We start from the raw sequence: 56574 nt of genomic DNA, 5'->3' as shown, positions 1-56574 counted from the left end.
CGCAGCGCCGCGTCCATGGTCAGCGTGCTGCCGGCGATCGCGCCGTCGCGGGCGAGCCGGGCCACGCCGTCGGTCACCGTGACGGCCTGACCGCCCAACTCGTACTCACCGTCGGCCATTCCGGCGGCGGCCATCGCGTCGGTGATCAGCGCGGCCCGGTCGGGGCCGGCGGTCGCGGTGGTGAAGGTCAGGATGCCGTCGTGCAGGTGCACCCCGTCGGCGACCAGTTCGCAGATCACTGTGGGCGCGTCGAGCAGGGCCACCACCGGGCCGGGCTCACGATGGTGCACGGGACGCATGCCGTTGAACAGGTGCGTGCCCACGCTCGCGCCGGCCGCGATCGCCGCGCGGGTCTGCTCGTAGGTGGCGTCGGTGTGGCCTACGGCCGCCACCACGCGGTGGGTGGTGAGCAGCTTGATCGCCTCCAGCGCGCCGTCGCGTTCCGGGGCGAGGGTGACCATGCGGATCGCGCCGCGACCCAGCTCGATCAGCTCGGTCAGCTCGTCCGTGGACGGGTCGCGCAGGTACTCCGGGTTCTGCGCGCCGCAACGGGCGGCGGAGAGGTAGGGGCCCTCGAAGTGGACGCCCGCCAGCACGCCCTCGTCGACAAGCGGCGCGAACGCCTCGGTGGCCGAGCGCATCACCGGAAAGGGCGCGCTGACCAGGCTGGCCAGCAGCGTGGTGGTGCCGTGCGCCAGGTGGAAGCCGGCCGCCGCACGCGCCTGGTCGGCGTCGCCTGTGGTGAAGGTGTGCCCGCCGCCGCCGTGGGTGTGCATGTCGACGAAGCCGGGCAGGATCCAGTGCCCGTCGCGGACCGACGGATATTCGGCCACGGCTGTGATCCGGTCGCCGTCCCACTCGACGCAGCCCTGCCGGATGACACCGGTCGGGGTCACCACTCGGCCGTTCACCCGTACGGTCATCGCTCCTCCTGATGGTCGGGGACGCGGGCGGCGTCCGTGTCACGGACGCCCGCGGCGTCCAACGCGAGCAGGGCGGCGCCGAGGCAGCCGGCCTCGTCGCCGAGGGCCGCCGCGACCAGCCGCGGCTCCCGGTGGAAGGTCATCCGCTCGTGCAGCGCCGCCCGCAGCGGGCCGAGCAGCCCGTCGCCTGCCTGGGCCAGGCCACCGCCGAGCACGATCGTCGACACGTCGAACAACGCCTGCCCGGTGGCCAGGCCGTCGGCGAGGGCGTCGACCGCCTCCTGCCAGACCCGGGCGGCGAGGGGTTCACCGGCGGCCGCCCGCTCGGCCACCACGGCGGCCGTCACGGCGGCACCGGGTGTCGGCTTCGCGGTCGGTGTCGAGGACGCCGCGTCCGCCCGCCCGTCACCGGCGAGCTCGGCGTAGCGGCGGCCGATCGCGGCGGCCGAGGCGACCGCCTCCAGGCAACCGGGTCGTCCGCAACCGCAGCGCGGGCCGTCGGGACGGACCATGATGTGGCCGATCTCCCCGGCGGCGCCGTGCGCGCCGACTCCGGCCACGCCGTCGACGACGTGCGCGGCGGCGATGCCGGTGCCGATCGCCACGAAGAGCACGTGGTCGGCGTCGCGCCCGGCGCCGAGCCGGGCCTCGGCGAGACCACCGACGCGCACGTCGTGGCCGAGCGCGGTGGGCAGCCCGAGCCGCGTCACTGCCAGGTCCCGCAGCGGTACGTCCCGGAAGCCCACGTTCGCCGACCAGACCGCGACCCCGCGCGCCTCGTCCACCACGCCGGGGACGGCGATGCCGATCGCGACGGGTGTGAGATCGTCGGCGCGAGCCTTGGCTATCAGCCCCTGCGCCACGTCGAGAATGGTGTCGACCACGGCGGTCGGGCCGCGCGCGGCGTCGGTGGCGTGCCGCTCGGTGTGTACGGCGACGCCGTCCGGCCGGACCAGTGCGCACTTCATGCCGGTGCCGCCTACGTCGAGCGCCACGACCACCCGGTCGGAGTCCACGCTGTCGCGGTCGCTCACGCTCACGCCAGCACCACGGACCGGCTGAGGTGTCGGGGCGCGTCCGGGTCGAGGCCCCGGCTGGTCGCGAGCGCGACCGCGAAGCGCTGGGCCAGGATCAGGTCGGCCATCGGATCGACCGGGGTGCGACCTGCCGACCAGCTGCCGAGCACCGTGCGCCAGCCGTGCGTACGGCTGTGTACGAAGGCCGCGCCGGTGGCGGCCACGTCCTCGGGCAGCCCCTCGGGCAGCTCGCCGAACGCCCAGACCAGCCGGCCGGGTGCGGCGATGGAGATGGGACCGTGCCGGTAGTCCATCGCCGGGTACGCCTCGGCCCAGAAGGTGGCCGCCTCGCGGCACTTCAACGCGGCCTCCTGGGCGAGGCCGACAGTCCAACCACGACCGAGGAAGGTGGCCTGCCCGATGCTTGCCGGGTCGATCGGCAGCGGGGAGCGCACCGCCACCTCGGCGTCGGCGGCGAGCGCGGTCACCGGGTCGCCGAGGTGTGCCCGGAGCAGGGCCAGCGCGGTCGTCGCGAAGCGGGTCTGCACCACCGACCGCTCGTCGGCGAAGGGCATGGCCACGGTGGCGGTGGCCAGCTCGACCGCGGGGGACGCCGGGTCACCGACGATGACTGTGGTGGGCGTACGACCGCGCAGCGCGGCGAGCAGCTCCAGCACCTCGGTGGTGGTGCCGGAGCGGGTGATCGCGATCAACCGGTCGTAGCGGCGGCCGGCGGGGAACTCGGACGCCTGGAACGCGTCGGTCTCGCCCTGGCCGGCCTGTTCGCGGCGGGCGGCGTACGCCATCGCCATGAACCACGACGTGCCGCAACCGACGACGGCGACCCGCTCGCCGGGGCGCGGAAGGTCGTCGCGTACGACGCCGGACAGCTCGGCGGCCTCCCGCCAGCAGTCGGGCTGGCTCGCGATCTCCGCGTCCACGTACGCCATGGGGAACTCCTCGCCGGGCCGACCTGTCTGCGCAATACGGCTCGTTAGACCCGTATTTCGCGCGTTATTCTGCGCGAAGCGGGGTGGCCGTGGCAACCGACCGGCCGATCGCGCAGAACAGCCTTTTGCGCCAGGCTAGTTTCGCGCACTAGTGTGCACGCAATCAATCACCGATCGTGCAGTTACTGGGAGGACCCCCGAGGTGGACCGGTACGCCAGATGGAACGCCCTGCTGGAGATGCTTACCGACAACGGCCGGGTCAGCGTCGAGGCGGCCGCCGAGCGGCTGGACGTCTCCCAGGCCACCATCCGGCGCGACTTCGACCAGCTCGCCCAGCAGCAGATGATCACCAGGACCCGGGGTGGCGCGGTCGCCAACGGCGTCTCGTACGACCTGCCGCTGCGCTACAAGACGGCCAAGCACTCCGCGGAGAAGCAGCGGATCGGCGCCGCCGCCGCGGCGCTCGTCACGCCCGGCACCGTGGTCGGCCTCAACGGTGGCACCACCAGCACGGAGGTGGCACGCGCCCTCGCCGTCCGTCCGGACCTGAACACAAGCGCCGAGGGTGCCCAGCTCACCGTGGTGACCAACGCGCTGAACATCGCCAACGAGCTGCTCGTGCGGTCCCGGATGAAGGTGGTGGTGGCCGGCGGGGTGGTGCGCCCGAAGTCGTTCGAGCTGGTCGGCCCGCTGGGCGGTGCGCTGCTGCGTGAGGTCACCCTGGACGTCGCGTTGCTCGGCGTGGACGCGATCGACCCGCAGCTCGGTGCCGCCGCCCACCACGAGGGCGAGGCGGCCATGAACAACCTGATGGTGGCCCGTGCCAAACGGGTAGTCATCATCGCCGACTCGTCCAAGTTGGGCGGTCACGCCTTCGCGCGGATCTGCCCGGTCGAGCGCGTCGAGACGCTGGTGACCGATTCCGGGGCGGCGCCGGAGGTGGTGGACGCCTTCCGGGCAGCCGGCGTGCAGGTCGTCTGCGCCTGAGTCGTCACGCTCCGTCGATGAAATGCATCGACCGGCGTGTCGATGCATACCCGGTATTGCGCGGCTCTGCATACCGCGTATGGTGTCGGCTGTCACGCCCACCATCGGGGGAGGTGCAGCTTGCCAGCTGTCCTGGAGATCGAAGGTCTACGTAAGACGTACAAGAGTCGTCGACGCGGCACCCGCAACGCGCTCGACGGCTTCGACATGCGGGTCGACGCGGGGCAGGTGCACGGCTTCCTGGGTCCCAACGGGTCCGGCAAGACCACCACGCTGCGTACGCTGCTCGGCCTGATCCGGCCCGACGGCGGTCGGATGACCCTGCTCGGGCACGAGGTTCCCGAGGCGCTGCCCACCGTCGCCGGTCAGGTCGGCGCGATCGTGGAGAGCCCGCAGTTCTTCCCGCACTTCTCGGCACGGGACACGCTGTCCCTGCTGGCCGGGGCCGGCGAGGTGCCCGCCACGCGCGTCGACGAGGTGCTGGAGCTGGTCGGGCTGCGCGACCGGGCCGGCGAGCGCGTCAAGACGTACTCGCTGGGCATGAAGCAGCGGCTCGCCGTCGCGTCCGCCCTGTTGAAGAACCCGACGTTGCTCATCCTCGACGAGCCGGCCAACGGCCTCGACCCGGGCGGCATCCGGGAGATGCGCACGCTGATGCGGACGCTCGCCGAATCCGGGATGACAGTGCTGCTGTCCAGCCACATCCTCGGCGAGATCCAGCTGATCTGCGACTCGGTCACCATCATCTCGCTGGGCCGCCGGGTCGCCTTCGGCCCGGTCGACGAGGTGCTCGCGCAGCACTCGTCCGGCGCGGTCCGGGTCCGCCTGGAGGCGGTCAGCGATCTGCCGGCGGCCACCGAGGCCCTCACCCGGGCCGGGATCCGGGTCGCCGGGCATCCGGACCACCTGATGCTGACCGGCGTCGACAAGCCGGCCACTGTGACCCGGCTGCTCGCCGAGCAGAACCTGTACGTCAGCGAGCTGGCCCCGATCGCGGTCGACCTGGAGAGCGTCTTCCTCGAACTGACCGCCACCGCGCCGGTCCCCGGCCAGCACCGCCAGGTCGACGAGTCCACGAAGGTCGGTGGGACGGGTCAGCCCGGCGCCACCGGAGGAGGGTGGGGCGCGTGAGCCTCTTTCGGACGGAGTTGCGCCGGCTGAGCAAGCGGCGCTTCAGCCGCTACATGACGCTGCTCGGCCTGCTGGTGTTGGCCGCGGTCGTGGTCGGTGTCTTCTTCACCAACCAGAAGATCGACGCCACCCAGCTCGCCAAGGCCGAGCGTCAGGCCGACCAGCAGTACCAGGATCAGGTGCGCTGGAGCGAGCAGGAGCGGGTCAACTGCGAGCAGGCCAAGACCGCCGGCACGCCGAACGACGGCCGCTACCCGGACGACTGCTCGGTGATCTCGGCCCCGTCGCGGGACCAGATTCAGGCGGAGTGGTTCCTGCCCTCGACGTTCGACTTCCGGAAGACGTTCGACGAGACGCTCATCCCGTTCGCGGCGATCCTCGCCCTGGTCGGGTTCGTCGTCGGCGCGTCCTTCGTCGGCGCCGAGTGGAGCACCGGCGGCATGATGAACCTGCTGCTGTGGCGGCCGAAGCGGCTCACCGTGCTGCTCACCAAGCTGGCCGCGCTGCTCACCGGCGTGCTGGCGGTGACGCTGCCCGCCGCGGTGCTGTGGTTCGCCGGGTTCTGGGCGGTGGCGAGCTTCCGGGGCAGCACCGAGAAGATGACCTCCGGTGTCTGGCAGTCGTTCGTCCTGACCGGGCTGCGCGGCGTGGCGCTGGTGCTGGTGCTCGCCACCATCGGCTTCGCGCTGGCCTCCCTGGGCCGGCACACCGCGATGGCACTCGGCGGTGTCGTGGCGGTGATGGTGGTCGGCCAGTTCGGCCTGGGCATCCTCCTGGCGATGGCGAGCGTGAAGTTCGCCGAGGCGTGGCTGCTGCCCACGTACGCGCTGGCCTGGATGACCAAGAAGGTGACTCTGGAGGACTGGGACTCCTGCAACGCCACCTTCTCCGGCGAGTGCAAGCCGGACACCATGGACATCACGTGGCAGCAGTCCTCCGTACTGCTCTCCGTCGGGATCGTGGTGATCCTCGGCGCGGCGCTCTGGGTGATGCGTCGACGCGACGTCTCCTGAGCGACGCCAACGCGTCAGGCACGGCCGGCCCGACCGTCGGATCTTCCGACGTGCGGAGCCGGCCGTGCCGGCTGCTGCGACAGTGGTCCGCCCTGGCTAGGCTGGACGCCATGCCCGCCGACGCCACCCCTACCGCTCCCGAGCCGTCCACCGACGCTCGTCCGGGCGAGCTGGCCGGCGGTGGCGTGCCGAGCGTCCCGACCCCCCGACCGGCGCCGCACGTCGAGAGCACCGACGGCGAGCCGGACGACGACGGGCCTGACGACGACGCCGCGCCCGCCGACGAGACGCCCGCCGCGCCGGCGGCCGGCCTGACCACGCGCGAACGGGCCATCCTCGCCTTCGAGCAGCAGTGGTGGCGGCACGCCGGCGCCAAGGAACAGGCCGTCCGGGACACCTTCGGTGTCTCCTCGACCCGCTACTACCAACTGCTCAACGGGCTGCTGGACAATCCGGCCGCGCTGGCCGCCGACCCCGTGCTGATCGGCCGGCTCCGCCGGTTGCGCTCCTCGCGAGCCCGCAACCGCCGCCGCTGACCGCAGCCGGCGCTACCTCTTCTCGTACGCCTGTAGGCCGTTGCCGATGGCGAAGAACGTCGGCGCCCACTCGCCGATGAAGATGCCCCACCGGTCGGCGCGCGCCACGCCGGCCTTCTCCAGGTGCTTGGAGAGGAACCAACTGGCGAACGACAGACCGATACTGGCGAAGCCCGCCATGTACATGTGCTCCGCCTTGAGCCCTGATTCGTGCAACCGCTTCAACACGCGATCCCCCTGTCGCCGACGGCGGCCCCGACCCGCCCTCCCACCTGCGAAGGGACACCGCCCAGGCCAGACATCTGTCACGCTACCGCCGGTCACCACCGCAGGAACGCCTGTTGCCGCGATACCCGGCCGGCGCAGGATTGCGGCAGGGACCCGGGGGTACGCGAGGTCGGCGTCCCGGCAGCCGTCGTGCGGCACGGGCCGACGGAGGGAGCGCGCTATGAGGGGCAGCAAACCGGCGGGGCCGCGGCGATGATGCGGGTCTGCTCCGCGTCGGCGCCGGCGCCGGGCCGGCCGGTCAACGAGGATCTGGTCTTCCGGTTCGGCCCGCTGGTCGGTGTTCTGGACGGCGCGACGGTGCCGGACGGCTTCGACACCGGCTGCGTCCACGGACCGGAGTGGTACGTCCGCCACCTGGCCGCCCGGCTCGGTGTGGCCGAGGCGGTCCGTCCGGCGGCCCGCCTGACCAGCAACCTGGCCGCGGCCATCCTCGCCGTTCGCGCCGATCACGGCGGCCGGTGCGACCTCGACCATCCGGGCACCCCGTCCAGCACCGTCTGCCTGCTGCGCGACTGCGGCGACCAGGTGGACTACCTCGTGCTCTGCGACAGCCCGCTTGTGCTCGACGTAGGCGGGCAGGTCAGCGTGGTGACCGACGACCGACTGGACACGGCGATGGCCGAACTGCGGCAGACGGTCGCCACCGTGCCGGCCGGTACGGCGGACCCGGTCGCGCGGTTCCGGCACGCTGTGGGCGTCCAACGGGAGCGGATGAACCGCACCCACGGCTACTGGGTGGCGGCGGCCGACCCGGACGCGGCCTTCCACGCGGTGACCGGGTCGGCGCCCCGGCGAGGACCGGCGGCCCTGCGCCGGGCGGCGCTGCTCAGCGACGGCGCCTCCAGCGCGGTCGAGCAGTTCGGGTTGACCGACTGGGCGGGACTGCTGGACCTGCTGAGCGCCGATGGACCGGCCGCGCTGCTCGGCCGGGTCCGGGATGCCGAACGCGATCATCCCGACCGACTGCGTCGGCACAAGCCCACCGACGACGCCTCGGTCGTGTTCTGCGAGTTTGACCCGGCCGGATGACAACGGAGCGTGAGGAGGAACACCCCGGCCGCCCGACCGGCCGGTACCGGTAGCCGGACCGCCAGTGGATGTCCAATGGGGTGGACTTCGGCCGATGAGGGCGGCAGACTGCGGCACGTGGCGGGTGCGGTCCGGCTGGAGCCGGTGGACGATCGGAATCTGGAGCCATTGCTCTCCGTAGCGGCTGCCGAGGCTGAGCCGGGTGAGGTGATGCCCCCGGTGGAGGCTCCCGCCGGCTGGTCGCTCGCCCGCCGGGAGGCGTTCCGTGAGTTCCACCGGGCGAGCTTCGGCGGCCTGGACGGCCCGACCGGCTCCCAGATGTACGCGATCCTCGTCGGCGGCGAGGTGGTTGGCATGATCCGGATGACGCGCTGTGACGAGCCCGGCACGGTGGAGACAGGCATGTGGCTCGGCCTCTCGGCACGCGGGCAGGGAGTGGGGGCGGCCGCCCTGCGGGAGTTGCTCAACGTCGCCGCCCGGGCGGGCATGCGGCTCGTGGTCGCCGAGACGACGGCGGACAATGTCGGCGCTGTTGCAGTCCTGGAAAAATGCGGCGCGAAACTGCACGAGGACTGTGGAAAGGTGCGCGCCGAAATCTGCCTGGATTCGACGCCTCCCGCTCTCTGAACTGCCGGCTTCCCCCACGAACTGACCCCCTCGACGGTCGGCGGTGACCCGGCAGGGCCACCGCCGACCGCTCGATCAGGCCGGGAGCCGGAGGATGTCGTAGTCGACGTCCGGGCCGGGCTCGACGTCGAACCGGCCGTTCACCACGTACAGCGCCGTGCCGAGCAGGTCGCCGGTGGCAGGCGACCGCAGGGCCGGGCTGGTGATCTCCCGCCGCACCACCCCGGCGGTGTAGCCGGCGTTCAGCCCGACTACCGCGACGACGTTCGTCAGGTTGCGGATCACGTAGAGGGTGTGGCCCCGCAGCACCAGCCCGTCGGCCCGGTCCACCGAGTAGCCGCCGAGGTCGAAGACACTGCTCGCGCCGGTGCGCGGGTCGACGCGTACCAGCTGGCCGGTCAGCATCTGCGCGACAAGCAGGTCACCGTCGGGCAGGGCCACGATCCCGTTGTTGAACGCGTCGGGCGTCGCCGCCGGGCCGCGCAGCGGCAGGACCCGCGCGGCGCCGGCGGCGGGCAGCCGACCACCCGGGAGCAGCGGTACGACGTACAGCACCGGACGGGCCGAGTCGGTGAAGTAGACGGCGCGTCCGGTGATCACGAGGTCGTTGACGATGCTGCCCGGCTCGTCGGTGAACTGGTAGTGGGCAAGTTGGGCGCCGGTCTCGCCGTCGTGAACGCTTGCCGCCCCGGCGGAGAAGTCGGCGGTCCACAGCCGGCCCCGCGGGTCGAGCTTGAGGCCTGCCTTCTCCCGGCCCGGTGCGCCGGGGATGAGCACCGAGCCACGCCCGGTACGGACGTCGCCCCGCCAGACCGCGCCGTTTCCGACGGACCCGACGTAGACGGTCGTGCCCCGGCCGATCGTCAGACCCTCGGGGGTGAACCCGTCGGGCAGGGCGATCCGGGACGGAAACGACGGCGTCGGGTGCGCGGTCGCCGCCGAACCGGCAGTGGTGAGGGTGGCCGCCGCCACCAGGGGGACGACGAGAAGAGTGAGCAGCCTGCGCAAGAGGAACACCGCCTGTCGTCGAGTGGATCTCTCCACTGAGGAACGTGCCGCTCTGGTAACGCTCCGGGTACGACAAAAGGTTGGGTGCGGTGCTCAGTCCCGGCCGGCGGCGTACGCGGCGAGCCAGGCGACCTGGGCCGGGTCCAGTGACGGGCGGACCCGCTCCCGGGCGGCCGTCACGTGCGCGGCGGTGACGGTGGCGGCGGCCAGGGACTCCCGCATCGCCGCGAGCGCCGCCTCCCGGACCACCGCCGCGCAGTCCGCAGCCGAGAAGCCGGTCAGCTCCGCGCCGAGAGCGGCCAGGTCGACGTCCGGCGCGAGCGGCACGTGTCGGGACGCCGCCCGCAGGATCTCCGCGCGGGCCGGCCCATCCGGCGGCGGCACGTAGACCAGTCGCCCCAACCGGCCGGGTCGCAGCAGCGCCGGGTCGACCAGGTCCGGCCGGTTGGTGGCACCGACCACCACCACGTTGCGCAGCGTCTCCACCCCGTCCAGCTCGGTGAGCAGCGCGGCGACCACCCGGTCCGTGGTGCCCCCGTCAGTGGCCTGCCCGCGTACCGGCGCCAACGCGTCCATCTCGTCCAGGAAGATCAGCGTCGGGGCGGCCTCCCGGGCCCGGCGGAACAGCTCGCGTACCGCGCGTTCGCTCTCGCCCACCCACTTGGAGAGCAGTTCCGCGCCCTTCACCGAGAGCACGTTCGCCCGACCCGAGCCGGCGAGCGCGGTGACCAGGTACGTCTTTCCGCAGCCGGGTGGCCCGTAGAGCAGCACGCCGCGCGGTGGCTGCACGCCGAGGCGGGCGAACGTGTCGGGGTAGGTCAGCGGCCACAGCACCGACTCGGTGAGAGTCTGCTTGACCTCGGTCAGGCCGCCGACGTCGTCCAGGGTCACCGACGCCAATTCCAGTGTGGACGCGGCCATCGTCGTCGGGCGGACCACCTCCAGGGCGGCCGTGAAGTCGGCCATCGACACCGTTGGCGTCCGCGCGGACTTCTGCCGCAACGCCGCCCGTACGCCGGCCTCCCGGACCAGCGCGGCCAGGTCCGCCGCGACGAACCCGGGGGTACGCCCGGCCACCTCGTCCAGCCGGACGTCGTCGGCGAGCGGCACCTGCCGGGTCAGTACGGTGAGCTGCTCACGGCGCAGGGCCGGGTCGGGCAGCGGGACGCTGATCCGCAGCGACAACAGGTCGGGTGCGCGCAGCGCCGGGTCGACAGCCTCGGGTCGACCTGTGGTGCAGACCACGGCGACGCCGGCCCGGACGGTCTCCGCGAGCACCTGCCGGAACACGGTGGCCAGCGGACCGGGCTCGTCCGCCGGGGCCAGAGCCTCCACATCGGTGACCAGCAGCACCGCCGGTCCGCTCTCCCGGACGGCCGTCGCGGCGGCGCGCAGCCGGTCGGCGGCGGCCTGGTTGGTGAGCGCGGCCACCTCGGGCGCCCACAGCGGGTGGACGCGGGCGCCCACCCGGGCCGCGACGGCCCGGACCAGCGCGGACTTCCCCGAACCGGCCGGCCCGGAGAGCAGCACACCCAGCGAGATGGTGGTGCCGAGCCGGCCCAGCACCTCCCGGTGGTGGAAGCCGAGATCGAACAGCTCGGTCAGCTCCTCGGCCTGGGCCCGCAGGCCGGGCAGTTCGTCCACGTCGGGCGGGGCGTCGGGTGCGTCGTCCGGCACGTCGGCCGCCGGTGTCGCCCCGGACGGTGGGGCGGGGACGGGCTCGCCGTGGGTCGCCGCGCCGTGCTCCCAGGCGACAACCGTGTCCATGGTGACAAGCGATCCGGCGGACCTGTCGACGGCGACCACGGTGAGCAGGGTGCTCGTCCAGGCGAAGCCGACGGTGGTGGCGAGGCTGCGCCGGGCCGCCTCGACGAGGCTGCGCGTCGAGGCGTCCGGCAGCACGTCCTGCGGCAGCAGCGACACGTCGTCGCCTGCCGTCACCACCTTGCCGAGCAGGGCCAGCCGGAGCATCTCCGGGCTGACCGCCGCCACCACCTCCACCGGCCCGGTCAGGGTGACCCGACCCGCCGGGGTCAGCGGCAGCGGCGACACCCGCACCGAAGCGCCGTCCCGAAGGCCCAGGTTGCCAAGCGTCAGGTCATCGGCGTACAGCAGGGCGCTGCTCGCGCCGCTCCCGGCCGCCGCGACGATTCCGGCGGTCTCCCGGCGGCCCGCCAGCCGTACCGGGTCACCGGGCCGCAACCCCAGCGCGGTGAGCGCCTCCGGGTGCAGCCGCACGATGCCCCGTCGGGCGTCCAGCGCCGCGGGCCGCAGGCTCGCCGTCAGGGTCAGGTCGGGTTGGGCCACCGCCCGACCGTAGCCGCAGTCAGCCGGTCGCGGCGATCAGCGCCGCGGATCCAACTCGTCAAGCAGCGACGGGTCCCGCCTGATCAGCTCCGCCAGGCGGGCCGCCGGGTCCGGGTTCAACCCGTCCGAGCCGGGCGCCCACGCCGGCACCGTCCGACCGGACAGCGGCCAGGACGGCGGGGGTTGCACAGGAGGCGCCGGCGGCTCCGGGCCGACCGTCACGTCCGGGCCGTCCCAGGAGACCCGCAGCGGGTACGTCCGACCGTCGTGCTCGACGCGGACGGTCACCGCCAGGCCCCTGTGGGCGCCGACGACCTGGCGGACCGCCTCGGCCACCTCCTCGACCGGACCCCACCCGACGACGTCGCCGGGGTCGTCTCGTTCCGCGTGCCGGGCGGGCCCGGCACTGCGCCCACCCGTGGCGGGGGCCTGCCCAGCGGTCGGGCCCGGCAGTGGCGCGGTGTCGTCACGATCGGTGACCCGTCGGCGCAGCGCCTCCTCGCGCCGGGCCAGCCGGGCCAGCGTCTCGTCCAGGTCGCCCCTCACCGATCACCCCTTCCCGCCACGGCCGGAGCCGGTCGGCTCAGGCCTTCCTGTCCCGGGTGGCCCGGTCCAACGCCCGGTCCAGGACGACCAGCAGGGCGTCCCGCACCGAGAGCCGGTCCCGGGCGTCGAACTGCACCAGGGGCACATGGTCGCCGATGGCGAGCGCCCACCGGATCTCGCCGAGTTCCAGGGCCAGTCGCCCGTCGAACGCGTTGACCCCGACCACGAACGGCAACCCGGCCCGCTCGAAGAAGTCGATCGCCGGGAAACAGTCGTCCAGCCGGGCGCTGTCGACCACCACCAGCGCGCCGAGCGCGCCCCGGGCCAGGTCGTCCCACATGAAACCGAAGCGTGCCTGACCAGGGGTGCCGAACAGGTAGAGCTTCAGGCTGCGGTCGATGGTCACGCAACCAAAATCCATCGCCACAGTCGTGGTGGTCTTGGTCGACCGTACGCCCGGGTCGTCCACGCCGATTCCGGCGCTTGTCATCTCGGCCTCGGTGGTCAGCGGCGCGATCTCGGAGATCGCCCCGACCGTGGTGGTCTTGCCCACTCCGAACCCGCCGGCGACGAGGATCTTGACCGGCACGGGTGGCGCCGCGGGTGGCCGGTTGGTCGGGCCGGCGTCGGCCGGTGGCCGGTACGGCGGTGGCGGCCCGGCGGGCGGCGGCGTGGCACGCCCGACCGCTCCGGGAGTCCCCGGGGCCGTGCTGTAGCGGGCGGTGGCGCTGTTGCCGGCGAGTCCTCCGATCGGGACGACCGGCCATTCAGGAGATCGCACGAAGTCCATCAATCACTCGCAGGATGAGGTCGGGGTCGAAGGCGTCGTTGGCGTCGGTGACGTGCACGTCCAGGTGCCCGGCGGCCCGCAGGTCGCCGACCAGGACCCGGGTCACGCCGAACTGGAGCCGGGTCCGGGCGGAGAGTTCGGCCACCGAGATCGGCTCGGCGCAGAGCGCGATGATCGCCTGGAGCTCCGGCGCCAGCAGGCCGACAGGTGGTTCGGTCCAGCGGCCGCCGTCCGGGCGCAGGGTCACCTGCGTCTCCAGCCCGATCGCCGGATCCGCGCCGGCCACTCGCCCGGAGGTGAGCACGAACGGCCGCGGACCTGTCGGGCCGCCGCCGCCCTGCTCGGGCTCCGGTGCCGCCGGCGGGCCGCCCCCACCCGGGTGCGGCGTGCGCAGGTAGGGGCGGATCCGGGTCCCGGGCTCCGGGTCCGGGTCCTCGTCGGCGACGTCGGGGGTCATTGCTGGACGGCGTTCTTCAGTTCGACGATCAGTCGCGGGGTCAGCGCACCGCCGGCCCGACCGGCGAAGAGCGTCATCTCGTACGCGACGGTGCCCAGGTTCGCCGACCGGTCGGCGACGACGCCGAGCACGGAACCACTGCTGATCGCGCTGATCAGCAGGTAGCCGTCCGCCATGTCGACGATCACACGGTTCAGGCCGCCGAGCGCGTACCAGCTGGCCGCGCCGCCGGCGAGGCTGGTCATGCCGGAGACCACGGCGGCCAGCCGCTCCGCGTTGGAGCGGTCCTTGATCGACGACATGGCCATCAGCAGCCCGTCCGAGGAGACCGCGATCGCCTCCAGCACCCCGGCCGTGCTGGAGGTGAAGGAGTCCAGCAGCCAGTTGAACGTGCGCGCCTCGGGACTGAGGTCCCCGACGGCGCCGGGCTGGCTCTGGTGGTCGACGTTGTCGTGCAGGAAGGGGCTGGTCACCGTGATGATCCTTCTTCGTTCTGACGGTCTGGGCTGACTTCCCGGAGAGCACGGGCGACGCCCGCCTCGAACTCGGTGATGAGGTCGCGTACCTCGGCCGGGTCCCCGAGGTGTTGGCTGGGCGGCTGGCAGGGTGGGGAGACCGTGAGGTTGGCGCCGGGCACCCGGCGGCTCAGCCGGGGACGGCCCCTGGTGACTCCGGCGGAGTCCGCCATCCTGGGGCCGAGACCGCCCGGCGTGGCGGGCAGGTCGACGGTAGCCCCCGGGTCCGCCACCGTGGGGCCGGCGCCGGTGACCGGATCGGTGGCCGTCCGCATCGACCACTGCCCGCCGGGGCGGCCGGCCGGCGGGACGCTCAGCTCGGCCCGGCGTACTCCGGACTGGAACGCCTCGACAAGTGCGCGGGCCGCGTCCGGGTCCGCGCCTGTGGCGTCGACCGGTCGGGCCGGCGCGGCGGTGGCGGGGAGGCTGGCACCGGGCACCCGCTGACGCACCCGGGGACCGGAGGCCGCGCCCGTACCCGCCGTCGTCGGGGTTGCGGTCGTCGGGGTCGCGGTTGCGGGGCTGTCCACGGCGGCGGCTGAACCCTGTGCCGCAGCGGCGGGTACGTCGGTGTCGACAGGTTCCCGGGCGCCGAACGCGTCCCAGGACTGCCCCGACTCCAGGCTGCGGGTGGCCCGGCTGAGCAGGTCCGTGTCGAACCCGGCCGGCGCCGCCACGGCGGTACGGGAGGAGCGGGCCTCGCGGGCGGAGTCGAGAGCCGGTCGTCGGCCCCGGTCCGGTACGGCGGCTCGGGCGACAGTCACCCCGGCCCGGTCGGCGCGACGCACCACAAGCGACGTCTGCGGGATCTCCACCTGCGCGGTCACCCCGCCGCCGACGGTGGCGGCCAGGCTCACCTCCCAGCCGTGGCGGCGGGCCAGCCGGCCCACCACGAAGAGACCGAGCACCTCGGTCGGCGCCAGGTCGAGACGTTCCCGCCTGGTGAGTCGTGCGTTCTCCTCGGCAAGTCGCTGCTCGCTCATGCCGATGCCGTTGTCCACCACAGTGATCCGGGCGCCCCGCCCGGAGGTCTCGCCGGCCACCAGCACCCGGGTGTGCGGCGGGGAGAAGACAGTCGCGTTCTCCATCAGCTCGGCCAGCGCCAGGACGAGGTCACCGACCACCGCCGGAGCTGCGGCGATGCCCGCCGGCACCTGCACCTCGACGCGTGTGTAGTCCTCGATCTCGCCGAGCGCCAGCCGGACCACGTCGGCCAGCGGCACCGGCGCGGTGTGCGCGTCGGCGCCGGCCGAGCCGGAGAGCACCACCAGGCTGCCGGCGTTACGCCGCAGCCGGCTGGAGATGTGGTCGAGCCGGTACAGGTGCTCCAGGCGACCCGCGTCGGCCTCCTGCTGCTCCAGCCGGTCGATGAGCGCGAGCTGCCGGCTCACCAGATTCTGCGTACGCCGCCCGACGTGGCCGAACATCTGCGCCACGTTGCGGCGGCCGGCCACCTGCCGCTCGACAAGCTGGGCCGCGGTGTTCTGCACCCGGTCGAAGGCCCGGGCCAGGTCACCGATCTCGTCGCTGGACCGGATGACCACCGGCTCCAACCGAACCGACTGGACGTGCTCCGTCTCGTCGTCGGTGACCCGCACCAGCTCCGCCTCGGCGACCCGGGCGACCCGGTCCGCGGAGCGGGTGAGCTGGCTCAGCGGTCGAGCCACAGTCCGCGCGACAGCCGCGCTGAGCAGCACCACAAGCGCCAGGATCAGCGCCGCCGCGGCACCCACCAGGTACGCGGCGGTAAGCGCCCGCCGCTGGTCGGCCTTCACCTCGGCGAGAACGTCGGCGACGAGCTTCTTCTCGACGAACTGACCGAGCCGGATCATCGTGCGGACGGCCGGGAAGAGCGCGTCCATCGGCACGTCGCGGACCGCTCCGGCCGGGTCGCGGGCGCTGGTGATCAGGAAGTCGGGGCTGGTACGCGCGGCCACCGCGGCGTCGTTGAGCTGGGCCACCTTGAGCTGCTCGGGCGTGATGAGGGTACGGAAGCGCAGGTTGTCGACCTGGAGGGCGGCGATGCACGCCACGTACCCGGCGGTGGTGTCCGGGCTGCCGATCGCCTTGACCAGGATGCTCAGGGTGGCGCACGCGCCCAGCCCCTCGTCGGCGCGCAGCAGCCCGTCCAGGGCGAGCACCTGACGGCCCGGCAACGTCTCGGTGTCCACGCTGTAAACCAGCCGCAGCGACTCGATCAACCCCCTGTTGACCGGGCCGAACGCGTCCATCACCTGACCGGGATTCGCGGCGCCGGCCAGCACGGCCGTCCGCAGGTCGATGAGGCTGGACACCCCGTTGAGCGCGTGGTCGACCCGCTCGGTAAGCGCGTCGCCGCCGTCGGCCCGCAGGTCGGCCACCCGGTCGTCCACGTCGGCGGCCTTGCGAACCAGTTCGGAGCGTTCGACCCGGCCGAGGAGGAAGCCGACCGACAGGATTCGTTCCTGTTGCAGGTCCTGGACGAGGCTGCCGACCCGGCTGGCGAGCCGTACCTGCTCGGTGATGTCGGCGGCGCGTTGCGCGGCGGCCACCCGTTCCAGCACCACGGGCACCGCGAGGCCGACCATGCTGAGCAGGGGGATCACCACGAGCAACGCGAGCTTTCCACGGATCCGTAGCCTACCGAGAAGCATCGAACGGCCCCCACTGCGCGAGGATCGGCTCATGTGCCGCGCCGACCGGTTGCAGCGGTCGCGGGTCGGCCGGTTGACCGGTCGGGGCGGGCGGTTGCCAGGGGTCGACGGGCGGCGGGGTGGCGGGGCTGCCGGCGTCGGGGGTGGTGGCCCGCCGACGTGCGCGTCGACCGGCGGCGATCAGCATCCCGGCGAGCCAGGCCAGCATCAGGGCAGCAGCCACGCCCGCCCCGCCGGCCAGCCAGCGGTCCCGGGCCAGCCCGTCGGCCCGCTCGGTGAGCAGGGCGTCCAGTTCGCCGAGGATGACCGGCTGGAGCTGCCGTGCGGCGTTGCGCGAGTTGAGTGCGGCGGCGGTCAGTTGGCCCTGGTCGATGGTGCCGGCGGCGCTCGGGGTCGAGTACAGGGCCAGCGCCTCCACCGACCGCTGATAGGCGTCCAGCGGGGTCAGCACGTTTGCGCCCAGGTCGGTGCTCTCCGAGCTGTCCACGGCGGAGCGCAGGTTGTCGACCACGTCGCCCGCCGGCGACAGGGCGGACACCCGCAGACCGGTCAGCTCCATGAGGCCGCGGAGCCGTTGGGCGGCCGGTCGTCCGGTGGCGAGCGCGCCGAGGTCGGCGAGCCGACCTGCGGCCACCACCGCCTCGGGCAGCTTCTGGCCGGCGCTGTCCTGGAGGAAGAACGAGTCGGCGCCCGGGTCGCGGCCCAGTCCCGAGCTCTCCCGGACCTTGCGGTGCAGGGCGAGCAGCAGGTCGGTGACCTCGCCGTACGCGGTGTAGGCGGCCTCGGGATCGGCGGGGCTGCGGCTGCGCAGCGCCTCCACCTTGGCCCGTAGCCCGGCCCACCGCTCCTGGCTGCGCAGTTGCCCGCCGATGCGGGCGTCCACGGCGGCGGCCTGCTCGACCGCGCGGCTCAGCGGCTCACCGGGGACGGGACGTCCGGCGACGGCCGCGGACTGGGCCTCCACAAGCGCCTCGGTGACCGGGGCCAGGGCGCGCAGGTACTGCACGCCGAGCCGTTCCGAGTCGGCCAGGCGCCGGTCGTCGCCGGTCTGCCGCCAGGTGGATGCGAAGAGCAGCCCCACCGGCGCCAGCAGCGCGACGATGAGCAGCACCGGCAACGACCGGCCCAGCATGGACGTCCGTCGACGGGCCCGCGGCGCGGGGACTGTCATGGTGTGTCTCCTCCGGCGTCGGGCGGGGGATCGGCGCGGTGTCGGGCTCGCCGACAGGTCCCGTCCACCGGACCGGAAAACTAACCGAACCCCGCACGGGCGGACCGGTTGCCGGTGAGTCAGGTTTGCGTCAGTTCGAGCGATGTCACCGTTCGTCGGGGTTGTGGCCACGCTGCGTCCCATCCGTGGGTGTGACATGAAGGGATCGAGGGGGATATCCGCGGAAGATCGGAATTCACGGGATCCGAACTCAACTCGCTGGGCCGCGCCGGACGATGCGCGGTCGCACCGAGCCCGCGCACCGATCGGGGCAACCGGACGGACGTACGGCGGATCTCAGCCAATGCTCAGGCTGCGAGCCGTACCGTGTGCCGCATGAGATCGCCGTCGCCGGCCGCGTGGTTCCGGCGTGCCCTGCCCACCCGCCGCCGCGCGATAGCCGCAGCGGCGGTCGTCGTGCTGCTGGCGGTCGCCGTCACCTGGGCGGTGTGGCCGCAGGGATCGGGCGTACGCACCCAGAGCGCGATGCTCACGGTCCGCTCCGGACCGTCCGGTGACCAGCCCGTCGACCTGGACACCACCCTCTACCTGCCGGACGACGCGTCGTCCGGCAGGAAGGTCCCGGCGGTGCTGCTGGCGCACGGGTTCGGCGGGACCAAGGAGTCGGTGCGCTCCGACGCGGAGGAGTTCGCGGGGCGCGGCTACGCGGTGCTCACCTGGACCGCGCGGGGTTTCGGCCGTAGCGGCGGCGAGATCCACCTGGACAACCCGGACTACGAGGTGCGCGACGCCCAGCGGCTGCTGGACTGGCTGGCCGCCCGGCCCGAGGTGCGCACCGACGCCCCGGGCGACCCGAAGGTCGGCGTGGTCGGCGGCTCGTACGGCGGCGGTCTGGCGCTGTTGCTTGCCGCCCAGGACCGTCGGGTGGACGCGATCGTCCCCATGATCACTTGGAACGACCTGTCCCGGGCGTTCCTCCCGGAGAGCACCGGCGGGGCGCCGACCGAGGGCGTTTTCAAGAAGGGCTGGGCGGGTCTCTTCTTCGGTGGGGGCGGCAACGTGGGCTCCGGTCCGGCCGGGCTCTCCGGAGCGACCGCCGCCCAGCCGCAGGGGGCGCCGGCGTCGGCCGGCCCGCCGAGCCCGGGGCCTGGCGAGGGCCCGGGCACCGCTCCCGGAGGGGCCCCGGCCGGTGCCGCCGACCCGTCCTGCGGCCGGTTCGCCGCCGACGTGTGCGCCGCGTACCTGCGGATCGCCACCGCCGGCCGCGCCGACCAGGCGGCCGTGGACCTGCTGCGCCGCTCCAGCCCGGCCGGTGTGCTGGACCGGATCAAGGCCCCCACCCTGCTGGTACAGGGCGAGGCGGACACTCTCTTTCCGCTCGGCGAGGCGGACGCGAACGCGAAGGGCATCGCCGTCGCCGGCACCCCCGTACGCGTCGCCTGGTTCACCGGTGGGCACGACGGCGGCAGTGGACCCCGCTCGGACGAGGACCGGGTGAAGTTCCTGACCGTCCAGTGGCTCGACCACTACGTCAAGGGCGAGGGCGACGCGCCGGGCGACGACTTCACCTGGTCGCGGATCGCCGGCTTCGACGCGCTCGACAGGGGTCTGGTCGCCACCGGATTCCGCCGCGTCGACTATCCGGGCCTGGCCGGCAACGCCCGCCGCGACGTCGCGGTCGCCGGCCCGGCGCAGCCGATCGCCAACCCGCCGAACGGCAACCCGGCCGCCATCTCCTCGATCCCGTTCGCCGGTGGCCTCGCCTCGCTGCTCGACGGGGTGGCCGGCGACGTGCCCGGCCAGCACGCGCGCTTCGAGTCGGCGCCGCTGACCGAGGCCGTCGACGTGGCGGGAGCACCAACTGTGACCGTGCGGGCCGCCTCGCCGACCGGGGAGGCCGTGCTCTTCGTCAAGCTCTACGACGTCGACCCCGACGGCACGGCGACCCTGCCGAACGGACTGGTCGCCCCCGTTCGGCTCACCGGCCTGCCGAAACAGGTCCAGGACGCCCGCCCGGTCACCGTCACGCTGCCCGGGATCGTCCGCCGCGTCGAGGCCGGGCACCGGCTGCGACTGGTGGTCGCCACCTCCGACCAGGCGTACACCACGCCCGCCGAGCCCACCGTCTACACGGTGGCCGCGGACGGCGCGGTCAGCCTGCCCACTGTCGACGGCGAGCCGATCCCCACCGCGGCGACGCTCTGGCGCTGGGTGCTCGCCGGCCTGCTCGCCGCCATCGTGATCGGGCTCGTCGTGGTCGTCGCCGTGGTCCGCCGCCGGCACCGACGCCAGGACCGCTCCGTGCATCCGGAGTACGCGGACACCCCGCTGGCCGTGCGCGCGCTGCGCAAGGAGTACGCGGACGGCTTCGTCGCCGTGTCGAACGTGGACTTCGAGGTGCACCCGGGTCAGGTGGTGGGTCTGCTCGGGCCGAACGGCGCCGGCAAGACCACCACCCTGCGGGTGCTGATGGGGCTGACCCAGCCGACCGCCGGGGAGATCTACGTGTTCGGCCGTCGGCTGGTACCCGGCTCGCCGGTGCTGTCCCGGATCGGGGCGCTGGTGGAGGGGCCCGGGTTCCTGCCGCACCTGTCGGGTCTGGAGAACCTGAAGGCGTACTGGCGGGCCACCGGACGGCCCTGGGAGGACGCGCACTTCGACGCGGCCCTGGAGATCGCCGGGCTTGGCGACTCGGTGCACCGGAAGATCAAGAACTACAGCCACGGCATGCGTCAACGGCTCGCCATCGCCCAGGCCATGCTCGGTCTTCCCGAGCTGCTGGTGCTGGACGAGCCGACCGACGGGCTCGACCCGCCGCAGATCGCCGAGATGCGCCGCGTCCTCCAGCGCTACGCCACCGACGGTCGGGCGGTGCTGGTCTCCAGCCACCTGCTGGCCGAGGTCGAGCAGACCTGCACGCACGCCGTCGTGGTGAACAAGGGCCGGATCGTCGCGTCCGGGCCGGTGCAGGAGATCGTGGGCGAGTCGCCGAGCGTCCTGTTCGACGTCACCGACCCGGTGGCGGCGCGGGCGGTGCTGGATCGGCTGCACGGCGTACGGGTGCTACCGGAGAGCGACGGGCAGCTGGTGGTCGACACCAACGGCACGGCCCGCAGCGAGGTGGTGGCCGAGCTGGTGCGCGCCGGCATCGGGGTGGACCGGGTGGTGCCCCGGCGGCGCCTGGAGGACGCGTTCCTCGCCCTGGTGGGCGACAACTCACGGGGAAGCGGTGACAGGTGATGGCTGGATCGTCCGTCGAGGCGCCCGTGGGCGTCACCGACCCGGCCGGTGCGGCCCGGGGCTACCGGCCCTCGGCCACCATGCCCTTCGCGGCGGAGTTCCGCAGGCAGGCGTCCCGGCGCCGGACCCAGCTGGCGCTCGGGTTCATGGTGCTGCTGCCGCTGATCATCCTGATCGCCTTCCAGTTCAACTCCGGGGGCCACGACGACAACGGCAACAACGAGTTCGCCAGTCTTGTCGACCTGGCCACCTCCGGAGGGCTCAACTTCACCCTCTTCTCCATCTTCGTGTCGGCGTCGTTCCTGCTGGTCGTGGTCGTCGCGCTGTTCTGCGGCGACACGGTGGCCAGCGAGGCGAGCTGGGGCAGCCTGCGCTACCTGCTGGCCGTTCCGGTGCCCCGGGCCCGTCTGCTGACGGTGAAGCTTGTGGTCGCGCTCGCGTACTCGGGGCTGGCCCTGCTGCTGCTGGCCGTCACCGCCCTGCTCGCCGGCACCCTGCGCTACGGCTGGTCGCCGCTGCGCAGCACGGTCGCCGCCGAACTGGAGCCGACCGAGGGGCTGCTGCGGCTGCTGGCCGTGCTCGGCTACCTGGCGGTCGTACTCCTGGTGGTGGCCGGCCTGGCGTTCCTGCTGTCGGTGACGACGGACGCCGCGCTGGGCGCGGTCGGCGGGGCGGTTCTGCTGTGGATCCTGTCCAGCATCCTGGACCAGATCACCGCGCTGGGGGCGCTGCGCGACTTCCTGCCCACCCACTTCAGCACCGCCTGGCTGGGGCTGCTGTCGACCCCGGTGCAGACCGACGACGTGGTCCGCGGCTGCATCTCGGCGATCAGCTACGCGACGCTGTTCTGGGGGTTGGCCTTCTGGCGCTTCACCCGCAAGGACATCACGTCGTAGCTTTCTTCCAGGCGCTGACGCCGATCTGGCCGGTGTTGCCCACGTCGACCGGCCCGTCCGGGTCGACCTCCTCGGCCGGCTGGCCGGCGGACGGCGCGACAGTCAGGTACGTCCCGGCGGTGGCCACCACTTCGGAATCGGTGACCAGGTTGCGCCAGAGGACTGTGGCGACGGCCCGCTCGCCCCTCTGCAGCGTGACCGGCCGCGGCGGCTCGTCGAAGCCCGACGTGATCTCCTTTGCGCCGTTGACCACGCTCAGGATGATCGGCTTGCGCTGCTCGTCCAGGACCCACAGCACCGGGTAGCCGTTGAGCCGGTAGGGGCGCTCACCGCAGTTGATCAGCTCCACGCCGAGCGCGCGCAGACCCATCGCCGCGTCCCCTCCCGTGGACCGGATCCGCACGCCCGAGGCCGGGCAGTCGGCCAGCGGGTCGGCGCTCGCCGAAGGGGTCGCGGCCGGGGTCGCGGTCGGGTGCACGCGTGGGGGCGGCGGCGGTCCCGTGGGATCCCCGCCCTGGTAGCGATGCTCGTCGATCGTGCAGGCGGCGAGCAGGAGAACCGCCGCGACCGCCGCGACCGCCGCGCTGGCCGCGCTGGCCCGTCGCCGTGCTGTCGTCTGTGTGATCATCCGCCGATCCTCGCCGATGCGGGCATCCCGCCGCAGCCCGGCGCCCCTGCTCACGCACCGCCGGTCGGTGATCCACTCCGTTTCGCCGATATCGCGGCATCCCGTAAGTTGGACAGCCCAACATCGGCGATACAGCGTGGATCATCGCGCTGCGGATTCTCCGCGAGCGCGGCCTGGTCGAGGGCCACCAGGGCAAGGGCACCTATGTCGCCGAAGAGCCCGAGAAGGCATAGATCAGATCGAACGCAGATCGCCCCGCAGGGTGTCCTTCGATAGGCGCAGTAGCTTGCACGCCTCCTGGGCCGACCGACGTGCGCCGGTCAGTTGGCCGCCGACCTGTTGCAGGACTGCCGGGCTTCGGGTTCCCTCTGTCGAGGCGATGACCTGCTCGATCTCTGTGGCAACGCTGCCCACACTGACGGACCGGCTACTTGTCGGATTGCGCAGTCGGCGGCCACTGCGGCGCTCTCGCAGCGTATCGACGCCGACCGCATGGTCTCGATCCTTCGGTCGATCAAGAACAACGCCATCTCGGCGAGCGAGGTGGCGTAGCGATCAGGTCGCGGACCGGGGCCGTCCAGCGCCGGTGCCGAAATGTTTCGGTCGGGGATTTTCCCACTAGCAAGGAATTTATTATCCTGGATACATTCGTGCCCCACCATTGAAGGCATCTATCCCCTTCGATGGAGGTCTCCATGAACGTCTCTCGGCTCGGCGGGCCGACCCTGTCCCTGTTCCGCATCGTGACCGGCCTGCTGTTCATGTTGCACGGCCTGTCCTCGGTCTTCGGGTTGTTCGGCGGCAACCCGACGACCGGTGCGGCCATACCGTTCGGCTCCTGGCCGGGCTGGTGGGCCGCGCTGATCCAACTGGTCTGCGGCGCGCTGGTCCTGGCCGGGCTCCTCACCCGGCCCGCCGCGCTCCTCGCCTCCGGCTCGATGGCGTACGCCTATTTCGTGGTCCACCAGCCCGAAGACCTGCTCCCGCTGCACAACGGCGGTGAGCTGTCGGCGCTCTTCTGCTGGTCGTTCCTGCTGGTCGCGGCACTCGGCTCGGGTCCCTGGGCGCTCGACGCGCTGTTCGCCCGGCGTCGCGCCGACGCTCCACAGGCGTCGGTGGCCGACCCCGCACCCGTTTCCGCCTGATCGCACCCGTACCGCGCGCCGCCGGAGCCTCGACGAGGCGGCTCCGGCGGCGCGCTCGCGTGGCGGCCTCCGCTGATGCCGTGGACCGAATCAGCTCGACAGCGTCCGCCCGGCAGGGTCGCACCCGCCGGGACGCTGCTCAGCGCCCGCGCCTCCGGGGCCGCGGGTAAACCTCCGCACCCGCCGGGACGCTGCTCAGCGCCCGCGCCTCCGGGGCCGCGGGTAAACGTCCGCGCCCGCCCGGGACGCCGCTCGGCGCCCGCGCGGCCCGGGACGCCGCTGAACGCCCGCCCCGCATCAGCGGCGAGCGGTGACGGTGGCGAGGGTGATGGCGTCAGGCTGGAGAACGTGGGGTGAGGACGGCGTCCAGGAGGCCCGGGTACCGCTTGTCCAACTCGTCGCGGCGGAGCCGGACCAGCCGGCTGGTGCCGGCGGCCCGGGTGCGGGTGAGGCCCGCCTCGCGCAGCACCTTGAGGTGGTGACTGCGGGTCGCCTTGGAGACGCCGAAGTCGAAGCTGCCGCAGGCCGCCTCGCCGCGCTCGGCGAGCGCCCGCACGATCTGCAGCCGCACGTCGTCGGCGAGTGCGGCCAGCACGGCGGTGACCGGTACGGCGGTCAGGTCGGGTTCGTGCGGCTCCATGTGACCAGTCTAACCCTTGTTCGACAACATTCGAACAACACCCTATGGTCGGTGTTGTTAGTTCGAAGATACTCGAACATTGGAGCTGACGATGCGATCCCGCGCCGCCGCCTACCCGCTGCTCGCCGTGCTCGCCTGGGGCGCGATGTTCCCGATCCTGGCCAGCGCGCTGAGCAGGGTCGACCCGCTCAACCTGACCACCGCCCGCTACCTGCTCGCCGCCGTCATCCTGGTCGCCGTCCTGCTGCTCCGCGAGGGCTCGGCCGCGCTGCGGCTCGGCGGACGGGGGGTCGAGGTCGTGGTGCTCGGCGTCGTCGGCTTCGCCGGCTTCAACCTGCTCACCAACCTGGCGCTCGAACACGCCGCCCCGCAGCAGATCTCCCTCTTCGTGGCCACCACGCCTGTCATCACCCAGCTTGTCCGGTGGGCCCGTGACGGCGTACGACCGAAGCCCCTCCTGCTGGCCCTCTCCCTGGTGGCGCTCCTCGGAGTCGGCCTGGTGATCACCCGCGGGAGCCTGGCCGGTCTCGGCCAGTTCGGTCTCGGCGGGCTCATGATGATCGGCGCGGTGCTCGGCTGGGGCATCTACACCCACGGCGCCAGCCGGTTCGGCGCCTGGTCGCCGCTGCGCTTCACCACGCTGACCGCGCTCGCCGGCACGGCAGCCATGCTTGCCGCGAGCATCGGCGCCGACGCCGTCGGGTGGCAGCACGCGCCGGCCGCCGCCGACCTCGTGGCGGTCACCCCGCAGTTGGCGTACGCCGTGATCGTCGCCGCCGTCGTCGCGGTGCTGGCGTGGAACACTGGCGTGCAGCGGCTGGGCGCCGCCAACGCGGCCCTGTTCATGAACCTGGTCCCGGTGACCACCTTTGTCGTGCAGATCGCCCGCGGCTACCGGCCGGAGGCGGTCGAGCTGGTCGGCGCTGCGATCACCATCGCCGCCCTGATCGCCGCGAACCTCGCCACCAGGGCACCGACCCGGCCGACGTCCCTGCCGCAGTCCAGCGCGGTGACCGACCCGGTCGCGGTGGTCGACCCGGTGGCGGTGGCCGCCCGCTGACCCACTTCCTGGGATACCCGGTGGAGGCCACAGGCAACGTTGCCTAGACTCGACGACACAACTGCATACCTCATCCAGAGGGGCTGAGGGATACGGCCCGACGACGCCCCGGCAACCACCCCGCGCGCTCACCGCTGAGCGACAGGCGGGGCAGGTGCCAATTCCGTCCCCGCCGCACCGTGCGATGCGGGGAAAGATGAGAGGACTCTCGACATGACGTCGACGCTCGCCGCCTCCGGCATCGACACCTCCGCCAGCCCCGCTCGCGCCCTGGTCTGTCGCGCCTGTTCGGCCCGCTACCCGCTCGCCGCGCAGCACGCCTGTTACGAGTGTTTCGGTCCCCTTGAGGTGGACTACGACACCGCGGCCCTGGCCGCGGTCACCCGGGAGCAGATCGAGGCCGGCCCGAACAACATCTGGCGGTACGCCGCGCTGCTGCCCGCCGGCCAGGACCCGGCCACCCGGGTCACCCTCGACCCGGGGCTGACCCCGCTGGTGGCGGCCCCGCACCTCGCCGCCGAGCTGGGCATCACCGCACCGCTCTGGGTCAAGGACGACAGCGCCAACCCGACCCACTCGTTCAAGGACCGTGTCGTCTCGGTGGCGCTCACCGCCGCGAAGGCGCTCGGCTTCACCCGGTTCGCCTGCGCGTCCACAGGCAACCTGGCCAACTCGGTGGCCGCGCACGCCGCCCGCGCCGGCGTGCCCTCGGTCGTCTTCATCCCCAGCGACCTGGAGCAGGGCAAGGTCATCACCACAGCCGTCTACGGTGGCGAGCTGGTCGCCATCGACGGCTCGTACGACGACGTCAACAGGCTCTGCGGCGAGCTGGTGGAGACCGACGAATTCGAGGACACGGCGTTCGTCAACGTGAACGTCCGCCCGTACTACGCCGAGGGCTCCAAGACCCTCGGCTACGAGGTGGCCGAGCAGCTCGGCTGGCGCATCCCGGCCCAGGTGGTCATCCCGATGGCCAGCGGCGAGCTGCTCACCAAGATTGACAAGGCGTTCTCCGAGCTGGTCGAGATCGGCCTGGTCGAGGCGCCGGCCGGCGGCTGGAAGGTCTTCGGCGCCCAGTCGGCAGGCTGCAACCCGATCGCCACCGCGCTGCACGCCGACACGGACACGATCATCCCGGTCAAGCCCACAGGCATCGCCAAGTCGCTGAACATTGGCGACCCGGCCGCCGGCCTCTACGCCCTGGAGGCGGTCCGCCGCACCGGCGGTTGGATGGAGTACGCCGACGACGACGAGATCCGCGCCGGCATCCGTCAGCTCGCCCGCACCACTGGCGTCTTCGCCGAGACGGCCGGCGGCGTGACCGCGGCGGTGCTGCGCAAGCTTGTCGAGTCCGGGCGGCTCGATCCCACGGCGGAGACGGTCGTGTTCAACACCGGCGAGGGCCTGAAGACCATCGACGCGGTGGCCAGTCAGGTCGGCCCGACCCACCACATCAAGCCCAGCCTTCGCGCCGCCCGCGACGCCGGCCTCCTCGGCTGACCCTCCGATCGGCCGGTAACTGGGTTTTCGCTGTGAGTGTGGAAAACCCGCCGGTCTGGACTTGACGGCAGGAACCGGACGGCGCAAGATGCTCCGTGCGGGAGGGCATTTCGCCGGAGACTTTTGAAGTTCTTGCGACCCAACGCCGGAGGCGTTGTGCGAGTGTCCCTCCCGACCACGTCCGATGGGGCCAGCGATTAATTCGCTGGCCCCATCGCTTTTCCGGCTGTCAGGCTCCCGATATGAGCATCACGATCACGTCCTTCGACGGCGCCGACCGGGTCGCGGTCGACGAGGCGTACCGGGTCGGCGCGGCGGCCAACGAGGCCGACCTTCCGGACTTCCCGCCCTTCTGCCGGCGTCGCTTCGACGCGCAGTTCCACACCCCGGCGCCCGGCACCCGATCGCTCTGGGCACTGGCCCGGCTGGACGGGGCGCCGGCCGGCTACCTCCAGCTCGACCTGCCGCAGCTCGACAACCCCGACAACGCTTCCGCCGAGCTGACCGTGCATCCCGAGCTGCGGCGACGGGGCGTCGGCCGGGCACTTCACGAGTACGGGGTGCGCCTGCTGCGTGAGCACGGCCGCAAGCGGATGGTCGCCATGGCCGTCTCCGCGCTGCCCGGCGGGCCGGCCCGATCGGCGGCGGGTGGAGCGTTCGCCGCCTCGATCGGCGCCCAGCCCGCGCTTGCCGAGGTGCGACGCCGGCTGGAGATCGCCGACATCGACCGGGTCGCTCTGCGGGCGGCGCTCGCCGAGGCCGCGCCGCTCGCCGAGGGCTACCGGTCGGTCTGCTGGCAGGGCGTGACCCCGCAGGAGTACGTGGCGGACATCGCCTACCTGGACGGCCGGCTGCTCATGGACGCGCCCATGGGTGACATGCAGTGGGAGCCGGAGCAGGTGGACGCCGAGCGCATCGGGGGCAACGAGCGCGCGTTGGACGCCAAGGGCCGACGGCGCTACCACCTCGGGATGCGGCACGAGGCGTCCGGTCGGCTGGTCGCCTGGACCCTGCTGGACGTGGGCGCCTCCGCCGACTGGCACGCCTTCCAGCAGATCACCATCGTCGACCCGGCCCACCGTGGGCACCGCCTCGGCCTGATCGCCAAGGCGGAGAACCTGCACCACCTGCTCACCCACGAGCCGGCGGTACGCGTCATCGACACCTTCAACGCGGCAAGCAACAGCTACATGGTGGCGATCAACGAGCAGCTCGGCTTCCGCCCGGTGGACGCCTGGAACAACTGGCAGCTCACTCTCTGAGGGTGGGTTGCCCGGCCCCCGGCTCCTCAAGCCGCCGAGTCAGCTCGCGAACCCCGGCGTGGAAGTCCTCGTCCGGGATGAATCGGTGGCCCTGTACCGGGGGCGGCACGGTGTCGGTCGGCGGCACCAGCAGGGTCTTCGGGTCGCGTACCCAGCGGTCGACGCGGCTCGCCGGATCGTCGGGGGACTCCGTCTCGCCCGCTCGGAAGATCCGCCCGCCGATCGGGTCGGTGTACCGCCACAGGTTGATCCACCGCCAGGACAGGCGGTCACCGACCTCGCGCAGCACGTTGTCGTTGACGTACGCGGGGAAGTACCTGGTGTACCTGTTGCCCAGCGGCGCGGCGTAGGTGAGCAGCGCGACCCGACGGCGGGAGTCGTCGGGGAGTTGGAGCACCGTCGCCGCGACCAGCACGCTGCCGTGGCTCTGGCCGGAGAGCACCACCCCGCCCCCGTCGGCGGTGAGTTGCCCGATCCTGCGGGTCAGCTCGGGAACCGCCCGCTCGGCATAGCAGGGCGGGGCGAGGGGATGGGCGGCGCGTGGCCAGAAGGTGGCGAGGTCCCAGAGCACCCCGATCAGCCGGATCGGGCCGGACCGGTAGGCGACGAGTCCCGCCCCGGCCAGGAACAGGGCGAACAGGCCGATCAGCAGGGCACCCAGATCGGTCACGAAGACCACCGGGCGGGCCAGCGACAGGCCGCCCAGCCGGAGCGCGAGCGCGCCCGGTCCCTGCCCTCGCACCGACAACCCCGCCGCCGTCAGGGTGAGCACCGCCAGCACCGCGTACGCCGTCGGAAGCAGCGGCCAGAGCCGGTCCGTCCGGGCGGCCCGGACGACGGCGTCCCGGACGGCCCACACCCGCTCCGGTGGCACCCGGGACGCCTCGGGGAAGTCTCGCCGTACGCGCTCCTCGGCTGCCCGGAGGTGCCGGGCCCGCCTGATCCGGGTGTCCAACACCGCCGCCAGGACCACCACAAGCACCGCCAGGGAGAAGCCGAGCGTGGCCCAGCGGTACGGGACGGGAGGCGAGAGCGGTGGTGCGCCGGGCGGCAGCGGCCGGACCGGCGTGGGGCTGGAGCCCCGATCCAGGTATTCGGCGAGGGTGTAGGTCAGCCCGGACGAGTACGACACGGCCAGGCCGATCGCGATCGAACCCATCAGCGGGGCGCACAGCCCCGTGATCAGAGAACGCGGGTGGGGCAGGTGGTGGCGCTGGGCCAGGACCACAATTCCCAGCACCGCGAGCAGGACTACCTGCCCGGCGAAGAGCAGCGAGACCAGGAGGCCGTAACCGGGCAGGGTGCCGGTGGCCGACCACGGCGGTCGGGGCCACAGCGCGTAGCCCAGGGTCAGCGCCGTGAGCGCGATCGCGGTCCACCGCAGCCCCCGGGCGGTGATCAGACCCTGCTCGCCGTGCCCGTCCAGAGCCGACCGGCAGAGCGCGACGAGCGCGGCGACGAGCACCAGCCCGTCCGCGACCAGCAACAGGTAACCGGGCGGGGCGGCGTCGTGCGGGGCCAGAACCACAAGCAGCGTGGCGTCGAGCGTGCCCAGCGCCACGGCCACGTGCACCGAGCGCAGCCGACGCAGCAGCGCCCGGTTGTCCCAGAAGGCAGGGGTGTCGAGCCGGTCCGCGCCCACCCCGGGCGTGTGCAGGCCGTCCTCGGGTAGCTGCGAGGTGCGGGCGCCGACCCGCCAGATGAGGGCGACCGCGATGATCGGCAGCAGCGCCAGCAGGGCGAGACGCTGGCCCGGCGGCACCCCGCCCAGCCAGGAGATCTCCCGGCGCCCCTCCAGACACCGCGGGTACGCCGCGCACTGCCAGGCGATCAGGTCCAGGGACGCGCCGACCGCGGAGAGCACGTACATCGCGGTCATCGACGCGGCCAGCAGGCGGCAGAGCGCCCGGGCCACGCCGCCGGGCCGACCGGCCACCGGCAGCATCCAGACCGCGATGTTGCTGAGCATGAACGGCAGCAGCAGGACCAGCGAGAACGTCCGGGTCGCGGTGCCGCCGGTCAACCTGCTCCAGCGGTACGCCTCAAGCGTCGGCCCGCCCGGACCCACCGGATCGCCGAAGCCCGGCCGAGGTCGGTAGAAGCCGGCCTCGTCGTCCCCCGCGACCCGCGCCACCACCGGCCGGTCGAGGATCGACTCCGGGCCCTTGTCGGCGACCCCGTGCACCCGGATCTCCGTGATCCTCACCCGTTGTCCTCTCCTGGCCAGAGGACGGCGGGTACCCGTCGGCGTCACGACCAATCCCGGGCCGGGACGCGCGCTGCCGCTCGGGCCTGCCCGCCGCACGAGTCGCTGTGGGGCATCCGCCCCTACTGCTCGTGGACCAGGCTGTTGCATGATGGCGGGCATGACGGAGACCCCGCATCCCCTGTACGACAGGCACGCCGACACCCTCAACCGTGCGCTGACCGCGATCACGGAGCGGGGCTACTGGTCCGCGTACCCCGAATCCCCCAGCCCTCGCGTCTACGGCGAGACCGCCGCCGCCGACGGCAAGGCCGCCTTCGAGGCGTACCTGGGTGGTGATTTCCCCCTCGACCAGCCGGGCACCTCCGAGCGGATCGCCACCGAGACGAGCCCGTTCGGGGTCGAGCTCGCGGTGCGTTACCCGCACGCCGGCACCGACGAGCTGATCGCGGCTGCCTCAGCCGCGCTGCCGGCCTGGCGCGACGCCGGCCCGCAGGCCCGGGTGGGTGTCTGCCTGGAGATCCTCGACCGGCTGCACAAGAACATCTTCGAGCTGGCCAACGCGGTGCAGTTCACGAGCGGGCAGGCGTTCGTGATGGCCTTCCAGGCCGGCGGCGCGCACGCTCTGGACCGGGCGCTGGAGGCGCTGGCGTACGCGTACGCCGAGATGACCCGGCACCCGGGCACGGCCGGCTGGGAGAAGGCCGCCGGCAAGGGCGACCCGCTGCGGATGACCAAGACGTTCCACGTGGTGCCGCGTGGGGTCGCGCTGGTGATCGGCTGCAACACCTTCCCGACCTGGAACTCGTACCCGGGACTGTTCGCCTCGCTCGTCACCGGCAACCCGGTGATCGTGAAGCCGCACCCGCGCGCGGTGCTGCCACTGGCGATCACCGTGAAGTACGCCCGGGAGGTGCTCGCCGAGGCCGGCTTCGACCCGAACCTGATCATGCTGGCGGCCGAGGCGCCCGGTGAGAAGCTCGCCAGCGACCTGGCCCTGCACCGCTCGGTCAGGATCGTCGACTTCACCGGCTCCACCGAGTACGGCGACTGGCTGGAGACACACGCCCGGCAGGCGTCGGTCTACACCGAGAAGGCCGGCCTGAACACGGTGGTCGTCGACTCCACCGACGACTTCGCCGGCATGTGCCGCAACCTCGGGTTCACTCTGACCCTCTACAGCGGGCAGATGTGCACCACCTCGCAGAACATCCTCATCCCGGCCGGTGGCATCGAGACCGACCAGGGCCACAAGAGCTTCGACGAGGTGGCCGGCGGGATCGCCGCAGCCGTCGGCAAGCTGACCGCCGACCCGGCCCGGGGCGTGGAGCTGACCGGCGCCATCGTCAACGACGGGGTCCTGGAACGGCTGGCCGAGGTCACCAAGGTGGGTGAGCCGGTCCTGGAGTCCCGGGCCGTGACCCACCCGGCGTACGCCGACGCGGTGGTGCGTACCCCGACGATCGTGAAGCTGGGCGCGGACGACGCGGAGACGTACGGCCGGGAGTGGTTCGGGCCGATCTCGTTCGCCATCGCCACCGACTCCACCGCCCACAGCCTGGAGCTGCTGCGCCGGACGGTCGGCGAGAAGGGCGCGCTCACCGCTGGGGTCTACTCGACCGACGAGGCCGTGCTGGACGCCACCGAGGCGGTGGCGGTCGAGGTCGGGGTGCACCTGTCCTGCAACCTCACCGGCGGCGTCTTCGTCAACCAGTCGGCGGCGTTCTCCGACTTCCACGGCAGCGGCGCGAACGCGGCGGCCAACTCGGCGCTTACCGATGGGGCTTACGTGGCCAACCGGTTCCGGATCGTGCAGTCTCGGCGTCACGTGTAGTGGTTGCGGTGGGGGTTTCCGGGGCAGCCCGACCCGCTCCGGGCGGTCAGGCTTGATCCCTGCGCGGGTCGGGCTGCCCCGGAAACCTTTTCGTGGGCACGGTTGTCGCTGACGCATCCCGCCTTGAGTAGCAGCCCGGTGGCTCTGCCCTGGGAGGGTTCTCTTGTTACTACGCGGTTCGGCGCATTTGTAGTTCGTTCAGCGCGGGGATCGTGGGGTGGGGCACTCGTACGCCGGTGTCGGTGAAGCCCAGCCGCTGGTAGGCCCGGTAGGCTCGGTCGTTGCCGACCACCACCTCCAGCAGCAGCTCCGGCCGACCGCAGGCCCGCGACCAGGCGGCCACCCCGTCGATCAGCTCGCCGAGCAGCCCGCTGCCCCGCCAGGCCGGCGTGACGTACACGGCGTAGATGACTGTCAGCCCCGGCTCGTTCGGAGCGACAGTGCCGCCGGCGTGCCCGACCAGCCGGCCGCCCGGGTCCGCGACGAACTGCGCGTTGTTCGGGCCGGCCGAGGTGTACGCCACCCGGGCGGCGTACTCGCGGTGCGGTCGGGCAGCCGCGTCCGCCAGGGTCTCCAGGAAGGCCAACGGCGCGTCGGCGAGCATCTCCAGGCGCAGCGCCCGCATCCGGGCGGCGTCCTCAGGCCGAACCCGGTGGATCTCGGCCTGCCGAACGGCGGCTGAGCCGATATCGGTGGTCATGTCTGCATGCCTACCACAGGGGCGGGAGCCGATTCGGGGCGTGCCAGGCTCCGCCGCCGAGTGACCGGGCCGCGCCGTCGGGCGGTCGGGCCGCGCGGTCGGGCCGCGCCGCCGGGCGGTCGGGCCGCGCGGTCGGGCCGCGCGGTCGGGCCGCGCCGCCGGGCGGGCGGGCCGGCCGGTGCCCCTCCGGAGCGGTCCTCCGCAACCCGTTCCGGCGCCGTCCTCCCGTCCAGGAATATGCCCGATTTGGGGTCGTGCGCGGCCGTCACTCCTCGTGTAGCGTGCGATTTCGGTCACCCATTCAGCGGCCGTCGTCGATCGCTGAGGCGGTGGTCGAGGGCGTCCGGCCGCGCCGCGCGCCCAGGCAGGCAACGCTGCGCAAGAGTGAGGGAAGTGCACCGTGGCACAGGGCACCGTGAAGTGGTTCAACGCCGAAAAGGGCTACGGCTTCATCGCCGTCGACGGCGGTCAGGACGTCTTCGTCCACTTCTCCGCGATCGAGATGGACGGCTACAAGGCGCTTGACGACGGTCAGCGCGTGGAGTTCGAGATCGCCCAGGGCCAGAAGGGCCCGCAGGCGGAGCACGTACGCGTCATCGCCTGAGCGACTTCCCGACGTCCTCGCTCGCGGATTGCCCCCGATCGGCTGGCGGGTCGGTGCTGCGGTGCGCACGCCCGCCCGGGAAGATCGTGAACCGTTCCAGCCGATGCTGAGGAGGGTTCATGACCGACCAGTCGCCCCCGCCCACCACGCCCTCCGGGCCGGGTGACCCGGGCCCGTCCGACCCCACCTCACCCGTCTCCGGCGCAGACCCCGGGCCGCCCCCCGGATCTGGCCCCGGGACGCCGCCCGGATACGGGCCGCCGCCCGGCCACACCCAGGGCTGGGGGCAGGCAAGCCCAGCGGGTACGCCCGATCCCACCGCGCAGGGCGGCTGGGTTCCGCCGGCTGGGCCGCCTTCGGGTTGGGATCCGGCGCAGGGCGGCTGGGGTCCGCCGGCTGGGCCGCCTTCGGGTGGGGATCCGGCGCAGGGCGGCTGGGATCCGGCCGGTGCGCCGCCGCAGGGTTGGGCCTATCCGCCCGTCGGCGGCTACCCGCCCGGGGCGGGCCCCTACGGCGGGCAGCCGTGGTATCCGGGGGGACCGGTCGGCTGGTACCCGCCGGGTCACGGGTTCGATCCGACCGATGCCCTGGTCACTCCGCCGGGCGCCGGCATCGGGGCCTGGTTCGAGCGGTGCGGGGGCGCGCTGCGCCGGGGCTGGCGGCAGTTGGTGCCGATCATGCTGCTCACGCAGGTGTTGCCGGCGGCGGTGTTCTCGATCGTCCTGCTGGGCGTCGACCCGTCGCCCGCCTGGGAGGCGCAGGCCCAGATGGATCCGGCGGCCGGGCTGCCGGACAACTTCGCCGTCACCCTGGCAACCCTCATCGGCGCGCTGGTCGGCAGCAGCCTGCTGATCGGTCTGGTGCAGGCGGTGGGGTGGGCCGCCGGCAGTTGGGTGATCACCCAGCAGGCGACAGGCCGGCCCGGCAGCCTCGATGCGGCGCTGCGGTACGGCCTGCGCCGGGCGCTCGGCCTGTGGGGCTGGACGCTGCTGATCAGTCTCCTCGTCGGTATCGGTTCCTGCTGCTGCCTCCTGCCGGGCATCTATCTGGCGTTCGCGTTGAGCCTGGCCGGCCCGGTCTACCTGTTCGAGCGGCAGAACCCGATCGGCAGGTCGTTCGGGATGTTCCACGCCCGACTCGGTCTGGTGCTCGGTCGGGTGGCGGTGGTGGGCGGGGCCGTGATCGTCGGCACTGCGGTTCCCGGCTTCCTCGAGTCGGCGGGCACCGCCGCGTTCGGTGCGGACCCGTTCGCCTCCCCGGGCGCCGCGGTCGGGGCGGTGGCGGTGATCGCTGTCACGGCGGTGCTGGCGCTGCCGGCCCACCTCGTCCAGTTGATCGGTCTGCTGATCACGTACGCCGAGCAACGCGCCCATGAGGCGCCGGTGAACGGGGCCACACTGGCCGCGGAACTCGGCTGAGCGGGCTCATCGTGCTTGCACTCGGCAGGTGAGAGTGCTAAACAAGTCATTGGCACTCGCATACCGTGAGTGCCAATGGTCGGGACGGTGGGGCCAGGTTGCCCAGGCGTGGAGACGCCGGGGCGGCACATGGCCGGTCGTCGCGGGCTATCCGGCCCGGCCGAAGGACGTCGTCGTCGCCAGGTGGCGACGTCCCAAGGTGCGTACACCAGGCGGCCCATCCGGGGGACACATCTCGGGTGGCCCGTGAGTGTCCAGGAGGACAACGCCGTATGGCCAAGATGATCGCGTTCGACGAAGAGGCGCGCCGCGGCCTCGAGCGGGGCATGAACCAGCTCGCCGACGCCGTAAAGGTGACCCTCGGCCCCAAGGGCCGCAACGTCGTGCTCGAGAAGAAGTGGGGTGCCCCCACCATCACCAACGATGGTGTGAGCATCGCCAAGGAGATCGAGCTCGAGGACCCGTACGAGAAGATCGGCGCCGAGCTGGTCAAGGAGGTCGCCAAGAAGACCGACGACGTTGCCGGTGACGGCACGACGACGGCGACCGTCCTGGCCCAGGCCCTGGTTCGCGAGGGCCTGCGCAACGTGGCCGCCGGCGCCAACCCGATGGCCCTGAAGCGGGGCATCGAGGCCGCGGTCGCGAGCGTCTCGGAGGAGCTGTCCAAGCTCGCCAAGGACGTCGAGACCAAGGAGCAGATCGCCTCCACCGCCTCCATCTCCGCTGGCGACAGCACCGTCGGCGAGATCATCGCCGAGGCGATGGACAAGGTCGGCAAGGAAGGCGTCATCACCGTCGAGGAGAGCAACACCTTCGGGCTGGAGCTGGAGCTCACCGAGGGTATGCGCTTCGACAAGGGCTACATCTCGGCCTACTTCATGACCGACCCGGAGCGCATGGAGGCCGTCTTCGACGACCCCTACCTCCTGATCGTCAACAGCAAGATCTCGTCGGTCAAGGACCTGCTCCCGATCCTCGAGAAGGTCATGCAGTCGGGCAAGCCGCTGCTGATCATCTCCGAGGACATCGAGGGCGAGGCCCTGGCGACCCTGGTCGTCAACAAGGTCCGGGGCACCTTCAAGTCGGTCGCCGTCAAGGCGCCGGGCTTCGGTGACCGCCGCAAGGCCATGCTCGCCGACATCGCCATCCTCACCGGTGGCCAGGTCATCAGCGAGGAGGTCGGCCTCAAGCTGGACGCCGTCGGCCTCGACATGCTGGGCCGCGCCCGCAAGGTCGTCGTGACCAAGGACGAGACCACAATCGTCGACGGTGCCGGCGACGCCGACCAGATCCAGGGTCGGGTCAACCAGATCCGGGCCGAGATCGACAAGAGCGACTCCGACTACGACCGCGAGAAGCTGCAGGAGCGGCTGGCCAAGCTGGCCGGCGGCGTTGCGGTCATCAAGGTCGGCGCGGCCACCGAGGTCGAGCTCAAGGAGCGCAAGCACCGCATCGAGGACGCCGTTCGCAACGCGAAGGCGGCCGTCGAGGAGGGCATCGTCCCGGGTGGTGGCGTCGCGCTGGTGCAGGCCGGCAAGACCGCCTTCGACAAGCTCGACCTGGTCGGCGACGAGGCGACCGGTGCGAACATCGTCAAGGTCGCGCTGGACGCCCCGCTGCGGCAGATCGCCGTCAACGCCGGCCTCGAGGGCGGCGTCGTGGTGGAGAAGGTCCGTAACCTCGAAGCGGGTCACGGTCTGAACGCCGCCAACGGCGAGTACGTCGACCTGCTGGCCGCGGGCATCATCGACCCGGCCAAGGTGACGCGCTCGGCGCTGCAGAACGCCGCGTCCATCGCGGCGCTCTTCCTCACCACCGAGGCCGTCGTCGCGGACAAGCCGGAGAAGACCCCGGCTGCCCCGGCTGGCCCGGGTGGCGGGGACATGGACTTCTGAGTCCAGTTCCGACACACCGAACGGGGCGGGCCGCTGACGCGGTCCGCCCCGTTCGTCGTCAGGTGGGCAGTGGGCGCTGGTTGCGGCGCTTCTGCGCCCGGTCGTACGGCGGCAGCAGCTGGATCGGCGCGTCCACCATCTCCTGCGGTTCCTCGGCCAGCGGCTCGCCGTCGGTGGTCATCTCGGCCAGTTGCTCGGCGTCGCCGTAGTCGAGCCTGTCGAACGGCACTTGGCCGGGCAGGTCGCCGACCGGCTTCCAGGTGATCGGCGGGCCGTCCTCGGTCTGGTCGTCATCCGTGGTCATGGCTGCCTCCTCTACCGAAACGGTAGGGGGCGTCGATGGGCGATGCGGGCGAATGGATTGATGTCCCATTTGCCCTCTCACGTCACCGGCAGGGTCCGCCGGTACAGGAAGAAGACCCGCTCGATCCGGGCGCCCGCGCTGCCAGAGTAGAACGGCACCGGCCCGACCCAGCCGATCTGCGCCCGGTCCACCCCAGCCGCCCGCTGGTCGCGCAGGCAGCGTCGCAGCAGCACCCCACCGATGCCCGAACCCTCGGCGGAGGGCGCGGTGCCCATCGGCCCGAACCAGCTCGGCCGGGACGACCCGTAGGCCGCGAAGCCCAGCACCTCGCCGGCCCGCTCCGCCAGGTGGCAGCCGGCCCCCGCACGGCCCACCGATCCGGCCAGCTCCCCGTCCCATGTGCCACCGAAGGTGGACCGGGCGAACGCGGCCAGCGCCGGCAGGTCCGCGGGCTCCGCCCGGCGTACCGTGATGCCCTGCCCGGCCAGCCGTTGCTCCGCGGCCTCCGTGGACCGCAGGGCCGGTGACTCGTCGTAGGACAGGTCCGCGGTCATGTTCCAGGCGGTCCGGTCCTGGTGGTAGCCGAGAGCCAGGGCGGCGCACACCGCTGGCGTGTACCGCACGTCGATGCCCGGCCAGGCGTAGTACGGCGGGTTCCCGGCCAGCAGCACCTCGGTGACACCGCGCTGGCCGAGCGCCTGCTCGGCGCGCGACAGCAGCGCGCGGCAGACCCCCCGGCGGCGCTGCCCAGGAAGCACCGCGACCAGGTCCACGTGCCCGACGCCCACCTCGGTCGGCGACACCGAGCAGAGCAGCACGCCGACCAGGTCGTTCCCCCGGTACGCGCCCAGCCCGACGACCGCGCGGTCGGCGGCGGCCCGGGTCCACAGCACGTCCACGATGGCACCCGCCTCGGCGGCGTCCTCGGGCAGGTCGAGCGCCTGCGCGCAGACCCGCGCCACGGTGGGCGCGAGGTCGGGGCTCAGTTCGGCGACGGTGATCTCGGCGTCCATGGTCGCCGACCCTAGATCACCTGCTGGCGGTGCCCGGCCCTCACCCCCGGGCGGCGCGAACGGCGGCGTACGCGTCGACCTGACCGGCGCCTGTGACGTTCGCCGCGCCGCCGCAGGAGTCGGTGCGCTTGGCGGAGCGGTACGTCGGCTCGGCCGGCGTGGCGGTGTCCCGCAGGATCTGCCGGGTCCGGCTCAGGTCACCGACCAGCGCCGGATTCGCCGACCACATGAGCGCGACCACCCCGGCCACCTGCGGGGTCGCCATCGACGTGCCGTCCAGCGCCGCGTACCCGCCGCCGGGCATGGCCGACACCACGCCCACCCCGGGCGCCAGCACATCCGGTTTGCCCGTGCCGCCCGGCACCGGCCCGCGCGAGGAGAACTCGGCCACCCGCCGCTTTGCGTCCACCGCCCCCACGGTCAGCACGTTCGCGTACGGAGCGGGCGGGTCGTCGATCGACGCGCACCACGGACCTGTGTTGCCGGCCGCGACGACCACGAAGATCCCGGCGGCGTCCAGCGCCGTGGTGGCCGGGAGCAGCGCCTCCCGGTCGCAGCCCTCGATCGCCGGGCAGCCCCACGAGTTGGTGAGCACCTGCGGGGCGCGCTCCGGCCGGCCGTCGGTGAACGGGTCACCGCCGGTCGGGAAGGGCGCCAGCATGAACTGGAGGCAGTCCAGGTAGTGCCCGGGGCTGCCCAGGTTGCGGTCCAGGTTGACGCAGCCCACCCACTGCGCGTCCGGCGCCACCCCGATGCCGTCCCGTCCGACCGCGCTGCCCACCGTGTGGGTGCCGTGCCCGCCCTGGTCGTTCGGTGCCCGGGTGCCGTCCCACGGGTCGTACCAGGAGTCGTCCCCACCACGGAACCCGGCCCGCAGCGCCGGATGGCCGCCGTCCACGCCGGAGTCGGAGCTGCCGACCACGATTCCCCTGCCTGTCACTCCCAGTTGGGACCAGACGCGGTCCGCGCCGAGCTGACGGATGTTCCACTCCGGTCCGGTGGGCGCCGGCGCGCTGCCCCGGGTCTGCCCCGCCGGGGCCGGCAGAGGCCGCAGGCGCTGGCTGACCAGCACCCGTGCCACCTCTCCTCGCCGCGCGAGCCAGGCCCGTACGGCCGGCCCGCCATCCACCTCGACGGCGTTGACCAGGTAGTACGGCACCGGGTCGAGTCGTAGCCGCCGCGCCGTGCGGCGCAGGTCGGCCTGGCTGCGTTCGGCGGTGGTCACCAGCCGCCGGTAGACCTCCGCCGCCCGGGCGTCCCGTCCGGCCTGCCCGGGGGCGCCGGCCGGGATGCCGCTCAGGTCGGCCTGCTCGCGCAGCACCACAAGCAGCCGCTCCCCGTACAGGCCGGGTTGGCCGGGCCCGACGTCGACGACACCCACGGTCACGAGCAGGACCGTCGCCGTCAGCGCGGCGACCCGGCGACTCGGGGTACGCGCCGCCGGTCGGGCCAGCAGCACTGCGTACCCGATGGCGACCACTACCGCGACGGCGAGGCCGGCGACTGCGGCGGCCGCCACCCAGAACGGCACGTCCCGGGTGCCGATCAGCAGCAGGGTGATCTCTTCAGGGTCGGTGAACGCCAGCGGGCCGAGCGTGGCCAGACCCACCAGCCAGCCGGTCGCCGTCCGGCCGGCGCGTGCGGCGTCGGCCGGGGCGGCTGTGGGTCGCCAGGCCGCGGCCCACAGCGCGGCAAGTGCGAAACCCACCGGCGGCAGGGTCAGCAGCGCGGGCAACTGCGCGCCCGACTGGCCGGTGCCGGCCGCGAGGAGCAGCAGTGCCACCCCGGCGACCAGACCTCCGAGCAGGACCAGCCGGGCCGGCCGGGGCGGCCGTCCCGCCGCGAACTCCGACCAGAAGGCGGCGTCCAACAGCGTCGCGGCCAGCACGCCAAGAGCGGCTGCCGCCACCAGCGCGAGCACTGTCTCCAGGAGCCCGCCGAGCGCGCCCAGCCAGGCCCACGGCAGCAGCAGCGCCAGACCGGCGGCGACCGCGAGCAGCGGCACCGGACCCGGCCGGCGCGATCCACGCCGCCCCCCGACCGACTCCGGGCTCCCGCCGGCCGCCGACGCGGCGTCGCTGCTCGGCTCTGGGCTCTCGGCGGCCTGGGCTCGGGCGACGTCGCGGTTCGGCGCGGCGCCGCCGGTCCACGACGCGGTGGCGTCCAGCGCGGCGTCGACGTCCGGACCGGACGGCCGTCGCGACGACCAGGCCACGGCGAGTGCGCTGAGCAACGCCGCGCCGGCCAGCCCGGCGAGGTACGCCTCGTGGTGCACAGGCGGCACGACCCGCAGCAGGGTGAGCACCCCGAGGGCGAGTGCCCCGACCAGCCAGGCCCGCCCGGTGGCCCGGACCGCTGTCGAGCGGGGCAGTATCGCCAGCAGCAGGGCGGGAGTGCCCACCAACACGACGACGGTCAGGCCGAGCGCCGGCCAGAGCCAGCCGACCCGGTCCCGTCCGAAGCTCAGCAGCACCTGGTCGGTGACCCAGCCGCCGGTCTGGGTGGCAGCGGTGACCGCAACCGTCCAGCAGCCGACAAGCACGGCGGCGACCACTGACCACGGGGAGCTGCGGTCGCTGAGACCGGGTCGCGCAGGTTGACCGTGCATCCGAGAACCTTACGACCACGGCAAGGGTTCCCGACCCGCCCGTCGCCTGACGGGACACCGAAGGACTGTGTAGATCTTGGACATTTTCCCTAAGCGGCGGACGGAGACTGTCCAAGATCTGCGAGCGCCGCGGTGGGGCGGGGCGCGGCGCTGAATGTCGACTCGCTCGCCTGGCGGTTACGGTGGATGGGTGCGTGACCCCAACATCTCCCGATCCGTCGCCGGGCAGCTCTCGCCGATCCGCCGTACGGCCGACCTGCGCCGACTCCGCGCCGAGCGCTTCGACGTGCTGGTCATCGGGGGTGGGGTGACAGGTGCGGGCGCCGCCCTGGACGCGGCCTCCCGGGGCCTGAAGGTGGCCCTGGTCGAGGCGCGCGACTTCGCCTCGGGCACGTCGAGCCGATCCAGCAAGCTCATCCACGGCGGGCTGCGCTACCTGGAGCAGTTGGAGTTCCACCTGGTCCACGAGGCGCTTACCGAGCGGGGCCTGCTGGCGACCCGGCTCGCGCCGCACCTCGTCCGCCCGGTGCCGTTCCTGGTGCCGCTGCCGGCCGGTCGGGGCCTGCGGGACCTGCCGGCCCGGATCTTCCGCCGCTCGTACTACGGCGCGGGCGTGGCCACGTACGACGCCTTCGCCGGTCTCCTCGGCGGTGGCCGGGGCATGCCGCTGCACCGGCACCTGACCCGGGAGGGGGCCCGGCGGATCTTCCCAAGCCTGCGGGCCGACGCGCTGGCCGGGGCGATCCGCTACTACGACGGGCAGGTCGACGACGCTCGGCTGGTCGTCACCCTGGCCCGCACCGCGGCCAGCCTCGGCGCCACTGTCGTGAGCAGCGCCCGCGCCGTCGGGCTGATCCGGCAGGCGCGGGAGGTGACAGGCGTCCGGGTCCGCGACCTGGAGGCGCCGGCCGGCTCCCCGGACGCCGAGTTCGAGGTGCACGCCCGCACCGTCATCGCGGCCACCGGCGTGTGGAGCGACGACATGTCCCGGATGCTCAACGACGTGGGGCTGCGGCCCGGCGTCCGGGTGCGCGCCTCGAAGGGGGTGCACCTGGTGGTGCCCCGCTCGGCGATCACCGGCGAGACGGGTCTCATCCTGCGTACGGCGAAGTCGGTGCTCTTCGTCATCCCGTGGGGCGGGCACTGGATCATCGGCACGACCGACACCGACTGGCGACTGGACCGGTCCCACCCGGCGGCCTCGGCGCGCGACATCGACTACCTGTTGCAGCAGGTGAACACCGTGCTGGACCGGCCGCTGACCACCGCCGACATCGAGGGCGTCTACGCCGGGCTGCGCCCGCTGCTGGCCGGCGAGGCCGACTCCACCTCGAAGCTCTCCCGTGAGCACGCGGTGTTCGAGCCGATGCTCGGGCTGCTGTTGGTGGCCGGTGGCAAGTACACGACGTACCGGGTGATGGCGTCCGACGTGGTCGACCGGGCCGTACGCCGGTTGGGTGGGGCCCGCGCCTCGCGTACCGCCGACCTGCCGTTGCTCGGCGCCGACGGATACCCGGCGATGTGGCGGGACCGGGCCGACCTGGCGCGCAGGCACGGCGTGCCGGTGGGCGTGGTGGAGCACCTGTTGGAGCGGTACGGCACCCTCACGCTTGACCTGCTGGCGCTTGTCGACGCCGATCCGTTGCTGGCGTCCCCGCTGGCCGGCGCTCCGGAGTACCTGGCGGCCGAGGTCGCCTACGCGGCGCGGGCCGAGGGCGCGCTGCACCTGGAGGACGTGCTGACCCGACGGACCCGGATCTCGTTCGAGACCAGCCACCGTGGCCTGGAGTCGGCCGAGCACGCCGCCGAGCTGATGGGCGCGGTGCTCGGGTGGGACGCGGCGCGGAGCGCCCGCGAGGTCGAGCACTACCGCGCGCGGGTGGAGGCGGAACGGCGGTCCCAGTTGATGCCTGACGACGCCGGGGCTGACGCGGCCCGACTGGGCGTGCCGGACGTTCGGGGTTATGCGGCGGACCGGGGTGACGACGACCAGGCCGAGCTGCGCCCGACGGCGCGATGACCGAAAAGTAACGTTACCGAGTGGTAACTCTCGATACCGGCCCGGATGGTGGTTTCGAACGCTACCTACGGTGGGGTAGGTTTCCGCGCGTGCTTTACCGCGCGCGCCCCCGACTGCTCACCCCCCTTCTTGCCGTGGTGCTCGCCGTCGCCCTGGCCGGGTGTTCGCTGTTCGGCAGCGACGACGCCGACACACCTGCCGCCCAACCGCCGGCCGGCTCGGCGGCCGGCGGGTCGGCACCCGAGATCCCGACGACGGTCGCCAAGGGGCAGGTCAGCCTGATCCAACGGCTCGGCGCCGACGCCCCGCTGCGCACGTTGAGCGTCGAGCGGGACGGCTCGTGGCAGTGCCTCGACTGTGCCGGCGACGGGGTCACCTCCCGGGGCCGGCTGGCTCCGGAGCAGACCGAACGCCTCCAGGTGCTGCTGGCCGATCCCCGGCTCACCGAGGAGACCGACCAGGTCCGGCACTATCGGACCACCTGCATCGACGCGCTGACGTCCAGCCTGCTCACCTCGTCCGGGCTGGTCACCTCGCAGGACTGCCCGGGTGAGGAACGCCCGACGGTGGCGGGAGAGATCCTGTTGCTGCTCACCCAGGCGACACCGGCCGAGGTCAAGGGCTGACCCGCACAGGGCTGACCCGCGCACCGCCGATCAGAGTCGGAGTACCTTGCCCGGGTTGAGCAGGCCGGCCGGGTCCAGCGCCGCCTTGATGGCCTGGTGCACCCGGACGCCGACCGGGCCGATCTCCCGCGCCAGCCAGTCCCGCTTGAGCAGCCCCACCCCGTGCTCGCCGGTGCAGGTGCCGCCCAGCTCCAGGCCGAGCCGCATGATCTCGTCGAACGCCCGCCGGCCCCGCTCCACGCTCGCCGGGTCGGCCCGGTCGACGACGATGTTCGGATGCATGTTGCCGTCCCCGGCGTGCCCCACCACGCCGATCGGCACGTCGCAGTCCGCCGCGATCCGGGCCACCCCGTCCAGCAGCGCGGCGAGCGCGCCCCGCGGCACCGCCACGTCGTCGATCACCAGGCCACCGCTGCCGTCCGGGTGGGTGTCGGCGGCGAACTTCTCCATCGCCGGGTGGGCGAGCCGGCGAGCCTGCAACAACGCCGCCGCCTCCACCGCGTCGGTGGCCGCGTAGACCTCCTCGGCGCCGGCCGCCTCGCACACCTCGGCCAGGGCGGCCAGGTCGTCGCCCGCCCGGCTGCCGGTGTCGGCGGCGGCCAGCAACAGGGCCTGCGCGTCGGTCCGCAACCCCATCGGCTGGTACGCCTCGATCGCCCGCAGGTGGGTCTGGTCCAGCAACTCCAGCAGGCTGGGCGTGAGGCCCCGCGCGGCGATCCGGGCCACCGCCGTGCCGGCCGCCGCCGTGGAGCCGAAGACCGCCACCAGGGTCAACGAGTCGGCCGGGGCGGGCCGCAGCGCCACGGTCACCTCGGTGATCACCCCGAGGGTGCCCTCCGAGCCGACGAAGAGCCGCGTCAGGTCGTAGCCGGCCACCCCCTTGGCCGTCCGCCGCCCGGTGCGCAGCACCTCGCCGGAGGCGAGCACCACCTCCAGGCCGAGCACGTACTCGGTGGTCACGCCGTATTTCACGCAGCACATGCCGCCGGCGTTGGTGGCCACGTTGCCGCCGATCGTGGACGACTCCCACGAGCCGGGGTCCGGCGGGTACCAGAGGCCCTGCCGGGCGACCGCCGCCGCGAGCGCGGCGTTGACCACGCCGGGCTGGACCACAGCGATCCGGCTCACCGGGTCGATCTCCCGGATCTCGTCCATCGCGACGGTGCTGAGCACCACCGCGCCGTCCACCGCGTTCGCCGCGCCGGCCAGCCCCGTCCGCGCGCCCTGCGGCACCAGCGGTACGCCGTGCCGCGCCGCCGCCCGAACCACGGCTACCACCTGCTCGGTGGTACGCGGACGGGTCACCACGAGGGGGACGCCTGCGGCGCAGAGGTCGGCCTCGTCGCGCTGGTGCACGCGCAGCAGGTCCGGGTCGGTGAGCACGGCGTTCTCGCCCAGGGCGGCGCGCAGGTCGTCGAGGAGTCCGGTGGGGGCCATGCCGCCGAGGCTAGGTCGCCGACCACCGATCATCAACGCGGGCTAGCTTGGGCACCATGCTCTACCTGGACCGGCCGGCCTGGCCGTGGCGCGGTCGACTCTGGTCGCACCTGATCAGCGACGTCTCCTACGCCGAGTTGCACGCCTTCGCCGAGGCGCTTGGCGCACCCCGGCGCGGTTTCGACCGGGACCACTACGACATCCCGGCCGACCGGTTCGCGGCGGCGGTGTGGCTCGGTGCCCGGGTGGTGCCGAGCCGGGAACTCGTCCGGTTGCTGCGCGACGCCGGGCTGCGTCGCCCGAAGCACCTGGTCAGGCCGGGATCGTCGGCGGCCCGGTGAGTGCGGCCAGCTCACGGCGCAGGTTGTCCCGGGCCGGCTGCTCCCACCGCTGCGCGAGCGGCGGCAGCCGGAACAGCGCGGGTAGCGCCAGCAGCCCGGTGAGTACGGCGGCCCGTCCGGTCCGGAAGGCCGACTCGGGCACGTGCGCGTACTCCCGCCTGATCGCCGTGGCGTAGCTGTCGTAGGCGGCCGGCGGCCCGGCCAGCACGGCGAGGTCCGCGTCGCAGAGCAGGGCGCCGTCGGCGTCGCCGGGCGTCACGGCGTGCCCGGCGGTGAGCAGGACCAGCCGGCGCACCTCGGCCACCGCGGGCGCCGGCGCCCCGAGCCCGGTGAGCAGGGTCCCGGCCAGCGTGGCGCTGTCCCGTTCGTTGGTGTCGCCCGGGGCCCGCGGGTCGTAGACGGCGTCGTGGCACCAGGCGGCCAAGCGGACCAGGTCGGGCCGCTCGGCCAGCGCGGCGTACCGGTCCACCACATCGAGGACGACGCTCAGATGCGCCACCGTGTGGTAGTGCCGGTGCGGCTCCCGCCACCGGGCGAGCAGCTCCTCCCCGGCCCGGGTGCAGCTCTCGTCGGGTCTCGCGCCGGCGTCACGGGCCGCCGCCCGCCACCGGTCCAGCAGATCGGCCACCGCCCGAGTCTGCCGCACACGGGCACCATGCGGGCGGGAGGATTCAGCGGGCCCGCCACGGGTAGTCGCGCCCATGGCGGTGGCCCGAGACAAGAGACCTCCGGTGGTGCGGCGTGCACCATTGCGCGAAGGTTTGGTGGACGTCGACGGGGCGCGCATCGCCGAGGCCACCGAACAACTGCGGCACCGTGGCCGTGCCACCCTGCACGACCGGCTGCACCGGGTGCGGATGGCGGGTGGGCTGGCCGTCCAGGCCGGGTTGGCGGCCGGACTGGCGTACCTCATCTCGCACAAGGTGCTGGGCAACCCGCAACCGGTCTTCGCGCCGATCTCCGCGGTCGGCACGCTTGCCGCGTCGGTAGGGCAGCGGTTCCGGCGGACCGTCGAGCTGATCGTCGGGGTGGGCGTCGGGGTGTTCGTCGGCGACTTGCTGATCTACCTGCTCGGCACCGGCGCGTGGCAACTCGGCCTGGTGGTCACTGTGGCGATCCTGCTCACCATCTTCGCCGGGGCGAGCGTGGCGATCGTCATCCAGGCGGCGGCCACGGCGGTGCTGATCGTGACGCTGAGCCCGTCCACCCAGAACCTGGAGATCCCGCGCTTCGTCGACGCCTTCCTCGGCGGTGGCGTCGCGTTGCTGGTGACGGCGGTACTGCTGCCGCTGAATCCGCTTCGCGTGATCAACCGGGCCGCGCGACCGGCGCTGGACCTGCTCGCCGCCCAGCTCGACGCCACCGCCGACGGGCTGCGCGACCGGGACCGGGCCGGCATCCAGCGGGCGCTGGAGCGGCTGCGCAACAACAAGGACGAGCTGGCCACCCTGGCCGAGGCGATCGAGGGTGCGAAGGAGACGGCCACCCTCTCGCCGGCCCGCTGGCACCGCCGGGGCGAGCTGATCCACTACGCGGAGGCGGCCGACCCGATCGACCGCGCGATGCGCAACAGCGGCACGCTGATCCGGCGGTCCGTCACCCTGATCGAGGACGACGAGCCGGTACCGGACACGATGCCGGACTCGATCGGTCACCTCGCCGAGTCGGTCCGCCTGCTCAAGCACGAGTTCGCGGCGGGCGAGGAGCCGCAGAAGGCGCGGGAGCGGTCGCTGCGGGCCGTCAGCGAGGCCGGCCGGGCGTACGGGGCAGGGGTCGGCTTCTCCGGCAGTGTCGTGATCGCCCAGATCCGGACCACGGCGAGCGACCTGCTGGTGGCCTCCGGCGTCGAGCAGGAGGAGGCGAACCGGTGGATCCGGACCGCCTTCGGGGAGCAGGAGCGGCCTGTCGGCGAACCGGCCGAGCCGGGCGAGGCGCCGAAGCCACCCACCGCCCCGCCCGTCGGTTGAACGCTGGCGGCGGACACCTGCCGCGAAGCTCAGCCCAGCTCGGCGAGCGCGGCGAGCAGCCGGTCGACCTGGGCCGCGGTGGTGCCCAGACCGATGCTGGCGCGCAACGCGGTCGGCGGAAGATCACGCCGTCCGGTACGCCCGGCAGCCTCGCCGAGCAGCCGCCGGGCCAGCGGGTGGGCGCAGAACAGCCCATCTCGTACGCCGATCCGGTGCTCCGTGGCCAGCCGGGCGGCCACCGCGGCGGAGTCCCAGCCGGCGACCACGAACGAGACGATGCCGACCCGGGGCGTGTCGGGGCCGAAGGTGCGCAGCTCCACCACGTGCGGCAGGGCGGCGAGGCCGGCGCGCAGCCGGGCCAGCAGCGCCTGCTCACGGGCGGCCAGCGCGACCCGGTCGGCGTCGGCCAGCGCCGCGCACACCGCCGCCAGCGCCACCGCGCCCAGCAGGTTCGGGGTGCCGCCCTCATGTCGGGCCGGGCCGTTCGCCCAGGTCACGTCGTGGGTCGCCGACCCGACGTGGCTCGTGGCGCCGCCACCGGCCAGGTACGGCGCGGCGGCGTCCAGCCAGTCCGCCCGGCCGATGAGCACACCCGCGCCGAACGGGGCGTACAGCTTGTGGCCGGACACGGCCAGGTAGTCCACGCCGAGCGTGTGCCTGTCGACAGGGGCGTGCGGGGCGAGCTGCGCGGCGTCGAGGACGATCCGGGCGCCGTGCCGGTGGGCCACCCGGGCCAGCTCGGCGACCGGCCACAGCTCGCCTGTCACATTGCTCGCCCCGGTCACCGCGACCAGCACCGGCAGCGCGGGGTTGCTGTCACGGCGCAGCTCGGTGAGGGCGGCGGCGAGAGCGCGTACCGCCCCGGCGGGGTCGGCGGGCACCGGCAGGCGCACCGAGCCGCGTGGCCAGGGCAGCAGGTTGGCGTGGTGCTCACCCGCGAAGGTGACGACTGTCGTGCCGGCGGGCAGCGCCCGGGCCAGCAGGTTGAGGGCGTCGGTGGTGTTCCGCGTGAAGATCACGTGGTCGTCGGCGCGGGCGCCGAAGAAGTCGCCGACCGTCTGCCGGGCCCGCTCGTAGGCAAGCGTGCAGCGCCGCGACAGCGCTCCCGCGCCGCGGTGCACGCTCGCGTACCAGGGAAGCAGTTCGGTCACCGCGTCGGCCGCGGCCCGCGCGCACGGCGCGGTGGCCGCGTAGTCGAGGTTGATCTCGCCGGGTACGCCGAGCACGTCGAGCGGCGCCGACGGCGCGGGCGCGACGGCGGGCAGGGTGGGCAGCGAGGGTACGAGGGTGACGGACACGCCGGAACCTCCGGGGTCAGGGACCCCGGGTGGTGCCGGGACGGGGCCCGCGCTTGCCCAGCACGAGGATCGGGCTGGGCCCGGTCATCACCCGGGGCACCCCACCGCGAACTCGACGAGGGTTGCCGGCCAGCAAGCCGGGGCTGAACGCTGACACTCGTGACCTGCCCGCAGCATAGCGGCTGTGGATGCGACCGGACCAGCCGGCGGGGGATGGCTACGCTGACCGCATGGCCGACACCCCGCCCGGTGCACCCCTGCCGTCGTCGCCGCCCGCGCCCGCCGATCCGGCTGTCGTCGCGGCGCCCCGGATGCCGCCGCGCCGACCGAACTGGCTGCGGTTCCTGGTGCTGGCCGGGGTGGTGCTGCTCATCGCCGCGTGCGCGGTCTTCATGGTCTTCACGCTCGGCGAGTCGCTCGGCGCGCAGGCCCTGCTGGTCGGTGTGGGCGCCGCGATCCTGCCGGTGCCGGTGCTTATCGCCTGCTTCCTGTGGCTCGACAGGTACGAACCGGAGCCGCTGAAGTACCTGATCTTCTGCTTCGCCTGGGGCGCGTTCGTCTCCACCGCCGCCGCCCTCAAGGTGAACGAGTTCGCCGCCGGGCGGTTCGCCGACTGGGGACTGCCGGACGCGCTCACCGGGGTGCTGGTGGCACCGTTCATCGAGGAGCTGACCAAGGCCCTCGGCCCGATCCTGCTGCTGGTGTTTCGGCGTCGGGAGTGGTCAGGGATCACCGACGGCCTGGTCTACTGCGGGCTCTCCGCGGTCGGGTTCGCGATGGTGGAGAACATCCTCTACCTGGGTGGGTACGGCTACGCGGCAGGCGCCGACCGCTACGGCCCCGCGACCGGCGCCCAGCAGGTGATCGCCATCTTCATCGTGCGGATCCTCCTGTTCGGGTTCGCCCATCCGCTCTTCACCTCGATGACCGGTGTGGGGCTCGGTGTCGCCTCACGTTCGGCCGACCGGCGGGTCCGCGTGCTCGCACCCATCGCCGGCCTGCTGCTGGCGATGATGTTGCACGGCACGTGGAACCTGCTGCCGACGTTGACCCAGGCCACCGGCGAAGCGGTGATCATGCTGTACGGCTTCCTCGGCCTGATGGTGCCTGTCTTCTTCGGTACGGTCGGGCTGGCGCTGTGGCTGCGTGCCTGGGAGGGGCGGCTCACCGAGCGGATCCTGCCCGACTACGTACGCGCGGGCTGGCTGAGCCCGCCGGAGGTGGCCGCGCTGAGCAGCCTGGGCCGCCGGCACGCGGCCCGCAGCTGGGCACGCCGCGTCGCCGGCGATGCCGGGGTGCGGGCGATGCGCGGATACCAGGTCGCCGCGACGCGGTTGGCCCTGCTGCGCGACGGGATGCTGCGTGGCCTGGACCGTAAGCCGGGCGACCGGGAGCGGGCGGTCGCCGAGGAACGGCAACTGCTGGAGGCGATCACGGCGCACCGGTCGTTCTTCCTGGGGCGTGACCCGCAGGCGCCGGTGGGCGTCTGGGACGGCAGCCGCTACCACCTGCGCTTCCCGGACGGTACGTCGCGGCCGGTGGACGCGCCCGAAGAGCCGGTGGTCCCGATCCCGGTGGTGCTTGCCCCGCCGCCGCCCCCGATGGGCTACGCGCCGCCCGGATGGCACGGCCTGCCCACGGCGGCGCCGTGGCCGCCCGGTCATTCCTGACGGCGGTCGGTCTGGCTCAGGTCATCAGGGTGGTGAGGAAGTCGCCGAGGCCCTGGAACATCGCCATCAGCGCCGCCCCGATCGCCTTGAACATCTGCGCGGCGCCGTCCGGCCGGAACGCCACGAAGTAGATCAGGAACGCGACGCTTCCCCAGGTGAGCAGCTTCTTTACGAATACCGGCATCGTCCCTCCCCAGGGCCACGGTCGCCGGCTGGCTTCCCGTCGTGGGGCCTGGCAAACGGCGCGCGGTCGTGCCGCCGGCCGGGGAGGTGCGTCAGAGATAGAGGCCCGTGGAGTTGTTCTCGATCCGCTCGGCGGCCACCGCGTGCACGTCGCGTTCCCGCAGCAGCACGTACCCGCGGCCGTGCAGCTCGACCTCGGAACGGTCGTCCGGGTCGAAGAGCACCCGGTCGCCGGAGACGATTGCCCGGACGTTCGGCCCCACGCCGACGGCGGTGGCCCAGGCGAGGCGCTTGCCGACCTGGGCGGTCGCCGGGATGACGATGCCAGCTGTGGAACGGCGCTCGCCCTCGCTGCCGTCCATGCGTACCAGCACGCGGTCGTGCAGCAGGCGGATCGGCAGGCCGGAGTCGAAATCCTGGTCGGCGGTCACGGGGCAGACGCTACCGTGTCGCCGACGGCCGGCCGCCGGTGGTTACGCCCGAGGTGGTCTGGGCATTGTGTGGCGGAACTGCCCTACGGTGTCGGGAACGGACGTATGCTGTCCGACCTGTCGCCGTGGGCCGACGACTCTTCTGCCAGGAGGTGCGCTTGAGCCGCTTCGAGCGGGTACGCGGGCGGCTGCGCCGCGCCTACCGATCGGGACAGGAGTCGGTTCGCGCGGCTCAGGAGACGCCGAGCGACGCGCCGGAGCCGGCCGGGGTGGCCTCGCCCGCCGTTCCGGGGCCGACCGCCCCGCCGAGCGCCACGGTCTACGGTGCCGAGCCTCAGGCGGATCTGCACACCTCGACATCCAGCCGGGACGACGCGGACGTGCCGCACGGGCTGCGGATCGCCGCCGCCTGGTGCTGGCGGCTGATCGTGATCGGTGTGGTGGCCTGGGCGCTGCTCCGGATCGTCGGCACGATCAGCATCGTGATCATTCCGCTGGCCATCGCGCTGCTGCTCTCGGCGTTGCTCGCGCCGGCGGTGGGTTGGCTGCTGCGGGCCCGACTGCCCCGGTCGCTGGCGACGGCTGTGGTGCTGGTCGGCGGCCTGGTGAGTGTCATCGGCACGCTGACCCTCGTGGTCAACGAGTTCATCCAGGGCGTGCCGGAGCTGAGCGAGAAGTCGTCGCAGGGCGTCCGGCAGATCCAGGACTGGCTGAAGACCGGCCCGCTGCACCTCTCCGACACCCAGCTCGACCGCTACATCGACGAGGCGCAGGCCTGGATCAACGACAACACGTCGAGGTTCACCAGCGGCGCGCTGAGCACCGCCGCGACGCTGGCGGAGGTGCTCACCGGCACCCTGCTGGTGCTCTTCGCGACGTTCTTCTTCCTGCGCGACGGCGCCCGGATCTGGCGCTTCCTGGTCCGGCTGCTGCCGGTGGCCGCCCGCTGGAAGGTCGACGACGCCGGCCGCGCCTCCTGGCACACGCTCGGTGCCTACGTCCGGGCGACAGTGCTTGTCGCCTTCATCGACGCGGTGGGCATCGGCATCTTCCTGGTCATCTTCGACGTTCCGTTCGCCTTCCCACTTGCCGCGCTGGTGTTCCTCGGCGCTTTCATCCCGATCGTCGGCGCCGCGCTCTCCGGTGTCGTGGCGGTGCTTGTGGCGCTCGTCGACAGTGGCCCGGTGACCGCGCTGATCATCCTGGGCGCGGTGATCGGCGTGCAGCAGGTCGAGGGGCACATCCTCCAGCCGCTGATCATGGGGCGGGCGGTGGCCATCCACCCACTCGCGGTGATCATCGGGATCGCGGCCGGCGTGGTGCTCGCGGGCATCACGGGCGCGCTGGTCTCCGTGCCGCTGATCGCGGTGTTGAACACCGCCGTACGCCGACTGGCCGCCCGGACGGTCCCGGACACTCCACCCGACGCCGTGGTCGTCGCCGCCCAGGCCCCCTGACCGCCACCGCGCCCGCAACGCCCGCTTGATCGCGCACGATCCTGGAAATAGTGGCCTCCCCATCGGGGGAGGCCACTATTTTCGTGTTGTTGTGCGATCTTGGCGCGGTGGCCCTGCGTGGGGGTCAGGTGGTGGCGAGGCGTTGCAGGGCACCCCTGGCGACCTCGGGGCGGGTCGTGTACCAGAACGGGGGCAGCGAGCGGCGCAGGAACGGCCCGTAGCCCCGAGCCGTCTCCAGCCGCGAGTCGAGCACCGCGACGACTCCCTTGTCTCCGGTGGCCCGGATCAGCCGGCCGACGCCCTGCGCCAGCCGGACCGCCGCGATCGGCACGCTGACCGCGGCGAAGCCGGAGCCGCCGCCCGCGTCCACGGCCGCGGCGCGGGCCGCCGCGAGGGGTTCGTCCGGCCGGGGGAAGGGCAGCCGGTCGATGACCACGAGCTGGCAGGCGTCGCCCGGCACGTCCACCCCCTGCCACAGCGACATCACCCCGAACAGGCAACTTGACCGCTCCTCGCGGAAACGGCGGACCAGCAGCGGCAGGGCCTCCTCGCCCTGGAGCAGCACCGGCAGGTCGGTCCGCGCGCGCAGCAGCTCCGCCGCCTGCTGCGCGGCCCGCCGGGAGGAGAAGAGCCCGAGAGTACGACCACCGAGCGCCTCGACGAGCCCGAGCAGCTCCTCTCCGGCCGCGTCGGGCAGCCCGGAGACGCTGGGTCGGGGCAGGTGCGCGGCGACGTAGAGGATGCCCTGTCGGGCGTAGTCGAACGGCGAGCCCACGTCCAGCGAGCGCCAGCCCGGCCCCTCGGTCGCCGGCACGACGGACCCCGGGTTGGTGTCACCGGCGAGCCGGCGGCCGGGCGCTTCGGCGACCGGGCGGCCCGGGGCGGTCCGGGCGGCCTGCGCTGCGGCGGCCGGGGACGGCGGCGCGGGTGGCGGCGCGTCCAGGCCGAGGGCGCGGGCCACGGTGTCGAACCGGCCGCCAAGCGCCAGGGTGGCCGAGGTCGCCACGACTGTGCGTTCGTCGTACAGGTGGGTGGCGAGGGTGCCGGCCACCGACAGGGGCGCGACCACGAGGGCCCGCCGGCTGCCGCTGTCGTTCTTCTCCACCCAGGCCACGTCGTGGTCGGCCTCTTCGAGGAGCCGCTGGGCGGTGGTGGAGAGGTCGTCGAGCGCGGCCTTGGCCTGCTGCTTGCGGACCGGGTCGGGATCGTCGGACTTGACCTCGCCGATCGCGTCCAGGGCGGTGCGGGTGGCCGCGTCGAGCAGCGTGCACGCCTCCCGCAGCGGCGTCGGCAGGCCGGCGGTGAGTCGACCGCTGGGGGCCTCGGCCAGCCCGACGGCGAGGGCGTCACCGGCGGCGGTGAGCGCGTCTGCGGTCTCCGGCCGCAGCAGCGTACGGGCCCGGCGGGTGGTGCGGTCGATCAGCTCCGGCACCAGTTCGGCCTGGGCGGCCGAGGAGACCCGGTCGGCAAGCTCGTGTGCCTCGTCGACGATGAGCAGCTTGTGCGGCGGGACGATGTGCCGGTCGGCGAGCATGTCGACGGCCAGGAGGCTGTGGTTGGTCACCACGATGTCGGCCTCGCGGGCGCGGGCACGGGACGCCTCGGCGAAGCACTCCGCGCCGAACGGGCACCGGGCCGCGCCGACGCACTCCCGCGACGGCATCGAGACCAGCCGCCAGGCCTGGTCGTCGACGCCCGGGTCCAGCTCGTCGCGGTCGCCGGTGTCGGTCTTCTCGGCCCAGCCGCGCAGCCGCTCGATCTGCTTGCCCAGCCGGCCCGCCTCGCCGAGCCACTTCGTGCCGCCGCCGGGGCGGGAGGCCGGTGCGTCGAAGAGGGTGTCCTCCGGCTCGTCCTCGGTGGAGTTGTCCAGCCGGGCCAGGCAGAGGTAGTGGTGCCGGCCCTTCAGCACCGCGAACGTGGGCCGGCGGCCGAGCAGCGGCTCGACGGCGTCTGCCAGCCGGGGCAGGTCGTGGTCGACGAGCTGGGACTGCAACGCGAGCGTTGCCGTGGAGACGACCACCGGGCCGTCCACGGTGAGGGCAGGCGCGAGGTACGCCAGCGACTTGCCGGTGCCGGTGCCCGCCTGCACGAGCAGGTGCTCGCCGCTTGTCACGCACTCCTCGATGGCTGTCGTCATCTCCTGCTGGCCGGGCCGCGCCGTGCCGCCGGGGACCGCGCCGACCGCTGCCGCGAGCAGCTCGGTGCCGCTGGGCCGGGCACCGCGCCGCCGGCTCCCACCACGGGCCGACGGGGTGGCGGAACCGGTGGCGGTGCGGGGCGGAGTCACCGTGCGACGGTACCCGCCGCCGCCGACAGCGACCGCGCCCATCCGCCCGCGTGGCGTGGACCACCCATCGACCCCGTTGATCCACCCCGTCCGGTTACGACCGTGCTACGACGCGTGGGCAGTATCGGTTAGGGTGCGAATCATGCCGAGCGACGTGGTCCGAGTGATCTACCGCAAGTACGACGGCAGCGCGCACCGCGACTACCCGGCCCGCCGCCTCGCGGAGGACGACCTCGGCGTCTGGCTGGGCGTCCCGTTCGGCACCGAGTCGGTCTACCACGGCCGGCCGTCGGTGGAGAAGATCCCCTTTGTCCTGCTGGTGCCGCACCACGCCTGGTGGACGTGCATGTTCAACCCGCCGCCACGGACCAGCGAGGTCTACTGCGACATCGCCACCCCGGCCCGCTGGGAGTCCGACGACACCGTCCACCTGATCGATCTCGACCTGGACGTGGTCCGGCGGCGGGCGACCGGGCTGGTGGAACTGCTCGACGAGGACGAGTTCGCCGAGCACCGGGTCCGCTTCGGCTACCCGCAGGACGTGGTGGTCGAGGCCGAGGCGGCGGCCCAGTGGCTGTACGGCGCTCTCGGCGACGGCACCGAGCCGTTCGCCACCTCGTACCGCAAGTGGTTGGCGCTCGTGGTCTGAGCCGGCGTGGGCTCACCAGCGCGGCGGCCACCTGTCGTCGTCGCCAAGCGACGGCAGGTCGGCCAGCTTCTCGGGGTTGAGCTGGTTGAAGATGCCGGTGATCAGGCCGCCGTCGACAGCGAACGCGGTGACCAGCCGGATCGGCCGCCCGTCGCTGTGCGCCGTCTCCATGTGCAGGCCGAGGACGCCGTCGACGAGCACCGGACGGGTCCGCGTCCGTTGCGCGTACCGCCCGGTCCGGCCGAACAGGCCGAGCGTGAAGCGGCCCACCGTGTCCGCGCCGACCAACGGCCGGCGGGCCGTCGGGAAGTGCCCGCCCGAGTCGCCGATGAGGACCACGTCCGGGGCGAGCACCCGCAGCAGCGGATCCAGCTCGCCGGACTCGGTGGCGGCCACGAACGCCGCCAGCACGCGCCGCTGCTCGGCCGGGTCGGCGGTGTGGCGGGGCGCGTCCGGTGCGGTGACGGCCCGCCGGGCCCGGGAGGCGAGCTGCCGGGCGGCCACCTCGCTGGTGCCCAGGACGTCAGCCACCCGGGCGAACGGCACCGCGAACACGTCGTGCAGCACGAGCGCGAGCCGCTGCTCGGGCGCGAGCCGTTCCAGCATCACCCGCAGCGCCGTGCCGACCTGGTCGGTGCGGACCGCGCGTTCCGCGGGGTCGGGGGCGTACCCGCCGGTGGGCGGCCCGCCGTCCAGCGGGCGCACGACCGGCTCCGGGAGCCACTGCCCGGGGTACGCCTCGCGGCGGACCCGCGCCGAGCGCAGCACGTCCAGGCAGATCCGGGCGCAGGTGGTGGTCAACCACGCGGGGAGATCCCGGATCTCGGCGCGGGCGTCCGGGTCGGCGAGCGCCCCGGCGTAGCGCAGCCAGGTCTCCTGCACCGCGTCCTCGGCCTCGCTGCGGCTGCCCAGCATCCGGTGGGCCACCGCGAGCAGCCGGCCCCGCTCGGCCTCGAACTCCGTCGCCAGGTCCTGCACGACCCACCACCCTCCCCCGACCGCCACGTGCCCTGACGTACATCCTCCAACCAACCGGACGCGCCGGCGGCCCCGGACGTGACGGCGGCCCGGGCGGGCCTCGGCGGGCCGGGCGGGCCTCGGCGGGCCGGGCGGGCCTCGGCGGGCCGGGTGGGCCTTGGTGGGCCGGGGGGCCTCGGCGGGCCGGGCGGACCTTGGTGGGCCTCGGCGGGCGGATGGCCGGCGGGTGGGCGATGATCCGAGGATGAGCGAAACCCGGCAGGGGCAGAGCGAGCGGATCGTGGCGCCGGACGGCGGTTCCGTGCGGGACCTGTTGCGGGTCACCGCGCCGGTGGATCTCGCCGCGATC

The 56574-nt window shown here is 73.2% G+C and carries 50 protein-coding genes and 2 riboswitches (2 of these 52 cut by a window edge); of the genes, 24 read left to right on the top strand and 26 right to left on the bottom strand.

The annotated features are described in order from the left end of the window. The 3 genes in view from nagA to OOJ91_RS19095 are tightly spaced (each overlapping or abutting the next) and all read right to left on the bottom strand, a layout consistent with a single transcriptional unit that may run on beyond the window. A protein-coding gene (gene nagA, locus OOJ91_RS19105; protein ID WP_266246740.1) for an N-acetylglucosamine-6-phosphate deacetylase crosses the window boundary here: on the bottom strand, nt 1-923 show its 5' portion. It extends 187 nt beyond the left edge of the window; the window shows 923 of its 1110 coding nt (coding positions 1-923); its start codon is at nt 921-923; the stop codon falls past the left edge of the window. After that, complete coding sequence (locus OOJ91_RS19100) at nt 920-1963, bottom strand: ROK family protein (protein WP_439117079.1); 1044 nt, start codon at nt 1961-1963, stop codon at nt 920-922. Before OOJ91_RS19100 ends, nagA begins: the two co-directional genes overlap by 4 nt. Continuing rightward, entirely contained in the window at nt 1960-2889 is a 930-nt protein-coding gene (locus OOJ91_RS19095; protein WP_266246739.1) for an SIS domain-containing protein, read from the bottom strand. Before OOJ91_RS19095 ends, OOJ91_RS19100 begins: the two co-directional genes overlap by 4 nt. Before the next feature lie 202 nt (nt 2890-3091). Between OOJ91_RS19095 and OOJ91_RS19090 the strand changes: the two genes are divergently transcribed. From OOJ91_RS19090 to OOJ91_RS19075, 4 genes are all read left to right on the top strand, one after another. Further along, complete coding sequence (locus OOJ91_RS19090) at nt 3092-3877, top strand: DeoR/GlpR family DNA-binding transcription regulator (protein WP_053654382.1); 786 nt, start codon at nt 3092-3094, stop codon at nt 3875-3877. Nucleotides 3878-3997: 120 nt separating this feature from the next. Then, nucleotides 3998-5008, top strand: coding sequence for an ATP-binding cassette domain-containing protein (locus OOJ91_RS19085; protein ID WP_266246736.1), 1011 nt, complete (start codon nt 3998-4000; stop codon nt 5006-5008). Then, nucleotides 5005-6021 (top strand): ABC transporter permease subunit, encoded by a 1017-nt coding sequence (locus OOJ91_RS19080; protein WP_266246734.1) that lies wholly within the window; start codon nt 5005-5007, stop codon nt 6019-6021. Before OOJ91_RS19085 ends, OOJ91_RS19080 begins: the two co-directional genes overlap by 4 nt. A gap of 110 nt (nt 6022-6131) precedes the next feature. Continuing rightward, nucleotides 6132-6557, top strand: a complete 426-nt coding sequence (locus OOJ91_RS19075) for a DUF3263 domain-containing protein (RefSeq protein ID WP_266246731.1) — start codon at nt 6132-6134, stop codon at nt 6555-6557. A gap of 12 nt (nt 6558-6569) precedes the next feature. Here OOJ91_RS19075 and OOJ91_RS19070 read toward each other — a convergent pair whose 3' ends face one another. Continuing rightward, nucleotides 6570-6785, bottom strand: a complete 216-nt coding sequence (locus OOJ91_RS19070; RefSeq protein WP_266246729.1) for a hypothetical protein — start codon at nt 6783-6785, stop codon at nt 6570-6572. 252 nt (nt 6786-7037) lie between these two features. On the opposite strand from OOJ91_RS19070, the gene OOJ91_RS19065 reads away from it, so the two are divergent. Then, a complete protein-coding gene (locus OOJ91_RS19065; RefSeq protein WP_266246726.1) occupies nt 7038-7874 on the top strand; it encodes a hypothetical protein in 837 nt (278 codons plus the stop codon). Nucleotides 7875-7991: 117 nt separating this feature from the next. Then, nucleotides 7992-8501: a GNAT family N-acetyltransferase gene (locus OOJ91_RS19060; RefSeq protein WP_266246724.1), complete on the top strand. Its 510-nt coding sequence runs from the start codon at nt 7992-7994 to the stop codon at nt 8499-8501. A gap of 75 nt (nt 8502-8576) precedes the next feature. Here OOJ91_RS19060 and OOJ91_RS19055 read toward each other — a convergent pair whose 3' ends face one another. The 8 genes from OOJ91_RS19055 to OOJ91_RS19020 form a co-directional block, all read right to left on the bottom strand. Further along, nucleotides 8577-9518 (bottom strand): SMP-30/gluconolactonase/LRE family protein, encoded by a 942-nt coding sequence (locus tag OOJ91_RS19055; protein WP_266246723.1) that lies wholly within the window; start codon nt 9516-9518, stop codon nt 8577-8579. Between the two features lie 84 nt (nt 9519-9602). Continuing rightward, on the bottom strand, nt 9603-11816 hold the full coding sequence (locus OOJ91_RS19050) for an AAA family ATPase (protein WP_266246722.1): 2214 nt from the start codon (nt 11814-11816) through the stop codon (nt 9603-9605). Nucleotides 11817-11852: 36 nt separating this feature from the next. Beyond that, nucleotides 11853-12362, bottom strand: a complete 510-nt coding sequence (locus tag OOJ91_RS19045) for a hypothetical protein (protein ID WP_266246721.1) — start codon at nt 12360-12362, stop codon at nt 11853-11855. A gap of 37 nt (nt 12363-12399) precedes the next feature. After that, entirely contained in the window at nt 12400-13152 is a 753-nt protein-coding gene (locus tag OOJ91_RS19040) for a GTP-binding protein (protein WP_266246719.1), read from the bottom strand. Beyond that, entirely contained in the window at nt 13130-13609 is a 480-nt protein-coding gene (locus OOJ91_RS19035) for a DUF742 domain-containing protein (RefSeq protein ID WP_266246717.1), read from the bottom strand. The genes OOJ91_RS19040 and OOJ91_RS19035 overlap by 23 nt, the downstream gene beginning before the upstream one ends. Beyond that, the gene (locus OOJ91_RS19030) at nt 13606-14082 is read right to left on the bottom strand and encodes a roadblock/LC7 domain-containing protein (protein ID WP_266246716.1); all 477 of its coding nucleotides are present in this window, start codon (nt 14080-14082) and stop codon (nt 13606-13608) included. The genes OOJ91_RS19035 and OOJ91_RS19030 overlap by 4 nt, the downstream gene beginning before the upstream one ends. Then, nucleotides 14079-16757: a nitrate- and nitrite sensing domain-containing protein gene (locus OOJ91_RS19025; protein ID WP_266246715.1), complete on the bottom strand. Its 2679-nt coding sequence runs from the start codon at nt 16755-16757 to the stop codon at nt 14079-14081. The genes OOJ91_RS19030 and OOJ91_RS19025 overlap by 4 nt, the downstream gene beginning before the upstream one ends. Beyond that, the gene (locus tag OOJ91_RS19020; RefSeq protein ID WP_266246714.1) at nt 16744-17928 is read right to left on the bottom strand and encodes a hypothetical protein; all 1185 of its coding nucleotides are present in this window, start codon (nt 17926-17928) and stop codon (nt 16744-16746) included. Before OOJ91_RS19020 ends, OOJ91_RS19025 begins: the two co-directional genes overlap by 14 nt. 375 nt (nt 17929-18303) lie before the next feature. Here OOJ91_RS19020 and OOJ91_RS19015 point away from each other — a divergent pair, with 375 nt between their 5' ends. Together OOJ91_RS19015 and OOJ91_RS19010 are read left to right on the top strand one after the other, a co-directional pair. Then, nucleotides 18304-21168: an alpha/beta fold hydrolase gene (locus OOJ91_RS19015; RefSeq protein ID WP_266246713.1), complete on the top strand. Its 2865-nt coding sequence runs from the start codon at nt 18304-18306 to the stop codon at nt 21166-21168. Next, nucleotides 21168-22064, top strand: coding sequence for an ABC transporter permease (locus OOJ91_RS19010; RefSeq protein WP_266246712.1), 897 nt, complete (start codon nt 21168-21170; stop codon nt 22062-22064). Before OOJ91_RS19015 ends, OOJ91_RS19010 begins: the two co-directional genes overlap by 1 nt. On the opposite strand, the gene OOJ91_RS19005 is transcribed toward OOJ91_RS19010, so the two are convergent. Then, nucleotides 22054-22692, bottom strand: coding sequence for a DUF4232 domain-containing protein (locus OOJ91_RS19005; protein ID WP_266246711.1), 639 nt, complete (start codon nt 22690-22692; stop codon nt 22054-22056). The genes OOJ91_RS19010 and OOJ91_RS19005 overlap by 11 nt on opposite strands. A 695-nt stretch (nt 22693-23387) precedes the next feature. On the opposite strand from OOJ91_RS19005, the gene OOJ91_RS19000 reads away from it, so the two are divergent. Further along, nucleotides 23388-23837, top strand: coding sequence for a DoxX family protein (locus OOJ91_RS19000; protein WP_266246710.1), 450 nt, complete (start codon nt 23388-23390; stop codon nt 23835-23837). Nucleotides 23838-24171: 334 nt separating this feature from the next. Here OOJ91_RS19000 and OOJ91_RS18995 read toward each other — a convergent pair whose 3' ends face one another. Next, nucleotides 24172-24477 (bottom strand): ArsR/SmtB family transcription factor, encoded by a 306-nt coding sequence (locus OOJ91_RS18995; protein WP_266246709.1) that lies wholly within the window; start codon nt 24475-24477, stop codon nt 24172-24174. 91 nt (nt 24478-24568) lie between these two features. Between OOJ91_RS18995 and OOJ91_RS18990 the strand changes: the two genes are divergently transcribed. The 3 genes from OOJ91_RS18990 to OOJ91_RS18980 all read left to right on the top strand — a co-directional run bounded on the left by OOJ91_RS18990 (nt 24569) and on the right by OOJ91_RS18980 (nt 28299). Then, nucleotides 24569-25537, top strand: coding sequence for a DMT family transporter (locus OOJ91_RS18990; protein WP_266246708.1), 969 nt, complete (start codon nt 24569-24571; stop codon nt 25535-25537). Nucleotides 25538-25604: 67 nt separating this feature from the next. Beyond that, a riboswitch (SAM riboswitch) is annotated at nt 25605-25740 on the top strand. Between the two features lie 10 nt (nt 25741-25750). Further along, nucleotides 25751-27037 (top strand): threonine synthase, encoded by a 1287-nt coding sequence (thrC, locus tag OOJ91_RS18985; RefSeq protein WP_266246707.1) that lies wholly within the window; start codon nt 25751-25753, stop codon nt 27035-27037. 242 nt (nt 27038-27279) lie between these two features. Further along, nucleotides 27280-28299, top strand: coding sequence for a GNAT family N-acetyltransferase (locus OOJ91_RS18980; protein ID WP_266246706.1), 1020 nt, complete (start codon nt 27280-27282; stop codon nt 28297-28299). Here the strand turns inward: OOJ91_RS18980 and OOJ91_RS18975 are convergent. Further along, nucleotides 28289-30505, bottom strand: coding sequence for a hypothetical protein (locus OOJ91_RS18975; protein ID WP_266246705.1), 2217 nt, complete (start codon nt 30503-30505; stop codon nt 28289-28291). The genes OOJ91_RS18980 and OOJ91_RS18975 overlap by 11 nt on opposite strands. 160 nt (nt 30506-30665) lie before the next feature. Here OOJ91_RS18975 and paaN point away from each other — a divergent pair, with 160 nt between their 5' ends. Continuing rightward, nucleotides 30666-32339: a phenylacetic acid degradation protein PaaN gene (paaN, locus tag OOJ91_RS18970; RefSeq protein WP_266246704.1), complete on the top strand. Its 1674-nt coding sequence runs from the start codon at nt 30666-30668 to the stop codon at nt 32337-32339. A 169-nt stretch (nt 32340-32508) separates the two neighbouring features. Here paaN and OOJ91_RS18965 read toward each other — a convergent pair whose 3' ends face one another. Next, nucleotides 32509-33039 carry a GNAT family N-acetyltransferase gene (locus OOJ91_RS18965; protein WP_266246703.1) on the bottom strand — a complete coding sequence of 177 codons (531 nt, stop codon included), beginning with the start codon at nt 33037-33039 and terminating at the stop codon, nt 32509-32511. Between the two features lie 400 nt (nt 33040-33439). Between OOJ91_RS18965 and OOJ91_RS18960 the strand changes: the two genes are divergently transcribed. From OOJ91_RS18960 to groL, 3 genes are all read left to right on the top strand, one after another. Beyond that, nucleotides 33440-33643 carry a cold-shock protein gene (locus OOJ91_RS18960; RefSeq protein ID WP_039909088.1) on the top strand — a complete coding sequence of 68 codons (204 nt, stop codon included), beginning with the start codon at nt 33440-33442 and terminating at the stop codon, nt 33641-33643. Nucleotides 33644-33762: 119 nt separating this feature from the next. Further along, on the top strand, nt 33763-35061 hold the full coding sequence (locus OOJ91_RS18955; protein WP_266246700.1) for a hypothetical protein: 1299 nt from the start codon (nt 33763-33765) through the stop codon (nt 35059-35061). A gap of 272 nt (nt 35062-35333) precedes the next feature. Further along, complete coding sequence (gene groL / locus OOJ91_RS18950; protein ID WP_007465827.1) at nt 35334-36956, top strand: chaperonin GroEL; 1623 nt, start codon at nt 35334-35336, stop codon at nt 36954-36956. 58 nt (nt 36957-37014) lie between these two features. On the opposite strand, the gene OOJ91_RS18945 is transcribed toward groL, so the two are convergent. The 3 genes from OOJ91_RS18945 to OOJ91_RS18935 all read right to left on the bottom strand — a co-directional run bounded on the left by OOJ91_RS18945 (nt 37015) and on the right by OOJ91_RS18935 (nt 40881). Beyond that, nucleotides 37015-37260, bottom strand: a complete 246-nt coding sequence (locus OOJ91_RS18945; protein WP_266246697.1) for a hypothetical protein — start codon at nt 37258-37260, stop codon at nt 37015-37017. 77 nt (nt 37261-37337) lie between these two features. After that, on the bottom strand, nt 37338-38273 hold the full coding sequence (locus OOJ91_RS18940) for a GNAT family N-acetyltransferase (protein WP_266246695.1): 936 nt from the start codon (nt 38271-38273) through the stop codon (nt 37338-37340). A gap of 40 nt (nt 38274-38313) precedes the next feature. Next, nucleotides 38314-40881: a S8 family serine peptidase gene (locus tag OOJ91_RS18935; RefSeq protein WP_266246694.1), complete on the bottom strand. Its 2568-nt coding sequence runs from the start codon at nt 40879-40881 to the stop codon at nt 38314-38316. A gap of 205 nt (nt 40882-41086) precedes the next feature. Between OOJ91_RS18935 and OOJ91_RS18930 the strand changes: the two genes are divergently transcribed. Beyond that, nucleotides 41087-42901 carry a glycerol-3-phosphate dehydrogenase/oxidase gene (locus OOJ91_RS18930; protein WP_266249762.1) on the top strand — a complete coding sequence of 605 codons (1815 nt, stop codon included), beginning with the start codon at nt 41087-41089 and terminating at the stop codon, nt 42899-42901. Nucleotides 42902-42990: 89 nt separating this feature from the next. Beyond that, nucleotides 42991-43527: a hypothetical protein gene (locus OOJ91_RS18925; RefSeq protein WP_266246691.1), complete on the top strand. Its 537-nt coding sequence runs from the start codon at nt 42991-42993 to the stop codon at nt 43525-43527. 30 nt (nt 43528-43557) lie between these two features. Here the strand turns inward: OOJ91_RS18925 and OOJ91_RS18920 are convergent, their stop codons facing one another. Continuing rightward, nucleotides 43558-44964 (bottom strand): FAD-binding oxidoreductase, encoded by a 1407-nt coding sequence (locus OOJ91_RS18920; protein ID WP_266246688.1) that lies wholly within the window; start codon nt 44962-44964, stop codon nt 43558-43560. Nucleotides 44965-45020: 56 nt separating this feature from the next. Between OOJ91_RS18920 and OOJ91_RS18915 the strand changes: the two genes are divergently transcribed. Continuing rightward, nucleotides 45021-45305 carry a DUF4031 domain-containing protein gene (locus OOJ91_RS18915; RefSeq protein ID WP_007465813.1) on the top strand — a complete coding sequence of 95 codons (285 nt, stop codon included), beginning with the start codon at nt 45021-45023 and terminating at the stop codon, nt 45303-45305. On the opposite strand, the gene OOJ91_RS18910 is transcribed toward OOJ91_RS18915, so the two are convergent. After that, a complete protein-coding gene (locus OOJ91_RS18910) occupies nt 45277-45933 on the bottom strand; it encodes an HD domain-containing protein (RefSeq protein ID WP_266246684.1) in 657 nt (218 codons plus the stop codon). The genes OOJ91_RS18915 and OOJ91_RS18910 overlap by 29 nt on opposite strands. Nucleotides 45934-46069: 136 nt before the next feature. Here OOJ91_RS18910 and OOJ91_RS18905 point away from each other — a divergent pair, with 136 nt between their 5' ends. After that, nucleotides 46070-47272 (top strand): FUSC family protein, encoded by a 1203-nt coding sequence (locus OOJ91_RS18905; RefSeq protein ID WP_266246682.1) that lies wholly within the window; start codon nt 46070-46072, stop codon nt 47270-47272. A 29-nt stretch (nt 47273-47301) separates the two neighbouring features. Here OOJ91_RS18905 and OOJ91_RS18900 read toward each other — a convergent pair whose 3' ends face one another. Then, complete coding sequence (locus OOJ91_RS18900; protein ID WP_266246679.1) at nt 47302-48570, bottom strand: aminotransferase class V-fold PLP-dependent enzyme; 1269 nt, start codon at nt 48568-48570, stop codon at nt 47302-47304. 44 nt (nt 48571-48614) lie between these two features. Next, nucleotides 48615-48735: riboswitch (SAM riboswitch) on the bottom strand. A 23-nt stretch (nt 48736-48758) separates the two neighbouring features. Between OOJ91_RS18900 and OOJ91_RS18895 the strand changes: the two genes are divergently transcribed. Continuing rightward, nucleotides 48759-50240 carry a PrsW family intramembrane metalloprotease gene (locus OOJ91_RS18895; RefSeq protein WP_266246677.1) on the top strand — a complete coding sequence of 494 codons (1482 nt, stop codon included), beginning with the start codon at nt 48759-48761 and terminating at the stop codon, nt 50238-50240. Between the two features lie 16 nt (nt 50241-50256). On the opposite strand, the gene OOJ91_RS18890 is transcribed toward OOJ91_RS18895, so the two are convergent. Continuing rightward, nucleotides 50257-50424: a hypothetical protein gene (locus OOJ91_RS18890; RefSeq protein WP_007465801.1), complete on the bottom strand. Its 168-nt coding sequence runs from the start codon at nt 50422-50424 to the stop codon at nt 50257-50259. A gap of 91 nt (nt 50425-50515) precedes the next feature. After that, a complete protein-coding gene (locus OOJ91_RS18885) occupies nt 50516-50854 on the bottom strand; it encodes a GroES family chaperonin (protein ID WP_266246673.1) in 339 nt (112 codons plus the stop codon). 158 nt (nt 50855-51012) lie between these two features. Between OOJ91_RS18885 and OOJ91_RS18880 the strand changes: the two genes are divergently transcribed. Continuing rightward, nucleotides 51013-52311, top strand: a complete 1299-nt coding sequence (locus OOJ91_RS18880; RefSeq protein ID WP_266246672.1) for an AI-2E family transporter — start codon at nt 51013-51015, stop codon at nt 52309-52311. Between the two features lie 124 nt (nt 52312-52435). Here the strand turns inward: OOJ91_RS18880 and OOJ91_RS18875 are convergent, their stop codons facing one another. Next, the gene (locus OOJ91_RS18875; protein WP_266246671.1) at nt 52436-54640 is read right to left on the bottom strand and encodes an ATP-dependent DNA helicase; all 2205 of its coding nucleotides are present in this window, start codon (nt 54638-54640) and stop codon (nt 52436-52438) included. A gap of 100 nt (nt 54641-54740) precedes the next feature. On the opposite strand from OOJ91_RS18875, the gene OOJ91_RS18870 reads away from it, so the two are divergent. Beyond that, nucleotides 54741-55247 (top strand): DUF402 domain-containing protein, encoded by a 507-nt coding sequence (locus tag OOJ91_RS18870; RefSeq protein WP_266246670.1) that lies wholly within the window; start codon nt 54741-54743, stop codon nt 55245-55247. A 12-nt stretch (nt 55248-55259) separates the two neighbouring features. On the opposite strand, the gene sigJ is transcribed toward OOJ91_RS18870, so the two are convergent. Further along, nucleotides 55260-56225, bottom strand: coding sequence for an RNA polymerase sigma factor SigJ (gene sigJ / locus OOJ91_RS18865; RefSeq protein ID WP_266246669.1), 966 nt, complete (start codon nt 56223-56225; stop codon nt 55260-55262). Between the two features lie 244 nt (nt 56226-56469). Here sigJ and OOJ91_RS18860 point away from each other — a divergent pair, with 244 nt between their 5' ends. After that, on the top strand, nt 56470-56574 hold the start of the coding sequence (locus tag OOJ91_RS18860; protein ID WP_266246668.1) for a PPK2 family polyphosphate kinase. It continues 846 nt past the right edge of the window; only the first 105 of its 951 coding nucleotides appear in the window; it begins with the start codon at nt 56470-56472; the stop codon falls past the right edge of the window.

Source organism: Micromonospora lupini, assembly GCF_026342015.1.
GTDB lineage: Bacteria > Actinomycetota > Actinomycetes > Mycobacteriales > Micromonosporaceae > Micromonospora > Micromonospora lupini_B.
Note: the sequence above shows the minus strand (reverse complement) of the source record. Positions and strands in the feature narration are given on the sequence as shown.

Coding starts and splice junctions, on each gene's coding strand:
- OOJ91_RS19040 (WP_266246719.1), bottom strand. CDS start 13,152: ATGGACTTCGTGCGATCTCCTGAATGGCCGGTCGTCCCGATCGGAGGA.
- thrC (WP_266246707.1), top strand. CDS start 25,751: ATGACGTCGACGCTCGCCGCCTCCGGCATCGACACCTCCGCCAGCCCC.
- OOJ91_RS18875 (WP_266246671.1), bottom strand. CDS start 54,640: ATGGGCGCGGTCGCTGTCGGCGGCGGCGGGTACCGTCGCACGGTGACT.
- OOJ91_RS18895 (WP_266246677.1), top strand. CDS start 48,759: ATGCGACCGGACCAGCCGGCGGGGGATGGCTACGCTGACCGCATGGCC.
- OOJ91_RS19075 (WP_266246731.1), top strand. CDS start 6,132: ATGCCCGCCGACGCCACCCCTACCGCTCCCGAGCCGTCCACCGACGCT.
- OOJ91_RS19025 (WP_266246715.1), bottom strand. CDS start 16,757: ATGCTTCTCGGTAGGCTACGGATCCGTGGAAAGCTCGCGTTGCTCGTG.
- OOJ91_RS18955 (WP_266246700.1), top strand. CDS start 33,763: ATGACCGACCAGTCGCCCCCGCCCACCACGCCCTCCGGGCCGGGTGAC.
- OOJ91_RS18870 (WP_266246670.1), top strand. CDS start 54,741: ATGCCGAGCGACGTGGTCCGAGTGATCTACCGCAAGTACGACGGCAGC.
- paaN (WP_266246704.1), top strand. CDS start 30,666: ATGACGGAGACCCCGCATCCCCTGTACGACAGGCACGCCGACACCCTC.
- OOJ91_RS18945 (WP_266246697.1), bottom strand. CDS start 37,260: ATGACCACGGATGACGACCAGACCGAGGACGGCCCGCCGATCACCTGG.
- OOJ91_RS18965 (WP_266246703.1), bottom strand. CDS start 33,039: ATGACCACCGATATCGGCTCAGCCGCCGTTCGGCAGGCCGAGATCCAC.
- OOJ91_RS19020 (WP_266246714.1), bottom strand. CDS start 17,928: ATGACAGTCCCCGCGCCGCGGGCCCGTCGACGGACGTCCATGCTGGGC.
- OOJ91_RS19095 (WP_266246739.1), bottom strand. CDS start 2,889: ATGGCGTACGTGGACGCGGAGATCGCGAGCCAGCCCGACTGCTGGCGG.
- OOJ91_RS18995 (WP_266246709.1), bottom strand. CDS start 24,477: ATGGAGCCGCACGAACCCGACCTGACCGCCGTACCGGTCACCGCCGTG.
- OOJ91_RS18920 (WP_266246688.1), bottom strand. CDS start 44,964: ATGGCCCCCACCGGACTCCTCGACGACCTGCGCGCCGCCCTGGGCGAG.
- groL (WP_007465827.1), top strand. CDS start 35,334: ATGGCCAAGATGATCGCGTTCGACGAAGAGGCGCGCCGCGGCCTCGAG.
- OOJ91_RS19035 (WP_266246717.1), bottom strand. CDS start 13,609: ATGACCCCCGACGTCGCCGACGAGGACCCGGACCCGGAGCCCGGGACC.
- OOJ91_RS18935 (WP_266246694.1), bottom strand. CDS start 40,881: ATGCACGGTCAACCTGCGCGACCCGGTCTCAGCGACCGCAGCTCCCCG.
- OOJ91_RS19065 (WP_266246726.1), top strand. CDS start 7,038: ATGATGCGGGTCTGCTCCGCGTCGGCGCCGGCGCCGGGCCGGCCGGTC.
- OOJ91_RS19000 (WP_266246710.1), top strand. CDS start 23,388: ATGAACGTCTCTCGGCTCGGCGGGCCGACCCTGTCCCTGTTCCGCATC.
- OOJ91_RS18990 (WP_266246708.1), top strand. CDS start 24,569: ATGCGATCCCGCGCCGCCGCCTACCCGCTGCTCGCCGTGCTCGCCTGG.
- OOJ91_RS19015 (WP_266246713.1), top strand. CDS start 18,304: ATGAGATCGCCGTCGCCGGCCGCGTGGTTCCGGCGTGCCCTGCCCACC.
- OOJ91_RS19005 (WP_266246711.1), bottom strand. CDS start 22,692: ATGATCACACAGACGACAGCACGGCGACGGGCCAGCGCGGCCAGCGCG.
- OOJ91_RS18940 (WP_266246695.1), bottom strand. CDS start 38,273: ATGGACGCCGAGATCACCGTCGCCGAACTGAGCCCCGACCTCGCGCCC.
- OOJ91_RS19010 (WP_266246712.1), top strand. CDS start 21,168: ATGGCTGGATCGTCCGTCGAGGCGCCCGTGGGCGTCACCGACCCGGCC.
- OOJ91_RS18980 (WP_266246706.1), top strand. CDS start 27,280: ATGAGCATCACGATCACGTCCTTCGACGGCGCCGACCGGGTCGCGGTC.
- OOJ91_RS18890 (WP_007465801.1), bottom strand. CDS start 50,424: ATGCCGGTATTCGTAAAGAAGCTGCTCACCTGGGGAAGCGTCGCGTTC.
- OOJ91_RS18915 (WP_007465813.1), top strand. CDS start 45,021: ATGCTCTACCTGGACCGGCCGGCCTGGCCGTGGCGCGGTCGACTCTGG.